This is a genomic window from Arthrobacter sp. efr-133-TYG-104 (genome assembly GCF_030208915.1).
Taxonomy (GTDB): domain Bacteria; phylum Actinomycetota; class Actinomycetes; order Actinomycetales; family Micrococcaceae; genus Arthrobacter.
This window is the reverse complement of record NZ_JARVTA010000031.1, coordinates 1-51,020: the sequence shown is the minus strand read 5'-3', so window position 1 is coordinate 51,020 and position 51,020 is coordinate 1. Positions and strand designations below refer to the sequence as shown.

Here is a 51,020-nt window from a genome sequence, read left to right as displayed (position 1 = left end):
CCACCCACACCCCACAGGGTCCAGGATCGCTCCGGAGCAACTTTTCAAACTTACCGGCTGGATTCCTTCGAGTCAAATCGGCACGCATGACGTAGATTTCCTTGCGGTTTCTTGTCAGCTTGCGATCTCAGCTCGTGGAGCAGCGCGGGTACTAACTATACCTCCAGTCCGGCGAGATGGCAAAGAGCCCCAGCAAGGCACCTTCCTGCCGGATCCGAAACCGCGGAATTGGCCCGGAAACAAAGGGAAGGAGGGCCCGGAGCACGCAGTTCCAGGCCCTCCGGATCTTGGCTATCTACTCAGTCACCGAACCAAGTCAGTCACTGAACCAAGTCAGTCACTGAACCTAGTCACTCACCGAATCCAGTGAGCTACGGACCTCGTCCGCCACGGTGAACCAGGAAGCGCCGAGGGGCGGCAGCGTTACGGTCAACGCAGCCGGCTGGCCGTCCGTTCCGGGCGCCGTGGCTTTGAGGGCACCTGCGTTGAGAACGCCCGAGCCGCCATACGTTTCGGAGTCCGTGTTCAGGACCTCGGTCCACTCTCCCGCGGACGGAACGCCCAGGATGTAATCCTTGTGCGGGCCTCCGGAGAAGTTCACGGCGCAAACGAGGGGTTTGCCGTCGTTGCCCCAACGGATGAACGTCAGGACGTTGTGATCGGCGTCCCCACCATTGATCCACTGGAATCCGCCCGCCTCGTTGTCCCGTTCGTAGAGCGCCGGCGTCGATGCGTAGAGCTCGTTGAGATCCTTCACGAGAAGCTGGATGCCACGGTGGGAGGGGATATCGGCCAGGAACCAGTCGAGTCCGTATTGCTCGGACCACTCGGCCTCCTGCCCGAACTCCGTACCCATGAAGATCAGTTGCTTGCCCGGGTGTGCCCACTGGTAAGCGAAGAATGAGCGGAGATTCGCCAACTGTTGCCAACGGTCGCCGGGCATCTTCCGGAGCAAGGATCCTTTGCCGTGGACAACCTCATCGTGGCTGATGGGCAGCAGGAAATTCTCGGTAAAGGCATAGACCAAGGAGAAGGTAATGGTGCCGTGGTGCCATTTGCGGTTGATGGGGTCCTCGGAGATATATTTCAGCGAGTCATGCATCCAGCCCATGTTCCATTTGAGACCGAATCCCAGTCCGCCGTGGTTGGTGGGCGCCGTGACACCCGGGAAAGCCGTCGACTCCTCGGCGATGATGATGGCCCCTGGGTGGGACTTGTAGACCGTCGCGTTGACTTCCTGCATGAAGGAAATCGCCTCGAGGTTTTCGCGGCCACCAAACTTGTTGGGCCGCCATTGGCCTTCTTCGCGGGAGTAGTCCAGGTAGATCATGGAAGCCACCGCGTCCACGCGGAGGCCATCGATGTGGAATTCCTCCAACCAGTACAAGGCGTTGGCCACCAGGAAGTTCCGGACTTCGCTGCGGCCGAAGTCGAAGATCAGAGTGCCCCAGTCCGGGTGTTCACCCAAAGCCGGGTCCGAGTGCTCATACAACGGCTGCCCGTCGAACTTTGCCAAGGCCCAGGAGTCCTTGGGGAAGTGGGCGGGAACCCAGTCCAAGAGGACGCCGATGCCTGCTTGGTGGAGGGAATCGACCAAGAACCGGAACTCGTCCGGGTGGCCGAAGCGCGACGTCGGTGCAAAGTAGGAGGTCACTTGGTATCCCCATGAACCACCGAAGGGGTGCTCGGCAACCGGCATGAATTCCACGTGGGTAAAGCCGAGCCACTTCACGTACTCAACGAGCTCCTTGGCCAACTCTTTGTAGCCAAGGCCCAGGCGCCACGACCCCAAGTGCACCTCGTAGACGCTCATCGGTGAATTGTGCGGGTCCCGTGCCGCGCGTGCGGTCATCCACGCGTCGTCTTTGAACCGGTAGCTGGGATCAACCACGCGGGATGCGGTCAGCGGCGGGACCTCGGTACCGAAAGCCAAAGGATCGGCTTTCTCCAACCACTCGCCGCCTTTGGTGAGGATCTCGTATTTGTAGCACGCCCCTGCTACAACGCCTGGAATGAAGAGCTCCCAGACTCCCGAAGAGCCCAGTGAGCGCATACCGTGCGAGCGGCCGTCCCAGCCGTTGAAGTCGCCTTTGACACGCACCGCTTGGGCATTCGGCGCCCACACGGCGAACGAAACACCGTCCACATCGCTGAGCGCGGAGCGATAGTGCTGGACGTGGGCGCCCAAGACATCCCACAAACGCTCATGACGGCCTTCACCGATGAGGTGCAGGTCCACCTCGCCGACGGTGGGCAGGTAGTGGTACGGGTCATCGATGGTGACGGGTTCGGCGTCGTACACCACTTCCAAACGGTAGTCCGGTGCGTGGCCGTGCTGGACCGGTTCCAGGACGGCAACCCAGACGCCGTGTGACTCGTGGGTCATCTCGGTGCGCCCTGCCTCCGTCACCACCGTCACGGATTTGGCGAGGTGCTTGACGGTGCGGATGGTCACGTGTCCGTGGTCATCAAGGTGGGCGCCGAGTACCGAATGCGGTGCGTGGTAGGCGCCGGCAGCCACGCGTTCCAAGGTCTCGGAGTCCACGTGCAGGGGAACTCGGGGCCGATCGGTGCGTGCAGAGCCAGTCATGTAGTTACCTTCCGCTGTAGCTGCCGCGTGCTTTCCACGGCTTGTTGTGTCCAGGATTCGTTGTGCTGCCTTGACCGGAATGGACAACCAGTCCGGCCGGTTTCGCAGTTCATAAACCACCTCGTACAGTGCCTTGTCCAGCCACAATGCCACAAAGAGCGGCGAGCGGCGGTCTATGGTTCCCGGATTGACCTCGCTATACCCCTCGAGGAACGCCGTGGCACAATCGTCCACCCAGGTGTCCGGCACATGGGCTTCGGCGTTTTCGCGCATGGCGGCACCGGCAGCGTAGTCAAACGACCTCAGCATGCCCGTAACGTCGCGCAACGGCAGATCTGGGGTATTGCGTTCGTTGATCGTGCGCAGTGGCTCGCCCTCGAAGTCGAGAATGGCCCATCGGCCGGCTCGCCCGTCACGGCTTGGCACCCTCAGAATCTGGCCCAGGTGCAGGTCCCCATGGACGCGCTGCAACTGCCCCACGTCCTGGGGGTTCAGGGCCGCCAGCAGGTGGTCAAGTTCGGCGCCATAAGGCCCGACGGCGGACGCTGCCTCGCCCCACGACTGCCGCATGCGACGATCCACCGTGGCAATGATCTCATCACCCTGGAGCTGGCCATCGGTGGTGCCGAAAGTTTCAGCGAGCCGGGCGTGAACCGTGGCGGTCGCTGCGCCGAGGCCGTGGGCCTCCTCGGTGAAGTCCTGACCGGCGGCGGCGGCCTCAACGGCCAACCGCCAAGCGTCCTGCCCGCCCGCGAGGAACTCATGGGCCACCGTCAGCTCGCCTGTCGCCGCTGCAGAAGCGTTCGACGCCGGGTCCGCCCAGGAGCCGGTAATCCAACCAAGCGTCGCAGGGACTTCACGGGTGCTGGCCGCGGTCAGGGCCGCGCCCAGTTCCACTTCGGGGTTCTTGCCTGCCGCCACCACCCGGAAGATCTTCACGATAGCTGCCGAATCGCCGTCGTTCACTATCACGGAGGTGTTGGACTGCTCACCGGAGATAACCCGGATGGAGGTGGGCTTGGCCGGAAGGGCCACACTGCCGCGGGTGACATGTCCGCGGGCAAGTCCATCCGGCAACGATGCTTCGCTGCGCATGAGCTCCAACCAGGCAGCCACGAAATCGGGATCGTAGACGGCGTCGTAAACCGCTCGGATGCCATGGTCAGGGTGCGTGTACTCCCCCAGCAGGGCGGCGGAAGCCTCAGCGGACTCGTGGCTCCGGTAGCTCAGCGGGACCTGCACCACGTCAGTCCGCTGTACGGCGTCGGCCGTTCGGTAGGTCACCGCCAGCAGGACCACCTCCAGGCCGGTACCGCCGCGCGCAACGGGAAGGCTGAAGCCGCCAACACGCTCCAGCGCAAAGTCGCCGCTTTTGACCGGGAACCAGCGTTTTCCTGGAAGCCAGTTCCTGAGAAGTCCTTCAATGGAGGGGTTCAAGTTTTCCTTGCTCATCTCATCCTTTGGACGTCACCACTGGGATCGCCTGCGTAAAAGGCGACGCGGGATTGGAAAAAGCCGAGCGAAGCCGCAGCCAGTAAAAGTTGTGGCTGCCCAGCATGACGGTCAACTGACCGTTGTCTCCGACAGCCGGGAACGGCTGGCCGCCGAAAATATCTCGCAGGCCACGGCCCGCAAACTCGGGGAGGTCCAAGGTTGCCGCCACAGGGTGTTGAGAAAGGTTGAAAACGCACAGGATGGTTTCTGCGTCCTCTCCTTCCACGTTTCCCGGCGCGAGCTCCCGAACGTAAGCCAACACGACCTCGTGGTCCGCTTCGATATGGCGGAAACCGCCCAATCCGAACACTGGATGGTTCTTCCGGACGCTCAATATTTGGCGCGTCCAGCGCAGTAACGAACCCGAGTGTGCCGATTCTGCTTCCACATTGGCCATGCCGTAGTTATAGACCAGGGACTGGATAACGGGCAGATACAACTTTCCCGGATCTGCGGCCGAGAAGCCTGCGTTGCGGTCCGGTGTCCACTGCATCGGGGTACGCACCGCGTCGCGATCATCCAGCCAGATATTGTCGCCCATCCCGATCTCGTCTCCGTAATACAGGAACGGGCTGCCGGGAAGGGACAGCAGCAAAGCGTTGATCAGTTCGATTTCGGACCGTGAATTGTCCAGCAAGGGCGCCAACCGGCGTCGAATTCCGATGTTGGCCCGCATCCGCGGATCCGGTGCGTACCAGCCCAGCATGGCCGCCCGGTCGTCCGCCGAGACCATCTCCAGGGTGAGTTCGTCGTGGTTCCTCAGGAAGGTACCCCACTGGGCTCCCTTGGGTATGGGCGGGGTATCACGCAGCGTTTCGATGATAGGAGCGGCTTTTTGGTCCCGCAGGGCATAATAAAGCCGCGGCATGATCGGAAAATGGAATGCCATATGGCACTCGGGAGCTTCCTCCGTGCCGAAATACTCCACAACCTCGTGCGGCGGCTGGTTCGCTTCGGCGATGATCACCCTGCCCGGATAGTTCTCGTCGACCATCCGGCGAAGGTCCTGGAGGAACTTATGCGTAGCCGGCAGGTTCTCGCAGTTGGTGCCCTCTTCCTCGAAGAGGTAGGGAATGGCGTCGGCGCGGAAGCCGTCGATGCCCTGGTCCAGCCAGAACCGGACGACGTCGTATAACGCCTCGATAACCTTGGGGTTCTCGAAGTTCAGGTCTGGTTGATGGCTAAAGAAGCGGTGCCAGAAGAACTGCCTGCGGATGGGATCGAAGGTCCAGTTGGACTCCTCGGTGTCCACGAAGATGATGCGGGCATCCTGGTACTTCTCGTCCGTATCGCTCCACACGTAGAAGTCGCCATACGGACCGGTGGGGTCCTTACGCGACTCCTGAAACCATGGGTGCTGGTCTGACGTGTGGTTCAACGGGAGGTCGATGATGACCCGGACTCCCCTGGCATGTGCCTCGGCCACCAACCGTTTGAAATCGCTGATGGTGCCAAATTCATCCAAAACGGACGTGTAGTCCGCGATGTCGTAGCCACCATCGCGCAACGGGGAATGGAAGAACGGCGGCAACCAAAGGCAGTCCACACCCAGCCATTGGAGATAGTCCAGTTTGGCGATCAGGCCGTGGAAATCGCCGGATCCGTCCCCGTTCGCATCCGCAAAAGCCCGGACCAGCACCTCATAGAAGACTGCCTTGCGGTACCAATGCGGATCATGCTGGAGACCTGGCGCGTTCAGCTCGAACGTGTTCTTCGGGGTGAAGTACTGGGTGGGGTTCTGCGGAGAAAAACTCACTTAGGGCCGCCTCCGGATGCTCAGGACGTGTGCCGGTTCAACGTGGGCGTCCAGCCGCACGTAGTTGTGCTCGCCCCACTCCCAGCTTTGGCCGGTGATCAGGTCATCCACCCGGAAGCGTCCATCCTCGGTAAGGTCCGAAGGATCCAACTGCAGGGCTGCCAAGTCCAAGGAGACGGTGCTCTCCCGGGTGTTGTGGGGATCCACGTTGACCACAATGATCAAGGTGTCCTTGGTGCCGTCTGGAAGGGTTTTGTGCTTTGAGTAGACAATCGTGGAATCGTCCGTGCTGTGATGCAGCGTGAGGTTCTGCAGGTCACCCAACGCCACGTGATCCTTGCGGATGGTGTTGAGACGGGTGATGTACGGGGCCATGGTCCGGCCGGACTCTGCGGCACCGTCCCAATCCCTGGCCTTGTACTCGTACTTTTCGTTGTCTATGTACTCTTCGGCGCCTGGGCGGGCCACATGTTCATAGAGTTCGTAGCCGGCGTAAACGCCCCACAAAGGGCTGGCAGTGGCCGCGAGGACAGCACGGATCTTGAACGCCGCCGGGCCCCCGTACTGCAGGTACTCGGTGAGGATGTCCGGTGTGTTCACGAAGAAGTTAGGCCGGAAGTACGCCGGGCTGACGTGGCTGATCTCGTGGAAGTACTCTTCCAGCTCCGTCTTGGTGTTGCGCCACGTGAAGTATGAATAGGACTGCTGGAAACCGGCGCGGCCCAGCGCATGCATCATGGGCGGACGGGTGAAGGCCTCTGCCAGGAAGACGACCTCCGGGTTTTTCTTGTTGATCTTTCCGATCAACCATTCCCAGAACCAAACGGGCTTGGTGTGCGGGTTGTCCACGCGGAAAATCTTCACTCCGTGGCTGATCCACAACTGCACGATCCGCAGGATTTCCTTGGAAAGGCCCGCAGGGTCGTTGTCGAAGTTCAAGGGGAAGATGTCCTGGTACTTCTTTGGCGGGTTCTCCGCGTAGGCGATGGAACCGTCAACACGTGTGGTGAACCATTCGGGATTACTCGTGACCCAGGGGTGGTCGGGAGCAGCCTGCAGTGCAAGGTCCAAAGCCACCTCCAGCCCAAGTTCCCCGGCGCGTGCCACGAAGGCATCAAAATCCGCGAACGTACCCAGGTCCGGATGGATGGCGTCATGGCCACCGTCCTTAGAGCCGATGGCCCACGGCGATCCCGGATCCTGCGGTCCGGGGGTCAGCGTGTTGTTGCGACCCTTCCGGTGCTGGAAACCGATGGGGTGGATGGGTGGCAGGTAGATGACGTCGAAGCCCATGTCCGCGACGGCGTCGAGCCTCTTCGCAGCGGTGCGGAAGTTTCCGGAGGTCCATTCGCCCGTGGCGTGGTCCAGGACGGCACCTTCGGAACGGGGGAAGAACTCATACCAAGAGCCACGGCCGGCGAGGTCGCGCTCCACCTGCAGGGGGAACCGCTCCGAGGGCGTTACGAGTTCACGGATCGGAACGCGCCCGACGGCGGCAAGCACCTCTGCGCTGAACCCTGCCCCGAGGCGCTCCTCGGCAGATTTCGTGGCGTCCGCGAGCGCGACTGAGGCCGCCCGCAAGGTGCGCTTCTCCGCGCCGGTGCGTCCGGCGTCGTCGGCTGCCTCTCCAAGGAGCGCCGCGCCCTCGGCGAGCATCAGCTCGACGTCGATGCCGGCGCCAACCTTGACTTCGGCGTTGTGGTGCCACGTGCCATAACGGTCGTGCCAAGCTTCGATAACGAACGACCACGCGCCGGTGCCGCTGGGGGTGATGAGGCCTTCCCAGCGGTCCAGGCCCCGCCACTGCTCGCCTTGGGCGGGCATGAGGCGGACGCGTTGGCGTTCCCGGCCCCTGGGGTCGAGCAGCACGGCGGTGACACCGAGCTGGTCGTGGCCTTCCCGGAAGACCGTGGCGCCGACGGCGAGGTCCTCTCCAGGCAGCGCCTTTGCCGGGAAACGGCCACCGTCCACCACCGGCTGAACGGCCGTGATGGGGAACCGGCCGAAGCGAAGTCCGTCGGTTATGTCCGTTTTCGTCTTGGATTTCAGAGCGGGTGTGGTTCGCACGGTATTCGTCACAAGCACGACGTTAGCGACAATCCCACAAGAATGCTAAGTACACGACCTATCTTTCGCGCATGTCCGCATTGAGGATGACTTTTACCTAAAAGAAACCCAAAGCAGTACCGGCTGGCAGGTCCGTCGGTTAGTGTGGCGCTCGTGAAGGCTATTCGAAGGTTTACAGTCCGTACCGTCCTCCCCGAGCCCATCCGGCCGTTGGCGCGTTTGGCGACCAATTTGCGCTGGTCCTGGCACCGGCCCACCCGGGAACTTTTTGCGGGCTTGGACCCCGCACTCTGGGAGGCATCGCAGCATGATCCGATCGCCCTTTTGGGTTCCATCAGCCGCGAACGCCTTCAGGAGCTCGCCAACAACGGTGAACTGGTGAACCGGGTGCAAGAAGCGGCGGCAGACCTGGACCGTTACCTCAGTGAACCGCGCTGGTACCAGAGCCTCGGGGACGACGCGCCCGCGTGCATCGCCTACTTCTCGCCCGAGTTCGGCATTACGGAAGTCCTGCCGCAGTATTCCGGTGGCCTCGGGATCCTTGCCGGTGACCACCTCAAAGCGGCATCGGATCTGGGCGTGCCGCTGATCGGCGTCGGGCTCTTGTACCAGGCAGGCTACTTCAAGCAATCCTTGTCACGTGACGCCTGGCAGCAGGAAACCTATCCTGTGCTCGATCCCGACGGCCTGCCCCTGACGTTGCTTCGGCACCCGGGCAAGGACGGGGTCCCCGGCAAGCCGGTGCATATCTCCTTGCCGCTTCCCAACGGACGCGAGCTGCACGCGCATGTGTGGCGTGCCGACGTCGGCCGCGTTCCACTGCTGCTGCTGGACTCCAACGTTCCATCCAATGACGAAGCCGCCCGCGGCATCACTGACCGCCTGTATGGCGGAGGAGGCGACCACCGCCTGCAACAGGAACTTCTGCTCGGCATGGGCGGCGTCAAGGCCCTGCGCGTCTACCAGGAGCTCACCGGCAACCCCGCCCCGGAGGTATTCCACACCAATGAGGGCCACGCCGGTTTCCTGGGGATTGAGCGGATCCAGGAAGCCATGTCCGATCCCAACAACGCTTTGACGTGGGAAGAGGCCCTGGCAGCGGGACGGGCGTCCACGGTTTTCACCACCCACACCCCGGTCCCGGCCGGCATCGACCGGTTCGAGACCGTCCAGATACGGCACTTCTTCGAAGCGGGGCTCGCCCCGGCCGTGCCCACGGACGAGATCTTGGAACTCGGCAGCGAGAACTACGACGGCGGTAACCCGTCAGTCTTCAACATGGCTGTCATGGGCTTGCGCCTTGCCCAGCGGGCCAACGGCGTGGCCAAGTTGCACGGCGTCGTGTCGCGGGAGATGTTCTCCGGCCTGTGGCCAGGATTCGACCACTCCGAAATCCCGATTACCTCCGTTACCAATGGCGTTCACGCACCCACGTGGGTGGACCCGTTGGTTGCCTCCCTGGCCCGCCACCACTTCGGCGCTGAAGCCGAGGCGCAGGGCCGGTGGGACCTCGCCTACGACGTCAGCGACGAGGACGTGTGGGCGCTTCGCCGCAAGCTGCGCGCCCAGCTAGTTGAGGACGTTCGACGTCGACTCCGGGCCTCGTGGAAGAAGCGCGGCGCAGCCGATGCCGAACTTGGCTGGACTGACTCCGTGTTGGATCCAGATGTTTTGACGATTGGCTTCGCCCGGCGTGTGCCAACCTACAAACGCCTCACGCTCATGCTGCGGAACCCCGCGCGCCTCAAGGCACTCTTGCTGGACCCCCAACGCCCCATCCAGTTGGTCATCGCGGGCAAGTCGCACCCCGCCGATGACGCCGGCAAAAAGATGATCCAGGACTTGGTCCGCTTCACGGACGACCCCGAAGTCAGGCACCGCATCGTGTTCCTCCCGAACTACGACATCGCCATGGCACGGACGTTGTTCCCCGGTTGCGATGTGTGGCTCAACAACCCGCTCCGCCCCTTGGAAGCCTGCGGCACCTCCGGAATGAAGGCCGCGATCAACGGCTCGCTCAACCTTTCGGTCTTGGACGGCTGGTGGGACGAGATGTACGACGGCGAAAACGGCTGGGCGATTCCGACGGCGAACAACGGCGCTTCTTCGGACGAGCGCGATGACATCGAAGCTGCCGCGCTCTACGAATTGCTGGAGAACCAGGTAGCTCCGCGCTTCTACGGCACCACCGTTGCGCAGGGAGCCGGGGCCGCAGGGCCGTCCGAGTACAGCCAGGAAACGGTGCCAACCCATTGGGTGGCCATGATCAAGCACACGCTGGCCAATCTGGGCCCGGCTGTCTCGGCCGAACGCATGCTCCACGATTACGTGAACAACCTGTACTGCCCTGCAGCGTTGTCCGGACGGCGTGCCACGGCGGAATCGTTCAAGGAGGCCAAGGAGCTCGCGGCCTGGACCTCCAAGGTCCGCAGCGCTTGGCCCGAGGTTGTGGTGGAGCATGTGGACTCGGTGGGAGTGTCCGAGGAGCCCCAAGTGGGTGACGCCCTCCAGGTGAACGCCTACGTGGCCCTGGACAACTTGACCCCTGACGATGTGTGCGTCGAAGTGGCGTTCGGTCGCGCCGAGGAATCGGACGAACTCGACGATGTCCTGCTCGCCGAACTGGATTCCCAAGAGGACCTCGGGGGCGGACGCTACCTCTTCAGTGGCTCCTTGGTCATCAACCGCTCAGGTTCCTTTGGTTACACCGTGCGCGTGTTCCCGAAGCACTCCTCGCTGGCTTCCAAGGCTGAGCTGGGGTTGATCGCGAACGCCTAGGGCGTGTCTCCTCAATGCGGTGCCCGTAGTGCGGCTTAGTTCTGGAAGACTACGATCACTGCGAGGTCCCGGCCGGCGTAACGCTCCGCGTCTTGCAGGATCTCGCAGACGACGCCGAAGGAACGGTCCGTGCGGTAGGCGGCAGGCACCTGCCAGAGCATGGTGACCGGGCCGCCGTCGTCCTCTGAGAGGGCATCCGCGAAGTCATGCAGGGAGTCGTTGAGGGCATCGAGGTTCACGCCGTAGTATTCGGGGAAATCAAGGACTTGCCCGAAAACCTCAAGGACTCCCTGTTTGGTGGCCGCAGGTGGCACGAGGACGGTCCTGCGGCCCGCGTCCGCGACCTGTTCCTGCAGTTCCTCAAGGGTCCAGGTGTCTGCCGAATAAATCTTCATGGGCTCCTACTTGTCTTCGACAATGAACTTGAACGATTGATAATGGTCTGCCGTGTAGTACTTGGCTGAGTCCTTGCCCGCAATGATCCTGCGCGCGCCCCGGTCGGTCTCTCCCGGCGTGACTACCGTGTACTCCGCGTAGAATCCGCTGGGTTTCTTGGGCAGCACACCCTCGAAGTTGCCGAAATTAATCCCATCCCGGCTATACGGGAAAGGCCCTCCCTTGACGATCAGCGCCAACGTCTGACGGGCTTCCTTGGGCAATTGTGACGCGTTGATCGTCGGCAGGCTGGACGGGTTGGCAACGGAAGCTACCGCAACCGATGCTCCGGCCGGTGCTGGAGCCGGAGCAGTGGCGGGCGTGCTGGTAGGCGCCTTCAGCGAACCGCCGCCCACCATGGCGACCACCAGCACGACGACGGCGATCACCAGACCCGCGAAGGCCACCCATTTGCTGCGGCTGCGGTTCATTCGGGGGACTCCCTCTTTGCTTTGGTACCTGAGTGGGCTGGAGGCTATGTGCGGTAGATATTGATCGTGTTGGCTTGCAGGATATCCCGCTCCCCCGACGCCACCAGCGCACCCTTTCGGCGATCATGAAGCACCGACGTTGTAAAACGGAGTTCGAACATCCGCCTGCCCACCCCGGACTCGCTGAGGATTTCGGGCAGCACCATCTTGACGTCCTGGTTGCTGCCGTTCACCACCACCAGGCCGCGGATCTCACTGTCCTCGTGACCCATCAGCAACTGGACAGAACGCACACTTGGGTCGTCCCACCGTGCGGGCGTCATCGGCTTACCTTTGTCGTCAAACCACTGAAGGCTTGAATCGTTCGCGGCCGCCGGGAAGCTCTCGGGCTGGTGCCGCAGGAACCACCTGCGGAGCCGGATCAATTCGCGGGTGGTCCTGAACATGGCGTTGGCTTCCTGGGTTCGACTCCAGTCCAGCCATGATGTGGGATTGTCCTGGCAGTAGGCATTGTTGTTGCCGTGCTGCGTCCGGCCGATTTCATCGCCGGCCGTGATCATTGGGACGCCGAAGGAAAGCAGCAACGTAGCCATCAAGTTGCGGATTGACAGGGCGCGGGCGGCCACGATGGCCTCGTTCTCGCTCCTGCCTTCAAAGCCGTGGTTATAGCTGCGGTTGTCGCCATGGCCATCACGGTTCTGCTCGCCGTTGGCTTCATTGTGCTTACGGTCGTAGCTCACCAGGTCCTTGAGCGTGAAACCGTCGTGGGCTGTGATGAAGTTGAGCGAGGCCAAGCGCGTGCGGCCAGACGGGGCGAAGAGATTAGCTGAGCCGGCCATGAGTTCAGCCAACGAAGCTACCGACCCACCTTGACCGCCCGCTTCCATGGCCGCGCGATCAGAGAGCCAAAAGCGCCGGACGCCGTCGCGGAAATGGTCATTCCAATCCGACCAGCCCTGCGGAAAACGGCCCGTCTGCCACCCGCCGTAACCAACGTCCCACGGCTCCGAGATCAACTTGACCTCGGACAGCACCGGGTCCTCGGCGATGGCTTGGAGGAAGGGATGGTTGGGATCGAACTGGTTTCCGGCGTCCCGGCAGAGCGTCACGGCGAGATCGAAACGGAAACCATCCACGTGGTAGTCATTGACCCAGTGCCGCAACGAATCCAAGGCCAAGTCCACCACCACCGGATCGCTGAAGTCCAAGGTGTTGCCACAGCCGGTCGTATCCAAGTAACGACCATGGGCGTCATGGCGGTAGTAGCGCTTCTCCGCCAAGCCCCGGAAGCTGATGGGTGGCCCGTCCGGCCCTGCCTCGGCAGTGTGGTTGTAGACGACGTCGAGAATCACCTCAATGCCGGCGGCATGCAACAGCTTGATCATGCCCTTGAGTTCGTCCTGCACGGCGTGGGGTCCGGCATTACGGGCAGCTTCCGTGGCGTACGCGGCGTGGGGAGCAAAAAACGCCGCAGTATTATAGCCCCAGTAGTTGGTCAGGCCAAGGTCCTGGAGGTGTGACTCATCCAGATGGAAATGGATCGGCAGGAGCTGGACCGCGGTGATACCCAACTCAGTAAGGTGCTCGATCATCACCGGGTGCGCCATTCCGGCATATGTTCCCCTAAGGTGCTCAGGGATGTCCGGGTGCAGCATTGTTTGACCCCGGACGTGGGCCTCGTAGATCACTGACGTCCGCAGGGGAATACGGGGGGCGGTATCGTCCCCCCAATCGAAATCGCCCGCCATGTGGACGCTTGTCAGGAGTTCGCCGCGCTGATCCACACCTCGTCCATAGGGGTCGAGCAGCAGCGGATGTCCGGCGTCGTCCTCAAATTCCTCAGACTGGACAGGCAACGGCAGGCGATCATCCGCCGGCGCCGATCGGAACCCGTACCGCGTTCCCGGAGGCATCCCCGTGACGAGGCCAAAATGCACGCCGTCCTCGAGATTCGGAAGGGTACATGTACGCCACACTTCCCCGGGAGCTTGGTACACGACTTCCACGCGCTCCAGGTCCGGGGCGAAGACGGCGACGTTCACTTGATGGTTCGCGGCACTCCCCGCATCAAAGAGGCCGGCCTGGGGCGTGCTGACCCCGAGTGGCCGTGGCCGCGACGCATCGACGGCAGTTGCTGTGTCCAAAATAGGCATAACCATTACTCGCAAGTTTAGTTCCACGGCCAGTATGTGCCGCCTTACCCTCCTGTGTGACGCGTTTCGACGTCTTGAAACCTTATTGTTGCCATACTGGGAGGAGAAAACGGGAGGTTCGAATCGTGCGTGTGGCGCTCGCCCAAGTCATCAGCGGCCGGGATGTGGCCCAAAATCTGCAACTGCTCGAGGAATATGCCCGGCGTGCCAAGGACGGCGGAGCCGAACTGGTGGTCTTCCCCGAGGCGATGATGCGGGCCTTCGGGAACTCCTTGCTGGACATTGCAGAGCCCCTGGATGGCCCCTGGGCCAGCCGTGTGCGCTCGCTCGCCCGCGAGCTGCAGTTGGTGATTGTGGCAGGAATGTTCACCCCCGGCACACCCGCGAAATCCGGCCATCCCCGGGTCCGCAACACGCTGCTTGCCACGGGACCCGGCGTTGAAGCGGCGTACCACAAGGTGCACCTTTTTGATGCCTTCGGCTTTGCCGAATCGGACACCGTTGAAGCAGGCACCGATCCCGTAACGTTCGACGCCGGAGGCCTCACCTTCGGGTTGGCGACCTGTTACGACATACGTTTCCCGGCTTTGTTCACCGCTAACGCCCACCAAGGCGCAGTGGTGAACATCGTTTCCGCGTCCTGGGGATCCGGCCCCGGCAAGGCCGAGCAATGGCAGCTTCTGGCGCGCGCCCGGGCCGTGGACACCACCACGTTTGTTCTCGCTTGCGGACAAGGCGACCCCGCAACCCAGGGTGTCGAAGCCAGGGGCTCGGCACCTACGGGCGTTGGGTACTCCGCCGTCGTGTCCCCGTTCGGCCAGGTGCTCGAAGCCCTGGAAGCGGAGCCCGGCCTCATCTTCGCGGATCTCGATCCCGCCGAGGTGGAAGATGCCAGGCGAAAACTCCCGGTCCTGGCCAACCGCCGCGAGTTCTAACTCCCAGGCGAAAGCGCTCCCGCCCGTCGGGAGCGCCCACGCCGCCTCACTTAGGGACTACTTTGCGGAGCGCTGCCTTGAGACCTCGTACAGCGAGATCCCGACTGCCATGGAGGCATTGAGCGATTCCATGGCGGAGTCGATGGGGATCGAGACAATTTGATCGCAATTCTCGCGGACAAGCCGGCTGAGGCCCTTGCCCTCGGAGCCCACCACGATGCATACCGGTTCGGTCGCTACGGTGAGGTCAGGCAGCGATACGTCGCCGTCGCCGTCCAGTCCCAGCACGTAGATGCCCATGTTCTTGAACTGCTTGAGCGCGTTGTTGAGGTTCGACGCGCGGGCCACCGGTACGCGGACAGCGGCACCAGCGCTGGTCTTCCAAGCAGACGCCGTGACGCCCACGGAGCGACGCTCGGGGACGATAACGCCGTGACCGCTGAAGGCTGAGACGGAGCGGATGATCGCGCCAAGGTTGCGGGGGTCGGTGATGCCGTCCAACGCAACGAAGATGGGGGCGTTGGAGATGTGCCCCTTCTTCCACTTGGCGAGCGTTTCCTCGGCGAGGTCGTACGCGTCCTGGTATTCATACGGAGGGATCTGCAGGACCAGGCCTTGGTGGACGGCTTCCTCGGTCATACGGTCCAGCTCTGGCTTGCCGGTTTCAAGGAGCGGGATACCGCGTTCGGCCGCAAGCTTGAGGGACTCCTTGACGCGATCATCCATTTCGATCCGGATCGCTACGTGCAGGGCCTTTGCAGGAATGCCTGCACGCAGGGCTTCAACCACAGAGTTGCGGCCGGTGACCAGTTCTTCAGTAGCACGACCCTTGGGGCCGGAGCGCGCACCGGTGCCGGGACGTGCAGGGCCGCGCTTGGCAGCCGAGCGCTCCGCGAGCTGTTTGCTCTTGTACGCCTTGTGGTAGGTGCGGTCCTCCGCTTTGGGCGTGGGACCCTTGCCTTCCAGGGCCTTGCGGCCGTGGCCACCGGTTCCGGTGGAGGGGCCCTTCTTCTGCTTGACCGACCGGCGACCGTTATTGGCCATGAGTTTTCCATCCTTGATTTCGTGAGTAAGTCTGGAATCAAGTCTACTGACCCAATGCAATTCGGCCGTCGGAGCCGTTTTTCAGCCGCGCTTCAGGCTCCAGGTGGCGCCGTCCGCACCATCTTCGACTACCACCCCGGCTGCTCCGAGGGTATCGCGAATCGAATCCGATGCCGCCCAATCCTTGGCGGACCGTGCTGCTGCACGGGCCTGGAGTTGTGCTTCCACGAGAATCTTGAGGGCATTGTGTTCGCGGCCCTGGACAGCTTCGGGTTGTTTCACGGCGTCGAGCCCGAGCACTTCGGTCATGGACAGCACGCTGTACAGGGCCGCTTTGGCTGCTTCCCCGTCACCGGCGGCCAATGCGGTGTTGCCCGCGCGCACCGTTTCGTGGAGGACTCCGAGCGCTTGGGGCACGTTCAAGTCATCGTCCATGGCGGCAGTGAACGCCAGCGGTATGTTCGCTTGCGGAGCAACATCCACGGTTGTCTGGAGCGTGGCCGTTGCCTTGCTGATGAAACCGTCGATACGCTCGACGGCGGCCGCAGCCTCCTGGAGGGATGTGGGTCTGTAATCCAGAACGGACCGGTAGTGCGCCTGGCCGAGGTAGTACCTGACAACGCGGGGTGAGGCGAGCTCAAGCATTTCGGCCGGGCTCACTGTGTTGCCAATCGACTTGGACATTTTTTCGCCCTCGTAGGTGACCATGCCGTTGTGCATCCAGAAGTTGGCGAAGTCATCTCCGGCGGCCTGCGATTGTGCCATCTCGTTCTCGTGGTGCGGGAAGCGAAGGTCCAGTCCCCCACCGTGGATATCGAAGCGCTGGCCCAGATATTTGGTCACCATCGCCGAGCACTCGAGGTGCCATCCGGGACGGCCGGCGCCCCATGGTGAATCCCAGCTCGCCGAGCGCGGCTCCCCCTCTTTGTAGCCCTTCCACAAAGCGAAGTCACGGGGATCGCGTTTCCTGCTGATGAATTGAGCCTCGACGTCGGGCGCTCCCTGCATGTCGTCGATATTCTGCCGTGTCAGTGACCCGTACTTGCTCCACGAGCGGACATCGAAATAGACATCACCGGAACCATCGGATGCTGGGTAGGCGTGGCCGCGGTCAATAAGGCGCTGGATGAGGGCATGCATTTCCGGGATGTGGCCCGTGGCGCGGGGCTCGTACGTGGGGCGCTGCACGCCCAGGGAATCGTAGGCGTTCTCGAATTCCTGCTCGTAGCGGTAGGCCAGGGCCCACCACTCCTCCGCCTGGCGCGCCGTTGGTTCCTTTTCCCAGTCGGGTTCGAACGACTGCGCTGACTTGGCCAGGATCTTGTCGTCAATGTCGGTGACATTGCGCACAACGGTGACCCGGAGGCCTCGGAACTCAAGCCAACGGGTCAGCTGGTCGAACGCGATCGCGGACCGGACGTGGCCCACGTGTGGCATCCCCTGGACGGTGGCCCCGCAGTAATACACGCTCGCTTTGCCGTCTTCGAGGGGAACGAAGTCCCGGACTTCGGCGGAGGCAGTGTCATAAAAGCGCAAGGTCACCGCTCCAGATTAGCCGATGACGAGGCCCGCTCCGCCTACTTGCAGTATTGGCCTATCTTGTCGAATTGCACCTTCAGCTGTTGTTGCTGCTGTTGGGTGGTCGCTCCCAGCGAGGACGCCGCTGCCTGGTCCATGATCCCGGCCATAACCTTGATGGGCTCGCCTATTTCCGGCGCCAGTTTGCCTGCAATGTCATGGTAGTGGGCTGCGATCTGCGTGGACTGGTGCTGCTGGTTACCGTCCGGCTTGAAAGTGTCGTTATTCAGGAACTCGCAACTCGCTTTGACGTCCATGGTGGATGCTCCCGCGCAGCCACCGAGGAGGAGCGCCACAGCAGCTCCTGCTGACAGAATCGAAGTAAAGCGCACGACGCCGGTACGCGACTCAGGCATGCGGGTCACCTTCCGTTAAGGTCTGGTTGGTAGCGACGGTAACGGGATTCACAGGGTAAACGAGGGCCGTGGCCATGGCAGAAATCCCTTCGCCGCGTCCCGTAAATCCTAAACCGTCGCTGGTGGTTGCCGTGACGCTGACGGGCGCGTTCGCAGCTTCCGTCAGGACGCGCTGCGACTCTTCGCGGCGGGGCCCGAACTTCGGCCGATTGGCAACGAACTGCACTGCGACGTTCCCGATCTCGAAGCCTGCGGCGCGGACGATCCGTGCGGCTTCCCCAAGAAGGCTCACTCCGGAAGCGCCGGCAAACTCAGGGCGGTCGGTGCCAAAGTGGGTGCCAAGATCGCCTATTCCCGCCGCGGAAAAGAGTGCGTCGGCTGCCGCATGGGCTACGCAATCGCCGTCGGAATGGCCGGATAGGCCTTGCTCGCCCTCCCAAAAGAGTCCGCCCAACCACAGCGGCTGCGGGTCTTCCGCGGGCGCAAACGCATGGACATCGATGCCAATGCCCGTGCGGGGCAGCGGCAGGTTCGCTGGGGAGTTCATCAGCCCTCAACCCAACGGATGCCGAGCGGTCCTTCGAGCAGGCCCTCGGCGATGATGAGGTCCAATGGCGTTGTGATCTTCAGCGACTGGCTGGCACCCTGTACCGCGTGCACCGGGACGCCAAGGAGTTCCACGAGCATGGCGTCGTCGGTGACCGCTGCCGTTTGCGCCCCGCTAAAAGTCCGGGCGGCCTCGTGTGCACGGCGAAGTGTTGCCAACTCGAACCCTTGCGGCGTCTGCACTGCGCGAAGCTCCTCCCGCGGAGCTGTGCCGGTGACCACCTCGGGGGCTATGGAGGCATCCGGACCGCTGGTTCCCGTCACCGTCTTGATGGTGTCGACCACCGGAATGACAGGGATGACGGACAGCGCGCCGGAGGCCAAGGCATCGGCTACCCGCTGGAAAACGCGCTCGGGAGCCAGCGCACGCGCAGCGTCGTGAACGAGGACCAGTTCGGTTCCGTCCTCCAGGGCCGCAATAGCAGCGCGAACGGAGTCCGCCCGGGAGGCTCCGCCGTCGACCACCGTTATTTCGGGGCCACCATCCACAAGGTCGATGGTGAATTCGGCAATCAACTCGCGCAAGGCTGTGTCGCCTTGGGGCACTGCGACGCATACCTGCCGCGCGACGTCGGCAGCTACCACCCCCCGCAGTGCGTGCATCAGAATGGCCTCACCACCCAAAGGAACCTGTGCTTTGGGTATGCCGTAACCGAGGCGCTCGCCAGAACCGGCGGCAACAACGATCACGGCCGAGACGGCGCGCTTGGAAGGAATGCTCATGGCCACAAGCCTACTTTGTGGCAAAAAGAAACCCGGCGGCGCTTCCGCACCACCGGGACTCAATTCTTAGGAAGCCAAGACCTCGTCAAGAACGCTTGCAGCCTTCTCTTCGTCCGTCTTTTCAGCCAAGGCAAGCTCAGAAATCAGAATTTGCCGAGCCTTGGCCAGCATCCGCTTCTCGCCTGCGGAAAGGCCGCGATCGTGATCACGACGCCAAAGATCGCGAACGACCTCCGCCACCTTGATGACATCGCCCGAAGCGAGCTTCTCCAGATTTGCCTTGTAACGACGTGACCAGTTAGTGGGCTCTTCGGTGAACTCGGCACGAAGAACGTCAAAAACGTGCTCCAAGCCTTCTTTGCCCACTACGTCCCGAACCCCAACCAGGTCAACGTTCTCTGCTGGAACTTCAATGGTCAGATCACCCTGAGCCACCTTGAGCTTGAGATACATCTTCTCTTCGCCCTTGATGGTGCGCATCTTGATTTCCTCAATTTTTGCTGCACCGTGGTGAGGGTAAACTACTGTTTCGCCGACCTCAAAAACCATGTGGACTTTCCCCTTTCCCGCAGATTAGTCTATCACGTTTAAGGCATACGACTGGCACCCGGAACAGCGCTTCACCCGCGCCATTACTGGGAAGCAGGCCCACAAAGGGTTCCTCCAAGGTCTTGACGTAGCGGAAGAAAGATGCATCAGTCGGATACGCTCCCGACCGATTCATTCCCGCTATCGACCGTTTCTGGCCGGACGAGCGCGCCATAAAGGCCGCCCGAATCCTTCTTTTGAGGCGTTTGCCGATAGGCTATGGCTGAAAAGTGTTCCAATGACTCTTGAGGAGTAGGTGTCGTGCGCAATACTGCGATGAACCCTGTCCAGCGCGGCAAGCTGGCAATTGCGGCGGCTGCAATCGGCGTCGGTCTTCTGTCCGTTACCGGCTGTGGATTTACCAACGCCCAGCAGACTTCCCACCAGTACTCACCATCTGACGGGCTCAGGGCTGATCTCGGCCAGTTGCAACTGCGCAACATGTTGATTGTTGCCGCAGGCGAGCACCAGCCGGGCCGTGTGATCGGCGCCGTCTTCAACCAGTCCACCTCCGATGCCACCCTGACCATCAGCGGTGCCGACGGCGGCCAAGCTGAAATCCCGGTCAAAGCCAAGTCCGAGACCTACCTGAACGAAGACTCGACCGCCGTCATCTTGAGCAACGCGGGCTCAGCTCCCGGCGGCCTGGCCCAAGTGACGATCCGCAGCGGGTCGGACACGGCCAAGATGAACATCCCCGTGGTCAATGGCACGCTTCCTGAGTACAAGCAGTACTTGCCCACGAGTTCTGCCAGCCCCAGCAGCACATCGTCCTCTTCAAGCACGTCCTCTTCAAGCACGTCTTCATCGAGCACGTCTTCCTCGAGCACGTCCCCCTCGGCAGGCACGACGCCTTCCGCAACCGCGAAGCCGTAGCTCTCGGTCCTGGTCTGAGAGGACCTCGCCTGAGGGTCCTCGCCTGAGAGGTCAGGAAGCAAGGGATACAGCGCACAAAAGGGTCCCGCCGTTGTGAAGTTCACATCGGCGGGACCCTTTTTGCTGTCTATGGTTAGGGCTCGAACTTGTAGCCCAAGCCCCGCACCGTCACCAAGTACCGGGGAACGGAGGGGTCCGGCTCAATTTTGCTACGAAGCCTCTTCACGTGGACGTCCAGGGTCTTGGTGTCGCCAACATAGTCCGAACCCCATACCCGATCGATCAACTGACCACGGGTCAGCACGCGTCCGGAGTTGCGGAGAAGCATTTCGAGCAGTTCGAACTCCTTCAACGGCAAGGAAACCTGCTCGCCATTGACGCTGACCACGTGGCGTTCGATGTCCATCCGAACAGGACCCGCCTGGACCGTGGCGGTGATCAGTTCTTCCGGCTCGCCTTGGCGGCGGAGGACCGCACGGACGCGGGCCACCAGTTCCCGGGAGGAATAGGGCTTGGTGACGTAATCATCGGCGCCGAGCTCCAGCCCCACGACCTTGTCGATCTCCGAATCCTTTGCCGTGAGCATGATGACGGGAACACTGGATCGCTGGCGTAACTGGCGGCAAACTTCAGTTCCAGGGGTTCCGGGCAGCTGCAGGTCAAGCAGGACAAGATCTGCACCGTTGCGGTCAAACTCGACGATGGCATCGGTGCCGTTGTCCACCACTTCGACGTCGAACCCTTCTTTGCCCAAAAGGTAGGACAGGGGGTCGCTGAAGGACTCTTCGTCCTCCACAATCAAAATCCGGCTCAAGCGCTGGCTCCTTGCTCTTGGGCGCTACTGGCGCCCCCTTGTTGGCTTTGCTGCAGGTTTTGCTCCACCGGGCGGGTGGACCGACCCGGCTCCTGGGTGCGCGGACCGCCGTCGTGCTCCCTGTCCTGTGCCTCTGCACCGTCAGGCTCTTGGCCTTCCATCTCCGGGAGGCGAATAGTGAAAGTGGAGCCTTGGCCCGGCTGGGACCAGACGGTCACCTCGCCGCCATGGTTGGATACGACGTGTTTGACGATGCTCAGCCCCAGGCCCGTGCCGCCTGTATGCCTGGAACGTGCCGAATCCACGCGGTAGAAACGTTCGAACACACGTTCTTGGTCCTCGGGCGTCAGGCCCTCGCCTTGGTCCGTGACCGAGATGGCGACGACGCCCTCCCGGGTCCTGACCCCCACACCGACACGCGTGTTCTCGGGAGAGTATCGGATGGCGTTGTCGATCAAGTTGCGGAGGGCAGTAACCAGGAGGTCGCGGTCCCCGAAGACCAAGGAGTCCACGCGACCGCCCACCACGATCTGTATGTCTTTGCTTTCGGCCGGCAGTTGGGACCTGTCGACAGCCTCGTTGATCACCATGTTGATATCAACGGCATTTCCCTGCTGCGCAACGTTGGTTCCCTGCAGGCGGGAGAGCTCGATGATGTCCTGGACCAACGCTGCCAGGCGTCCGGATTCCTTGTGCATGCGTTTGGCAAAACGCCTCACGGCTTCCTCGTCATCCGGAGACGCTTCAAGGGCCTCGGCAAGGAGGGAGATGGCGCCGACGGGGGTTTTGAGCTCGTGGGACACGTTGGCAACGAAGTCGTTACGGATCTCCTCGGTGCGGGTGATCTCGGTGCGGTCGTCCGCCAGTAAAACGATGTACTCCCAGCCGAGCATGGCCGCCCGGACCTGGACCACGATGGTCCCCTTGCCGAGCGGACCGCGCGGGAGCTCGTACTGTTCCTCCAGGATCACGCCATCGCGGCGGACCTTCGCTGTCATGTCCAAGAGTTGCTTGTGGACCACGGTATGCCCGCGAACCAAACCGTAGGCGTAGGCCGCGGGACTGGCCCGGACGACGCCGTCGACCGCATCCACCACCACAAAAGCGCGCCCGACGACGGCGAGCACTTCCGCTGCACCTTCAGGCAGCAGTGGCTCGGTCACGTCAAGGTCCACGATGCTGCGCTGGCGTTCACTGATCCTGAAAGCGAGCACGCCAAAGACGCCCAAAGACAAGCCCACCAGGCCTGCGACGACACCTATAAGCAACGGATCCACGTGTCCAGCTTATGCTGTGTACAGAGGCCGAAGTCATTGATCCGAGCCAAAAACGGTGGGTTCAGCTAACGTTCACCTAAAGGTGTCGAACAGTTCACTGGGCCCTGACACAGTTACTCGTTGGACTACCCATGGTTTTGAAATGCGGCCCGGGACGGGACCGGATTTCCAAGGAAAGGACGCCTTAGTGCGCAAGGTTTTTCAGGAGGAGCTCACCCAGGTAGGTGACGACCTCATCGAGATCTCCAAGTTGGTTCATGAAGCCATCACGAAAGCCACGACGTCCTTCGAAGGCGCCGATGTGGACTTGGCCCAAGATGTCATCGCCGCAGACGCGCGTATCGACTTCCTCCAGAACAGCCTGGATGAGCGGGCAATCGACATCCTGGCCCTGCAGGGCCCGGTGGCAAGCGACCTCCGCATGATCGTTGGTTCGTTGCGTATGAGCGCATCACTTGAGCGCATGGGTGACCTGGCACGCCACGTGGCTCAGCTGGCCCGCCTCCGTTATCCGGCAACCGTTATCCCCGCCTCGCTGACCCAGACTTTCAAGGCGATGGCGCAGCACGACATCGACATCACGGCCAAGGTCACTGAGCTTCTGGAAACGCGTGACCTTGAAGTTGCCCGTGATGTCCTGAAGATCAACATCGCCGTGGATGACCTCCACCTCAGCGTCTTCAAGGCCATCGCCTCCCCGGACTGGAGCGAATCCCCTTCCACCACGGTGGATGTGGCCCTGGCCAGCCGCTACTTCGAGCGCTTCGCAGACCACGGCGTTTCCGTTGCCCGCAAGGTCACGTACCTGGTCACCGGAGAATGGCAGCCTGAGGGCTTCTAGCCTTCCGTATTACAGGCTTATGCAGCCTTATACGGGCTTAACGACGACGACGGCGGCCGGTCACCTTGGTGACCGGCCGCCGTCGTTTGGCTTACTTTTTGCCCTTATTTTTTGCCTTGGTTGGCCACGGCGAGGATGGCCTGCTCTGCTGCTTCGGGGTCCAAGTAGGTTCCACCTGGGTTGACCGGCTTGAAGTCCCCGTCCAGTTCGTACACCAGCGGGATGCCCGTGGGAATGTTCAGGGAGGCAATGGCTTCGTCGCTGATCCCGTCCAGGTGCTTTACCAGCGCGCGCAACGAGTTACCGTGGGCAGTGACCAAGACGGTCTTGCCGGCCTTGAGATCTTCCTTGATGTCCGATTCCCAGTACGGGAGCAACCGGATCAGGACGTCCTTGAGGCACTCGGTGCGCGGCAGGGCGTCGCCGAGGTCTGCGTAGCGGGGGTCATGTGCCTGGGAGAATTCGCTGTCATCAGACAGGGGCGGCGGCGGGGTGTCGTAGCTGCGGCGCCATTCCATGAACTGCTCTTCACCGAACTCGGCGAGGGTCTGGGCCTTGTCCTTGCCCTGCAGGGCGCCGTAGTGGCGTTCGTTAAGGCGCCAATCCCGCTTGACCGGGATCCAGCCGCGGTTGGCCTTATCAAGTGCCATGTTGGCGGTGTTGATGGCACGCTTCAGGAGCGAAGTGTAGAGGACGTCCGGGAGGATGTTGTTCTCAACCAGGAGCTCTCCCCCGCGCACTGCTTCTTCGCGGCCTTGGTCATTCAGGTCAACGTCCACCCAACCGGTGAACAGGTTCTTGGCGTTCCAGTCGCTGTGGCCGTGGCGCAGCAGAATCAGCTTGTAAGTCATGCTTTTCATCCTATCCGAGCGTCGCTATGCGCCGCCGGGCGTTACGTCGGGCAACGGAATCCTGCACCCGGCGATAATGTTGTGGTTGTGGTGCAAAAAGCGGAACGGGTGGGCTCTCCCCGAAGTCGGGGCGGCAAACCGGTTGGAAACATCACCCGCGGAACCACCAACCCCAACCGCATGCGCAGGCTGGACCGCTGGCTCGCCGGTCCGCAGGCGTGGCGGCTGCGCGCCGCCGTCGACCCTCTTGTCGTGGATCTTGGCTACGGCGCCTCGCCGACCACCGCCGTCGAACTCTTTGAACGTTTGCATGCCGTCCGGCCGGATGTCCGGGTGTGTGGGATCGAGATCGAGCCGGACCGGGTCCGCAGTGCACGAGCCCTTGAACGGCCCGGACTCAGTTTCCATCTAGGCGGGTTTGAGCTTCCGGTGGCAGGTAATCCGGTGCTGGTGCGCGCATTCAACGTGCTGCGGCAGTACGAGGAAGCGGACGTCCAAGGGATCTGGAGTTTGGTGCAGTCCCGGTTGGCACCGGGAGGGCTGTTCATCGACGGCACCTGCGACGAGATCGGACGACGCGTCACGTGGGTTGCGCTGGATTCGGAGCGCCCATTGAGCCTTAGCTTCTCGGTGCGGTTCGGCAGCTTCGAACTGCCCTCGGAGGTTGCCGAACGGCTGCCCAAGGCCCTCATCCATCGCAACGTACCCGGGGAACCGATCCATGCGTTCCTGCAGGCCATGGACAAAGCGTGGCTGGACGCGGCCCCCTTGGCATCATTCGGGAACCGACAGCGGTGGACTGGAATGTGCCGTTCGCTGCACGACGCCGGATGGCCCCTTCAGGATGGCCCCGCCCGGTGGCGCCTCGGTGAACTGACGGTGGCGTGGGAAGCGGTAGCGCCCCGGTAAAGGTGGCGAACGGAGCTCCTCCGCAATAGGCCGAACGAGCCCCTCACTACGCCGTATGGTGGAACGAAAGACGCCATATCGGGCAAGCGAGGAAGCGGTGAAGCAGTGCCACATCTGACCATCGACGAATTACTGGCAGAGAGCCGCATAGGGCTCGACCGCGTTCACCCGTCCGACCTTGAACGGGAGATGGCAGCGGGCGCACTTGTCGTTGATACACGCCCGGTAGACCAGCGGAATCGGGACGGCGAGCTTCCGGGGGCGGTGGTCATTGACCGGAACGTTCTCGAGTGGCGACTCGATCCCTCCAGCTCCCACCGGCTGCCGATTGCGGACGACCCCGCTCGGCGCATCGTGATCGTCTGCAATGAGGGGTACAGCTCAAGCCTGGCCGCGCACACCTTGCAACGGCTGGGGCTGACACGTGCCACCGACCTTATCGGAGGATTCCAGGCCTGGGCAGCCCTGCGGAAGCAGTCCGACTAAACGCTGTTTACCAAGGGCCGAGCGCTGTTTACCACGGGCCGTACGGACCGACATTGCGGTTGCCGCCGCTGCCCGCTTCCCGCAGTGCCGGGCGGACATCGGCGAGGTAGACGCTGGCCGCGGTAACGGCCGCAATACCGAACAGCCCCAGGCCGTTGCCCCCGGTCAGGACCGTCAAAGCCCCGACCGCCATCGAAAAGCCGGTAAGGGCCAACCAGAAAGTCTTGGTGCGCTTGGACGCCGCCACGTAAAGCGTGGGGCGGTGGCGCAAGCAATCCACGAACGCCCACAGTTCCAAGGCAAGGGCGACCAGGCCAAGGATGAAGTAGATCCCGTTGGTGACATAGGCGATCAAGAGTTTTCCGTCCACGCCCCAAGCCTAGCTGTCCAGCGACTTCAGCGCCTGCTCGAGGTCAGACCAGAGGTCCTCCACGTTCTCGATCCCCACGCTGAGCCTGACCAGGTTTTCAGGAACGCTGTGCGGCTCTGCCGCGTGCCGGCGTCGTCGTTCAATGAGTGACTCAACGCCTCCCAAGGAAGTTGCCGGCAACCACAGCTGCAGGGCGCGCACCACGTCGTCGGCAGCATCGGCGCCGCTGCGGTGTTGGTCGCCAGCGATCTGGATGCAGAGGATGGAGCCGAATCCCTTCATCTGCTGCTTCGCCCGCTCATGTCCCGGATCTGTTGCCAGGCCCGGGTAGCGAATGGCCTCGACGCGGGGGTGGGTGCTGAGCCGTTCAGCAAGCGTTGCCGCGGAAGCCTGCGAGCGCTCAATCCGGAGCGCAAGCGTACGCAGGCCGCGGAGGGCCAGCCACGCCTCGAACGGCCCGGCGATACCACCGTGGATGATGCGGTGGTGCAGCAGTGTGGCCCTCAGCTCCGGGTTGGATGTCACCAAAGCGCCAAGTACGACGTCGGAATGCCCGGCCAGGTACTTGGTCACCGAGTGAAGTACGACGTCGGAACCTAGTTTGAGGGGTTGTTGAACCAAAGGGGTGGAGAAGGTGTTGTCCGTGACCACGATGGCGCCAACTGAGTGCGCGGCATCTGTCAGCGCGCGGACGTCGGCGATGCCGAGCATCGGGTTTGTGGGGCTCTCCAGCCACAGCAAGTCCGCTTTCTTGCCATTGTCCGGTGCAAGCAGCGCCTTCACGGCGTCCGTGTCCGCGATATCTACGGTGCGCAGCTCCAGGAAGCCTTTCTCGGCGAGCTCCGTGGCCATGACCAAAGAACCTGCGTAACTGTGGGAGGGCATGACCACCACGCCTCCGGCAGGGACCAGCGAGAGTGCCGAACTGACAGCCGCCAAGCCGGACGCGTAAAGCAGGCCGGGAAGAGCCGCGCCCTCCAGGGTTGCGAGGGCTTCTTCGAAGGGGTCCCATGTGGGGTTGGCATAACGTCCGTAACCGCGATCACCGTCACCCAGCTGCCCAGTGCCGAAGTATGTGGAGGACAGGACGATCGGCGGGTTCACCGGTTCATCGTGGGAACGTTCCGGCCGCCCAGCCGCAACCACAACGGTTTCCGGGGACAGTTCGGGGGCTTGCTGCTCGGAGAGGCTCATGTTGCCAGCGTAACCGCGGGCGCGCCTGTGGACGAAAGCCATGACAGACCGTCCAACTCGGTAGTCTAGACGAGTGAGTATTCAGAGCGCAGGTCTTTTCATCGCCTTCGAAGGCGGGGACGGTGCGGGCAAGTCAACCCAGGCCGCCCGGCTCTCTGAAACCCTCGAATCGCGCGGACTCAATGTGCTGCGGACGCGGGAGCCCGGCGGAACGCCCATCGGGGAGAAACTGCGGTCCCTCGTGCTGGATCACGGGCATGGAACCATAGATGCCCGCACCGAGGCCCTCATGTTCGCGGCCGCCCGGGCTGCCCACACGCACCAAGTAATCCGGCCGGCCCTTAAGAACGGCACTGTGGTGATCACCGACCGCTACATAGATTCGTCGGTCGCCTATCAGGGCATTGGCCGCGGGTTGGGTGCCGAGGGCGTCTCCACGCTCAACCATTGGGCCACCGAGGGCCTTCACCCGGACCTGACGGTGCTTCTCGACGTCGACCCTGCCCACGGGCGCCAACGCCGCACCGCCGGCGAGGCCTCCGAAGACCGGTTGGAATCCGAACCTGATGCTTTCCATTCGGCCATACGGCATGCGTTCTTGGACCTGGCTGAGGCAAACCCTTCCCGCTACTTGGTGCTTGCAGCAGATGATGACATGGGGACGCTCGCGGCGCAGATCCTTGCACGGGTGGACTCGCTGTTGTCCGAGCTGGCGCCGCGTGAACACGTTCCGGGCGGGTGCCCATGAGTGTCTGGGACGATCTCCAGGGTCAAGCACCTGTGGTGGAACAACTCCGCAAGGCAGCCCAAAGCGAGTCCGGCCTCACGCACGCGTGGCTTTTCACTGGACCGCCGGGCTCCGGGCGTTCTAATGCCGCCAAGGCCTTTGCCGCGGCGCTGAATTGCGAGAAGGATGATGTCACGCAGCGCGGTTGCGGCGAATGTACGGCGTGCCACACGATCCTGGGCGAGACCCATCCTGACGTGACGTTCGTGCGCACCGAGAAAGTCACCATCACCATCGACGAAGCCCGGTCGCTCGTTTCCAAGGCCGGCGACCGCCCTGCCACCGGCAGGTGGCGGATTGTGGTGGTTGAAGACGCGGACCGCATGGCCGAGCGCACCACCAACGTCCTGCTCAAAGCGATCGAGGAACCCACACCACGCACCATCTGGATGCTGTGCGCGCCCTCGCCGGCGGACGTCCTGGTCACGATCCGTTCCCGGTGCCGTCCGGTGAGCCTGCGCCTCCCGCCAGCCTCCGACGTCGCCGATCTTCTGGTGAGGCGCGACGGCGTCGATCCTGGACTGGCGCAGAAAGCGGCGCGGGCAGCCCAAAGCCATATCGGCATCGCGCGGCGGCTCGCCCGGGACGCCGAGGCCAGGGAGCGCCGCACGGAAACGGTCCGAATACCGCTGGGCCTCAGGGGGGTTACCGCAGCTGTGATGATGGCCGAGAAACTCGTCAAGATCGCCACGGACGAAGCCAACAGCTCCAACGATGAACGCGATGCTGCCGAGAAGATTGCCCTCTTGGCCAACTTGGGGGCACCCGAATCAGGCACATTGCCGCCCTCCATGCGCAGCCAAGTCAAGCAGCTCGAGGACGACCAGAAGCGGCGCGCCAAACGGTCCATCACTGACTCCCTGGATCGGACCCTCACTGATCTGCTGTCGTTTTATCGGGATGTGTTGATCATCCAGTTGGGGAACGCCGTGGACCTGGTCAACGCTGACCTTGGCGCCGAGCTGGCCGATTACGCTGGCCGTTCAACGCCAGAAACCACCCTCGCCAGGATGGACGCGATCAACAAAGCCCGGGTCCGCATTACCACCACCAATGTGGCCCCGCTGTTGGCAGTCGAGTCCATGGCCACAAGCCTGATCCAGCAATAGGAGAATCCATGACGTCCGCACGACGCCGGCCTGCCGGCAACCCCTTTCGGGGCCGGCCTGGCCAGTCCGAAGGCGCCAGTGGGCACCGCAGGACACTGGTTGCCGTGGTCATTGCGCTTGCTTCTGCGCTGGTGCTCAGCGCTTGCTCGCTGCCGTTCCTGCCCTCCCCTACCGCGAAGCCGACCACCAATACTGTTGATCCTTCCGTCGCGGCATCGGCCCCCAAAGGCCTTGAAAGTTTCTACTCCCAAACAGTGCAGTGGGCATCGTGCGATAACGGCTTGCAGTGCGGAACAGTGCGCGTTCCATTGGACTACGCCAACCCCGGCTCGGGCGAGATCTCATTAGCCGTCAATAAGCTGCCGAGCACCGGGAAGAAGCTGGGATCCATCCTGGTCAACCCCGGCGGGCCCGGCGGTTCCGGAGTTGATTTCGTGCGGGACGCCGGCAGCACACACTTCACCGCAAAGCTCCGGTCCAGTTATGACCTTGTGGGTTTTGACCCCCGGGGAGTTAAGCGGTCGGCCCCGGTGAAGTGCATGAGCGACGCCGAGCGGGATGCCGCCCGTGCAAAGGTCTTCCACGAGAACACTGATGAGGGACTCGCAGCTGCGCTGGCCTTCAACAAGTCCACCGCTGAGCAGTGTGCCCAGCAGACAGGGGCCGTGCTGGGACACGTTGATACGGTCAGCGCAGCCAAGGACCTCGACATTTTGCGGGCCATCACCAACCAGTCCAAACTGAACTACCTCGGCTTCTCGTACGGGACGTTCCTGGGCTCCACCTATGCCTCGTTGTTCCCTGACAATGTGGGCCGCGTGGTTCTGGACGGCGCAGTGGACCCGTCCATCAGCAACGCAGAATTGACCGCCGGACAAGCCCGAGCCTTCGAAAAAGCCATCCACACCTACGTTGCTGACTGCCTCCGCCAGAGTTCATGCCCGCTCAGTGGTTCGGTGGATAACGGAGTACAGGAAATCAGGGACCTCATCCAGTCCATCAACCAGAATCCGCAGACCGCCAAGGACGGGCGCCGGGTGACCGTCTCGGACTTCATTAACGGCATCATCCTGCCCCTGTATGACAACCAAAGCTGGCCCGCGCTGACCCAGGCACTCCAAGGCGCACTGTCCGGTGATGTGTCCCAAATGATGCGGATTGCCGATCTCGGTGCTGACCGTGATCCTAATGGGAGTTACACCTCCAACTCGGCCTTCGCGTTCCAAGCTGTCAACTGCCTCGACTATCCGATGATCACGGACACCCCCGGGATGCGCGCGGAAGAAGCAAGCCTCCTGAAGGACTCCCCTACCTTCGGCGAGTTCTTTGCTTACGGCGGGGTGACATGCAAGGACTGGCCCTACAAGAACACGCGGACGCCCGCGCCCGTGAACTACGCAGGCTCGGCCCCGATCGTTGTGGTTGGCACCACGGGTGATCCCGCAACCCCTTATGAGTGGGCGCAGTCATTACGCAAGCAATTGGGAAACGCTTCCTTGGTCACCTGGCAAGGCGAGGGGCACACAGCTTACGGTCGCTCGAATTCCTGCGTCAGCTCCGCCGTCGACAACTACTTCATTGACGGAACCCTCCCGCAGGACGGCGTCAAATGCTAGCTGGCCCGGTGGTCCCTGTTCCTTAAGGAACCGCGTTGGGGGCACTGGTGACACTGGCAGCAACACGATCTACCATGTACACGTCGGAAAGACTGATGAAGGACACGCTGCTGGCGATAAAGCAGCAACCACACTGACATTCGCAATCCCGAAGGCCCCACCGGCACCATTTTCCAGCTGTCGATTCCCGGCCGCTGAAAGTCAGCAAGGAAACCGCCGCGGGGGCCAGGCGACACGTTCAACAGGTACGAATGTCATGCGGAAAAATCCATATCTCAGTTTCGGTCTCGCTGTGATTCTTGCCATGGCCTACGGAGTCATGGTTGGCGTGTCCGGACCGGCCGCCGCAGCAACCCTGACCCTGCCGGACATGCAGATCCTGGTCCCTCCCAACCTGATATCCATCGGCGTGGACCCTGCCACGAACCACCCGATGCTCCGCTTCACGCACATCACGTGGGACGCAGGAACCGGCCCGTTCGAAATAGACCCCACCTATAATTCGGCTACCGGAACGTCCATGTTCGTCCAAGCCCTCTACAACAGCCCAAGCCCGGGCGTTTGGGCTCGTGATCACACTGTTCCGTTGGCTGCCGACGGGATCTTCAACGCACCAAGCGATTACCAGTTCCCGCTTACCAGGTTCACGCTGAATTCCGTCAACGCAGACGGCTCAATCGGTGCAACAGCAGCCACAAGTCCTAAGGTCGATTACTGCATCACCGGTGACAATCGGGTTGGAACCGTTCCCAACTCTCCGACCACCACGTTCATCCCCCAATCGAATTGCACGGATCCCACCAAGCCTCTTGGCTGGTCTGTGGGCTGGGGAGACCAGTACGACCAAACCGACGCCGGACAACCAATCGACCTCAACGGCATCGCCAACGGAAGGTACATCCTTCGCGCAGTAGCCGACCCCCTGCACGTGCTCACCGAAAGTGATGCCACCAACAACGTCACGGACACGGTATTGGACATCAGCGGAAGCAACCCAAAGGTGATTCCGCCCAACGTGACGGTAACCAGTCCGACGTCGGGCGCGTCCCTTTCCGGCACGGTGACCCTCTCCTCCAATGCTGCCGCGACGTCCCCCGCCACAGTTTCCTCTGTCCAATTCCTTCTTGACGGCCTTCCGCTGGGTGCTCCCATAACCGTGGCGCCGTACACCTACTCGTGGTCTGTGGGCAGCACCGCCCCCGGAGCGCACTATCTCAGTGCCCGCGCAACCGATACCACAGGGAACTCCGGTACAGCTCCCGTAGTACCGGTCTCGGTGCGGAGCCAGTCCACGGGGCTGGCCGTTGATCAAAGCATCCAAACGCAAGGAACAGGTGCGTTGTCAACGGCCGCCTTCTCCACCGCTGCAGCGGGAGAAACACTCATCGCGGAAGTCGCTTCCGACGGCGGTGCCACGGGATCGCAGTCGGTCACCGTCACCGGAGCGGGGCTTGCTTGGAGCCTGGTCAGGAGGAGCAACTCACAGCACGGCGACGCCGAAATCTGGAGCGCAACGGCGGCAACGGTGTTGAACGGGGCAACGGTAACGTCCACGCCTGCCCAACCCGGATATTCCCAGCAACTCACAGTCCAGAGCTTCATGAATTCAGGCGGGATTGGCGCATCGGGATCAGCGGGAGCCGCATCCGGGGCGCCGTCGGTGAGCTTCGCTTCGACGTCCGCCGGTTCTTTAACCTACGCGGTTGGCCAAGACTGGGATCATGCAACAGCGCGAACGCCCGCATCCGGGCAGCAGCTGGTTACGCAATGGATCAACACGGCAACCGGGGATACGTTCTGGCTGCAGACAAGCACCGCGACGACTACCGCTGCCGGGCAAACCGTAGTGATGAGTGACACTGCGCCCACCGCGGACGAGTGGAACATGGCAGGAATCGAAGTCATTCCCGGGGCGGCCAGCCCGCCACCACCCCCGCAAGACACCACTCCGCCCAGTGTCCAGATCACCAACCCGACCCCTGGACAGACTGTGTCCGGCACCATCACGGTAGCTGCGAATGCCACCGACAATGTCGCGGTCTCGTCAGTGCAGTTCCTGCTTGATGGCCAGCCATTAGGTAATCCCGTCACCGCCGCGCCTTATGCCACCAGCCTCAACACCACCACGACTACCAATGGAGCCCACACCTTATCGGCAAAAGCGACCGACCCGAGCGGCAACGTGGGCTCAGCCGCCGGGATCGCCGTCACTGTCCAAAACCCGACGCCGCCCATGACCTGCTTCGTCCTGCAAACCAGCGTCACGGCTCGTGGAACAGGGACAGTTCAAACAGGGGCGTTCAGCACTGTTATTTCGGGAGAGGTGCTCCTTGCATTCGTGTCCATGGATGGCCCCGGGGGAGCGGCTGGCCAGTCAGCAACGGTCTCCGGAGCGGGCCTAACCTGGAAGCTCGTGGGCCGGGCCAACTCCCGGTCCGGGGACGCTGAAATCTGGACCGCAACCGCCTCCACGGTGCTCCACAACGTGACGGTGAGGTCCGCACCCGCCAAGGGTGGTTATGCGCAGGACCTGACGGTTGTCGCTTTCGAGGGTGCCACCGGAACCGGGGCAGTCTCCACGGGTGGTGCGGCCAGCGGGGCGCCGACCCTTACCGTCACGACGCGGGTGGCCACCTCACTGGTACTGGCTGTGGGCCATGATTGGGACAAGGCCGTCGCCAGGACCCTTCCCACGGGCTTTGCCATGCTGGATCAATGGGTGGATACCGCCCATGGCGACACCTCATGGAGCGAGTACACCAATCAAGCAACAGGTCCTGCCGGGACTCCAGTGAAAATCGGGGCTACCGCGCCTACATCGGACCAATGGAACATGGCCGCAGTGGAGCTGCTCAATTCCGGCTCCTGAACCTAAACGCCGAACGATCCGTAGCCGGCTCCCCGGGCCCCGGAACACCCGTCGGGCTCGTTTTGACCCGGGCGGCGTAGCTCTATTACAGTGGTGTCTTGCGTGATCAGCCGGGAAACCGGGGAAAAGCGCGGTGCTTCCTTAGCTCAGTCGGTAGAGCGTTTCACTCGTAATGAAAAGGTCATCAGTTCGATTCTGATAGGAAGCTCAGAGAAAAATCCCCGCAGGTTCAGATGAACCTGCGGGGATTTTTGTTAGGAGCCCAACGGCCCCATAAGCCTGCTACGCCGGATCTGCCAGTTCCCAGTCCTTGACGTCCGCCAAGGGAGCAAACACGGAGGGGTCCAGTTCCCCCAACCCTTGGTTGCTGCGGACCAACTGCGGCCAGTTTCGATTAGCCAAAGCGGCTTTGCCAAGGGCAATAACGTCGGCTGAGCCGTCCGTCACCATGGACACTGCAGTGACCGGATCATCGAGCTGGCCATTGGCAATCACGGCTACGCCCGAGTACTTCCTGGCCAACGCAGCGAGTGTTTCCGCTGAATCCGCGAACGCCGGTTCAGTGGCGCGATACTCGGTAGTATGGACGAAATCGATGCCGGTGTCCCCCAGCATCGCGAAGATGACCTCGGCTTCCTCCACCCCTCCGCGCCACTTGTGGGCGTGGTCACTGACCTTGGACTGGGAGATTCGGATCCCCACTGTCATGGCCGGGCCAACAGCTTCGCGAACATCGCGGCAGATTTCGGCGGCAAACCGCACCCTGTTTTCCGGGGAGCCGCCGTACTGGTCCTCACGCTGGTTCAAATAGTCCGTGAGGAACTGATCCAGCAGGTACCCGTTGGCACCATGGATCTCGACGCCGTCGAAGCCTGCCTCTTGTGCGCGCAGTGCCGCCTGGACGAAGCCTTCCCGGACTTCCTTCATCTGGGCCAGAGTCAGCGCCGCGGGAACGCGATATGGACCTTCACCGCGGTAGAATCCCAGCTGCTCCCCCTTCGGGGCCACAGCCGACGGCCCCACGGAGGAGCCAACAAACCGATTTCCCTGGCTCTGCGCTCCGGCATGCATCAGCTGGGCGAAGATCTTCGAGCCCGCAGCGTGGACGCCGTCGACAACCCTGGCCCAAGCCTGTGCCTGCCCTTGGGTTGCGATGCCCGGCTGGTGGAGGTAGCCCTGGCTGTGGGCAGTGTCCGGATAGATGCCTTCGGTGATCAGCAGGCCGAAACCACCCCGGGCGAACCGCTGGTAGTAGGAGGCCATCCTTTCCGTGGCATGCCCGTCCTCCGTTGCGCTGATTCGCGTCATGGGTGCCAAGGCAACCCGGTTGTCCAGCTCGGTGGTGCCGATACGGATAGGTGACCAGAGAGGGGTGTAATCAGTCATAAAGTTCTCCTTCGGAGTGATCGGGTGATGCCGCTGCGTCCGCAGAGGCACCAAATGCCCGGGCTACGAGCGCAGGCAGGCCCGCGTTGGCTGGATCAATTGCGTGTGCCTGCCCGCGCTTGACCAAGTGGTCGATAACCGAAGCATTGGTGAAACAGCCGAGCACAGCGGAACATAGTTCTTCGACGGTCCGGCACTGGGCGGAGGCCCCGGAGGGACCCTTCATCATCCAGCCGTCTGCAAGGGCAGTAACTTTTGGAGCCCCCGGGAGGCCTGTACAGACCGCGCTGATCGTAGCGGCCACAATCAGGTGTTGCCGCATGGTCCGCACCGGCCCGAGGATCGGGTCGGCAACGATTGTCCTTCCACAGGCACCGCACATGTCGTTCCCCCTTCTTTTCGTTCCGGTTTTCGATCTCGCTCTTTAGGCCCTACGGCATGACGTCGCCGGAGTTGGGCCCCAGCGTTTGTCCGACGAAAAGATTGCCGCCCGGATCGCTTGCCAGCAACAAGGCTGCAGGGGCTACTTCCTCTGGCGTCCCAAAGCGGCCGAGGGGAAGTTCGGCGCGTTTAGCTGCTTTCCAGCTTTCCGAGATGCCCGCCACCAATGGCGTTTCAATCGGGCCCGGGGCGATGCAGTTGACGAGCACATTGTCCGCCGCTGTTTCCAAGGCCAGGGCTTTGGAAAGACCAACCACACCAGCCTTCGCAGCACTGTAATGGGTCAGCCCCACCCCGCCCTTGATGGCCAACTGGGAGGCGATATTGATGATGCGGCCCCACTTCCGCTGCCGCATCTCCCCCACCACCTCCCGGCAACAGAGGAATACCCCGGTCAGGTCCACCGTCAGGGTCTCATTCCAGGTGGACAGGGACATGTCCTCAAGGGGAGACTCCGTCAAAAGTCCTGCGCTGTTGACCAGGACATCGATTTCGCCCAGTCTCTCCCGTGCCTCGGCGAAGGCAGACCGTACGCTGGCTTCGTCGGCAACGTCCACGCGGATGACGCTTTCGCCTCCGGCCCTGTCCAGCACCGCCACCCGGTCCCCGTTGGCCATGAAGGCCTCGGCGATGGCCTTACCGATCCCGCTGGAACCGCCTGTGACAACCACTCCCCGGCCCTTGCCGTCCGGGACGCTCCCGGACGGCCGGCCAGCGCCGTCAGTCAACGTGTCCATGCTGTCCTTTCCTTCTCGGGTCACGCCGTCAGGCCCGCATCTTGACGGTCAGTCCGCCGTCAACCACCAGTGCCTGCCCCGTGATGTAGCGGGAGTCGTCGGAGGTGAGGAAAGCGATCACGCTGGCCACTTCCTCCGGTGTTCCCACCCTGCCCCACGGGATATCGTTTCCGGCCCGTTTCAGCCCCTCCGGACCCAGCGAATTCACAGGGTCCAAGGACTGTGGGGTTTCGATGAGTCCCGGGATAACGGCATTGGCCCGGATCTGCCGCGGACCGAGCTCCACGGCCACACTCCGGACCAGCCCCAGGACGCCGGCCTTTGCGGCGGCATAGTGGGCGTGCTCCTCCCACCCATAGACGCCGCCGGCGATGGACGAGACAGCAACCAGCGCTCCGCCGTCGGACATTCTCTCCGCACCTGCGCGCAGCGTGCGCAGCACGCCGGTGAGGTCCACGTTGAGCATGTCATGCCAGCGCTCGTCCGACATCTCGCTGAGGGAGGAATTGCGCAGGATTCCGGCGTTGGCGATGGCGATGTCCAGCCGGCCGTACTCGTCCACGGCCCGCTGCGCCAGGGCGTCCACGGACTCAGTGGTGCGGACGTCCACTTCATGGATCACAGCTTCACCGCCGGCCTCCTTGACCAGGCGGAGGGTTTCCTCGGGATCGTGGGGGTCGCCGGGAAAGGTGCCAATGACGGACACTACTTTTTGGCGGGCGTAGTGGACGGCCAGGGTCCGTCCGATGCCGCTGGCAGCGCCGGTGATAATGGCGGCTTTTTGGTTAGACGTCATGCGGGTGATCCTCGCTCAAGGCTTCAACGGGTGGTTTGGCTGCGATCATCAAGAGTCCGGAGACTAGGGTGCCGAGGGCACCGACCCAGAGGGCCGCACTGCCGGTACCGGCGACGGCTGCGATGGCGGTAAAGATCGCACCACCGATGATGGTTCCGGGCTGGCTCATGGCACCAATGAAGGCGGTACCCGTGGCCCGGCAGCTCACCGGGTAGCACTCGGCCATGAAGTACTGGATGGCAGCGTACGGGCCCACGAGGAAGAACAGCCCGGCGCCGTAGGTCAGGATGATCATGAACGGGCTTGCCGCGATGGGGCTCAGCATGATGGAGAAGCAGATGCCGGAGATGATCCAACCACCGATGATGGTCCGCTTACGGCCGATTTTGTCCCCGATCCAGCCGTGGAAGACATAGCCGAAGTACGCCAGCAGGTTGATGACGATCAGCATCCAGAAAGCATCCGAGAGCTCCACGCCCTTGGCGTTCTTCAGCACCGAACTGCCGAGGACGCTGAAGATGGTGATACCGAAGAAGTTCACGATCCACGCGATCGAGAAAACGATGGTGTTCCGGCGCAGTTGGGGCTCCCAGATGCGCTTCAGCGGGGCTGCTGAGGAATGCTCGACGCCGTAGGCCTTGGCGAGTGAGTGCGCTTCTTCGGACCTCCCGCCCTTTTCCAGCTCGGTGAGCTTGTGGTGCAGTTCAAACTGCGGGGTTTCCTTGAGCTTCCGGGCAATGGTCCAGACGATGATGGCTGCGGGAATGGTGGCCATCAAGTACAGGGCGCGCCATCCCAGGGAAGGCAGGAAGGCAAGTGCCAGCGCGCTGGCCAACAGGAAGCCCAGGGGCCATCCGCCTTGGATGAAGGAGTAATGGAACCCGGGGCGCTTGCGCTTATCGGCAACCTCCGTGACCTGGTACACCTCGTTCATGTAGGTGGCGTTCACGGCTTGTTCGGAGAAGCCCAGGCCGCCAAAGGACCGGACTACTACCAGGAGTGCGTTGCTGAGGACCGGAATGCCGGTGGGAATCGCAGCAGTCAGGGCGGAGACGACGGCGGTTCCACCGATGGTGCTCATCATGCCTTTGCGGCGTCCGAGCCTGTCGATGACGGGGCCGATACCAAAGCAGACGATCGCGGTACCGACGGCGATCCATGTGTTGATGGCATATGCCTCCGTGGCGGACCAGCCGAATTCCTGCTGCATGGCAGGCAGCAGGGTGCCGAACAGGCCGTAGTCGAAGACGGCCACTGTCCAGGCCAGCAGGGCGAGGACTGTGGCGGTGGTGGTGTGGCGCTTGGAGAAGATGGGGAAACGGCGCTTCTCGTTGGGGCGGGGCTGCGACAGGTCAACAGCTGGTTCTTGGATGGTCATGACTTGCTTTCCTTACGAGGGCTGCGGGAGATGAAGGAGTCTGCGATCTGGTCGAAGGTGAGCCAGCTGACGCCGTCGTGGGAGTTGATGTGTTCGATCAGGCGTTCGAGCATGAGCAGGACCTGGGGGCGTCCCGATACGTCCGGGTGAATGGTCATGGTGAAAACAGCTTGGTCCATTTCGCGGTAAACCCAGTCGAACTGGTCACGCCACATCTGCTCGATATCGCGGGGATTGACGAACCCGTGGGAGTTCGGGGACGCCTTGATGAACATCATGGGAGGCAGGTCATCGAGGTACCAGTTGGCTGGTATCTCCACGAGGTCCGTTTCCTGTCCGCGCTTGAGGGGTTCCATCCACGTCTCGGCGTCCTTGGTGTAGTCGATCTTTTTCCAAGAGTCACCTACCCGTACGTAGTAGGGCTCAAAGTCACGGTGCATCAGGGAGTGATCGTATTTGATGCCCCGCTCTAGGAGGATTTCGTTGGTGACAGGAGAAAATTCCCACCACGGCGCAACGTAGCCTGTGGGCCTGCGACCTGACACCTTCTCGATCAGTTCGATCGAGCGGTCCAAGATAGCGGTCTCCTGTTCCCGAGTCATGGCAATCGGGTTCTCGTGCGAATATCCGTGCACGCCGATCTCGTGACCGGCGTCGACGATCATCTGTGTCAGTTCCGGGAACGTCTCGATCGAATGACCGGGCACGAACCAGGTTGCCGGGAGGTTGTATTTCTGGAACAAGCGGATCAGGCGAGGTCCCCCCACTTCGCCGCTGAACAGGCCGCGGCTGATGTCACACGGGGAGTCCTCTCCTCCATAGGATCCGAGCATGCCCGCCACTGCGTCTACGTCAACGCCGAAGGCGACTTGAATGTCCTTAGCCATGAGATTTTCCTTTCACAATTGTTGAGTCGGGGTGCTTTTGGGGTGTCAGGCGGAAGGTTTGGGGGGCCTCCCTCGGTGGGCGAAGATTTCACTGATCCGCTCCGGGCCGGTGTTGATCCGGAGAAGGAGGTTGAGCAGGATCAGCGCCTGCGACGGCCGCAGATGGCCGGAGCCGATTGCTCCGGCGGCACGGAGGTCTTCACCGCCGCCGCCGGCACCGTAGATCGGGACTACAGGTCCGGCGTCCACGCGGGTGCTGGTGATAACCACGACGCCGGCCGCCACAGCAGCCGCTACTTCGGAACAGAGGCTGGGGTTCGCATTGCCGCTTCCCGTGCCTTGCAGGACGATGCCTGTCGCTCCGGCTTCAAGGGCGGCGCGCATCAGGGTGGCGTCGGCGCCGGGATAGGCGGCAACGAGGTCGACGCGCGGACAGGTTCCGTCAGGTTCCGGCAACGGCAAAGGCTCAGGCCGGCTGCCGCCGTCGAGCATTGCTACCGTTCCTTGGGCACTGACGCGGCCCAGCGACCCGAAATCGGGGTTCGCAAAGGCATCAAGCCGAAGGGTCTGGCTTTTGCGGATCCCGGCTGCGGGAAAGATGCTGCCGGCAAAGTGAACCATGACGCCCTTACCCCTCCCCTCCTTTGAACCCGCGACGGCGATGGCGCGGGCCAGATTATCCGGCCCGTCGGGAGCTTCCGAGTCAGCAGCACGCTGCGAGCCCGTGAAGACGACCGGGCGCACGTCGTCATGGGTCAGGTCGGCGAGGAAAGCTGTCTCTTCCATGGTGTCCGTTCCGTGGGTCACAACGACACCCAAGACGTCGGGATCTTTGAGGACATCTTTGATGGTGGCGCAGATCCTGAGCATGTCCGCGAAGGTGAGCAGATAGGACCCCTTCTGGAACACGTCCAATACCCGGACGGGGTGGGAGGTCGGTGAGCCCATGGCTTTGAACACCTCGGCCCCCGTATCGGATGCGACAGCCCCGCCTGCCCGGGACGCGCGCGACGAGATGGTGCCTCCCGTGGCCAGCAGCACGACGTGGGCGCCGGTAACAGTCATTTCAGCTCCGTTGGTTGCTCTGCGGCCAGCAACCCAATCGTTTGGGTAACTTTCGCGCATTAAGGGAAGGGGCAAGAGTGGTGAACGGCGCCGGGGGTGTGGCACCTTATGGTCTGCCCGTTACCCAATCGTTTGGGTAACGGTGAAAACGACTATAGAATGTGAAGGGGATCACGTCAAGAGGTGCCCACAAGGCCGTCTGTAACAGACCTGGGCTACAGTGATGCCGGTGGGCGGGAGAGGGACATGAAAGAAAAGGCCGACGGCGACGCTGCGGTCACGTTGAAGGATCTGGCACGGGAGCTGGGCGTTCATCCGTCCACGGTTTCCCGGGTCCTGCATTCCGGGTCCGACGTAGCCAAGGGAGCAGCATCCGCTGCGACGGCGGCGCGCGTCCGGGAACTGGCCCGGAAGCTCGGCTACTCCCCCGATCCGCAGGCCGCCAGCCTTCGGACCAGGCGGACCAAGTTGCTCGGCGTCATCGTCCCGCGGCTCTCGGACCTGGTCCTCGCAATCATGTACGAGGGCATCGACGCGGCCTCAGCGCAGGTGGGTTACTCCGCTTTCGTGATGAACTCGCGCGACGACCCCGAAGAACAGCGACGGAAGATTGACCTCATGCTTGCCCGCAGGGTGGACGGCCTGATCATTGGCGACGCCCATCTGGACAGCAGCCTCCTCCAGGAACTTACTGACCGGAAGGTTCCCTTCGTGCTGATGAACCGCCGGGTGCCCGGCTACCCATCTGCCACGTGTGACGACGTCGTTGGCGGTGAACTCGTGGCTGCTCACTTGTGGGAAATGGGCCACCGGCAAGTGGCGGTCATCGCGGGCGAACCGTATGCGAGTACCGGCGTCGACCGTACAGCCGGATTCCTGGACCGCTGGCGGTCACTGGGTGGCACCATTTCCGACGACGACGTGGTGCTGTCCAGGTTCGATACGGCAGGTGGCCGCGAGGCCGCAGAAAAAATCCTCGCGAACAGCAAGATCTGCCCCACCGCCATCTTCGCCGTCAACGATTTCGCAGCAATTGGCGCCATGGGCGCTTTGCGCTCCCGTGGCCTCGCAGTCGGAGAGGACGTCGCGGTAGTGGGCTACAACGACACGTCCTTGGCGGCCGAGCTTCCCGTCCCGTTGACTTCGGTCCATTCCCCCATGGAGGAGATCGGACGGACGGCAGTGCAGCTCATGCAGGCCGTGCTCAGGGGCGAAAAACCCGAGCCGGCAAGGTTGAAGCCAACGCTGCGGGTGCGGGAAAGCAGCGCTGCCAAGGCGCCATCGATGGTCGATTAAGGCGGTCGTCACTTAACCAAATGCGCCCCGCGCGCAACCGAATGGTTGCATGCGGGGCGCCTTTAGTTTGCGCTGAACGGTGCTTAGGCGAAGTCGGAGACTGCAGGATCGGGGCCGATGCGGCCTTCGGTGCCGCGGTCCAGGCTGCTGATGGCCTCGACGTCGGTTGCGTCCAAGGTGACGTTCAAGGCAGCGAAGTTCTCCTGGATCCGTGACTCAGTGACGGACTTGGGAATGACGACATTGCCGATCGCCAAGTGCCATGCGATGACAACCTGTGCCGGTGTGGCACCGTGCTTCTCAGCGATCTCCGCAATAGTGGCGTTCTCCAGAAGTTCGCCACCCTGTCCGAGGGGGGACCAAGCCTGAGTCAAGATGCCCTTGGAGGCATTGAACTCGCGGAGGTCGGCCTGGTTGAAGAACGGGTGCAGTTCAACCTGGTTGATGGCCGGAACGACCCCGGTTTCATCGATGATGCGCTCCAGGCCCTCCTTAGTGAAGTTGGAAACGCCGATGGACTTGACCCGGCCGCGCTTCTTGAGCTCGATCAGGGCCTTCCAGGTGTCGACGTACTTTTCCTGCTTGGGCTGCTGCCAGTGGATAAGGTATAGGTCCAGTGTCTGGATTCCGAGGCGGTCCATGGAAGCTTCGAAGGCCTCCAGCGTGGACTCGTAACCCTGGTCGGCGTTCCACAGCTTGGTGGTGATGAAGATTTCCTCAGCAGACAGGCCGGAGGACGCGATGGCACGGCCGACGCCGGACTCGTTGCCATAGATCTTGGCGGTGTCGATGTGGCGGAAGCCGGCTTCGAACGCTTGACGCACCACTTTTTCGGCTACATCGTCTTCAACTTGCCACACCCCGTAGCCGAGCTGGGGAATGGTGTTGCCGTCGTTGAATGTAAGTGTGGGAGAGGAAGTCATGCTCCCATAGTGCCAGCAGTGGTTGCCTCAGGCACCCAGGATTGTCCTTATCAGCTATCCGCTTAACTCCTTGTAAAAACGGAATAACCGCGCACGCTCGTAGTTGCTAACGCCCCCCTTTAAACCTAGCCTCGGAGTTGGCGCTCAGCGTCCTCGACTTGTTCGTACACCGACTCCAAGCGACGCCGGACAGACAATGCGCCCACGGGCACCGGACCCACCGCAAGCCGCAACATGGCGGCAGCCTCTGCCGTAGTGGCCAGCGAATTTCCGGCTTTGGACAGGGCCCGGTGCACACCGGCGAGCGGCCCCGGGACGTCCAGCCCATCACTTGGAGAACGCTTCTGGGCCTCCACACAAATAGACCTGACACGTGGGGATAATTCAGCGAGCTCGTTGGCAATTACTAAAAGTTCGCCATAGAGCTGTTCATCGTCTACGCCCTCCAAGACCTGGTGATACCGATCCAACCCTCGGTGAAAGCGGTCGTGGGCCCTGCGCCAAATACCCTTGCCGAGCTCGAGATCATCTCTCCGCCCTTGCCGGACGGCCCCAAAGAAACCCATGCGCCAGCTCAGAGGTACTGGCCAGGGCCGTGGTCCGGATCCTCCGGGCGCCCTCGCGGCGCGGTGCCCGGAGCGCCGGGAGCAGCTGCGCGCTGGGGCTGGCCGTTCTCGCCGATGACGATTCCGGGCGCGATCACCGTGCCCGGTGGGAGCTGGCGGAGTTGCATTTGGGCGGCTGCGTGCTCCTGGGCGGCCTGCTGAGCCGCTATGGCCGCCTGGATTCCGTGGAAAAGCCCTTCGAGCCATCCCACAAGCTGGGCCTGCGCGATGCGCAGCTCTGCATCGCTGGGGGTGGTTTCCTCGGGAAAAGGCAACGTGATCCGCTCCAGCTCTTCGATCAACTGCGGCGCCAGTCCGTCCTCGAGTTCCTTGATGGAGCGTTCGTGGATCTCGGCCAAGCGACCACGTGCGGCGTCATCCAACGGGGCACTCTTTACCTCTTCAAGGAGCTGGCGGATCATGGTGCCGATCCGCATGACCTTTGCCGGTTCGTCCACGAGTTCTTGGAGGGTAGCGCCATGCGGCCGCTCCACGGGTGCTTCGGCATCCACGGGAGTGCCTTCCACGGGGGTGTCGTCCGAAGCCTCATCCGCAGGCTGAATGTTGTTCAGATCGCTCATTGGTTCATACTCTCATGTGGTTCGCGCGGTCCCGGAGCCGAGGGGCAATTTTGGACTTCGTCCGTAGCGAAAGGCCCGGAACTACTGGCCGCCTCCCGCTTGGAATTGGACCATCCGCGCCTCGCACAGGTCCAGCCAACGCACCTCAGCCTCGGCTTGGAATATCAGCGAATCCAGGACGAGGAGCCATGCCGTATCCGCGGGTCGCTGGTTTGCACCGACCGACTTCCTGGACTGCGTATGTTCCTGTAGCGCCCTAAGGGATGCTTCGCGTTGGGATTGGATGACGGCAGAAACATCCACCCCGGGCATTGTTACAGCGAGCGCGAGTTTGATGGCGATCTCGTTCCGGGGCGGATTGCCCCGGTCCACCGCACCCGAGAACCAGGCCCGGACTTCCTCAGCCCCCGCCTCGGTGAGGCTGTAGATGACATGGCCACCGCCGTCGTCGCCCTCTTTTGTGACTAAGCCGTCCCGCTCCAACCGGTCCAACGTGGTGTACACCTGTCCGATATTCAGCGGCCACGCTGCACCGGTCCGATCCTCGAACTCGAGGCGTAACTCGTAGCCGTAACGCGGTTGGCCGTGAAGCAGTGCCAGCAGGCTGTGCCGGATAGACATGGTGCTCCTTGCTGCCTTGGGACGGACGGATCAGAGAAGCAACAGCACCTTGCCCATGTGCTCGCCGCTATCGAAGTATTCGTGGGCCTGGCGGACCTGCTCCAACGGGAAAGTCTTCGCCACGAGGGGCTTGATACGCCCGTCGGTGAGCATTGGCCATACAACCTCGCGGACGGCAGACATGATGATGCCTTTTTCCGCCACCGGACGCGGACGGAGGGCGGTGCCGATGACGGCGGCGCGCTTGCTGAGGAGCTGCCCAAGGTTAATCTCGGCCTTGGTTCCCCCTTGGAGGCCGATGATGACCAAGCGGCCGTAGTCGGCGAGCGCATCGATGTTTTGTTGTAGGTATTTGGCACCCACGACGTCGAGGATCACATCTGCGCCTTTGCCTCCGTTGGAGGCTTTGAGGCTTTCGGGGAAATCCTCGTCGGTGTAATTGATGGCGATATCGGCTCCGAGGAATGCTTTGGCTGTACTGACTTTTTCGTCTGTCCCGGCCGTTGTTGCAACGGTAGCTCCGTACGCTTTGGCCAGCTGAATGGCCATGGTGCCGATGCCGCCAGTGGCACCGTGGATAAGGACCGTCTCACCGGGCTGCAGCTGGGCTGTCATGATGAGGTTCGAGTACACGGTCGCTGCGACTTCAGGGAGGGCCGCTGCCGTGATCAGGTCCACGCCTTCGGGAATCCGAAGGACCTGTTCGGCCGAGACCGCAACCTGTTGGGCGTACCCGCCACCGGCGAGCAGGGCCACCACCTTGTCCCCAAGGGAGAAGGCCTTGGTCACGCCGGGACCGAAGGCCGCGATCCGGCCCGATACTTCAAGGCCGGGGATGTCCGAGGCGCCCGGAGGCGGCGGGTAGAAGCCGCGGCGCTGCTGGACATCGGCCCGGTTCAGGCCGGTGGCGACGACGTCGATCAGCACCTCGCCGTTGCCCGGCACCGGAGCGGGGACTTCCCGAATGTCGAGGACCTCGGGCCCGCCAGGCTCTGAGATGTAGACGGCTTTCATGACGAACTCCCGGTTTCTTGCTTGTGCTCCCAGCCCTGGGGCAGGGACTGGTACGGGCTGTTTTGGTACAGCCAACTCCCTATGAAAGACTACTAGGCAGGGAAGGTTGTCCGAGCGGCCTAAGGAGCTGGTCTTGAAAACCAGTGTGCGGTAACCCCGTACCAAGGGTTCAAATCCCTTACCTTCCGCCAATGCAGTGCCCCGGGTTCCAACCCGGGGCACTTTTGCGTTTTCATTGAAAGTGTCAGACCCCCCGCATAGTCTTCTCAGTGTCTCCACCATCTTCGGATACCGCCGAATTTCGGCACCAGAACAACAACGGGAGCTTGACATATGCCTACCCCTGATATCACCTCCGGCGCTCCATGCTGGATCGACCTCATGACCACCGATACGGAGAAGGCGAAGGCTTTCTATTCAGCCCTCTTCGGCTGGACCTATGAAACAAGCGACCAGGAAACCTACGGCGGCTATATCACCGCTTCCAAGGATGGCCGCTTGGTTGCCGGCATTATGCAGAAGCAGCAAGACATGGGCGGTATGCCCGATCTCTGGTCCACCTACCTGCGCACGGACGATATCAAAGCCACCACCGAAGCCGCCGCCGCGAACGGCGGCCAGGTGTACATGGAACCCATGGACGTCCCCGAACAAGGTTTCATGGCTATGTACGCGGATTCATCCGGAGCCTCCGTTGGTGCCTGGCAATTTGGGCAGATGAAGGGCTTCCAGCTTGCTGCGGAGTCCGGCGCTCCGGCTTGGCATGAACTCCTCGCCAAGGACTATGAGTCTGCCGTTGCGTTCTACCGGAACGTTTTTGGGTGGGAAACCGCCGTCATGAGCGACACCCCGGAGTTCCGTTACACCACCCTGGGCGCCGGCGACGACGCCAAGGCCGGCATCATGGACGCATCCGGATTCCTTCCCGAGGAAGTTCCCTCCATGTGGAGCGTGTACTTTGCCGTGGACGATGTAGACGCCACTGTGGAGCGGGCCGTGGGCCTGGGCGCCTCGGTGATCCAGCCTGCCGAGGATACACCTTTCGGGCGACTGGCCACCGTATCCGATCCCACCGGCGCGGTTTTCAAGGTGGTACAGGCCTTGAACCCGGGCGCGTAGGGAAGTAAAGCTGACACCTTAAGGCAGGGCCGCTCAGTGAGTGATGGGCGGCCCTGAACTGCCGTTAGCCGCTGAGTATGCCGCGCGCGATTTCGTCCGCGTCGCGAAGGGTGCGCTGCCCACTTGAGTAGACCGGGCCGGCGAGCGGGCGCGCCTCTGCGGCAATCGCAGTCCCCCATTGCGACGCCGAAAGTTGCAGGCCCAGAACATACAGACCCTGGGTAACGGAGCCGTTGGCAGCGACCGGGCGGTACGGATGTGGCTCTACGTCCAAACCTGTGGTCTGCATGGGCGTTCCCTCAACACCCATCATTATCTTGGGCCGCACCAGCCCATCAGCTAGGAGCTGTTCCAGCAGTGGGGAAACATTGACGCCCACCCTGTTTGCCGGCGACATCGCCTCGATGAGGGTCCTGGCTTCGGCTGGCGTATCGCGTACCCACGGCGACGTCGCCCGAAAAACCTGCGCGCCCCGATCCACTGTGAATTTGGGATCGGGCCCGACAAAACTTACGACGCCGGCACGCGCCAACGCGGCCAACTGTTCCGAACGGATGGCGGGCGGACCACTGGCCAACCCTTCGACGAACGCTTCAAACCAACCCCGTAGCCCCGCCAGCCACGATTCGTCCGTTATCCCGCCGTCGGCTACTACGGATTTGAGGATGGCGCGGCCTGTGTGGAGGGCTCCGATGGCCATCTTTATCGGGTCCGATTCACCCAAAGCGGAGCGTCGTGCGTCGTCGTCCAAATAGGCTGTGACCGCTGCGTCCAGTTCCTTACGGGAGCCGAACGTGCGGCCGGCCAGCGGGGCGGCCAGGGCTCGTAAGTTCAGCCGACGGCAGGCCAGCACATGCTTTTCAACCAGGTCCCCTACATCGTGTTCCCAGTTCGCGGTGGTGTGCGCGTGGGGTTGGAGCGCATCCGCAAGATCAGCCAGGAATTGGGCCGCATCACGGATAGCAGCGGGCTGCGAGGCCGCCAACGTCGAGTAGTAGGCCCACAACGCGTCCCGGTGCAGCAGAGGCCACAGGTCATGGTCAAAGCCAGGCTGGATACCGGCAGCGCGGAACCGGTCCACGGCGTCCTCGGTCAGGTACCTCATAGTGATGCTCCGCGGATAGTACCCAGCCAAGCCCGCTTTGGCCCGATACGGCGTTCCGCGGCGTGAGGCGGCAATGATCTTGGGCTCCCGGCCGGACGGACGGTATTCGAGTACCCCGGCACCCGGCAGGCCGGCGTCGACGAACTTGCCACCGCGGCCCTCAGTCAGCTGGCCCATGACGTCGAAAAAGTTAAGGCCCATGCCCCGCACCAGGACTGCTTCATTGTCAGGCACAGCCTGCCAGTCAACATCTGCCGGTGCTGCTGGGGGGAAATAACGCAAGCCGCACTCTTTCGCGGCGCCCTGGAAGGAGCGCTGCTCGGGATTCAACCGGGATTCGATGTGGCCCAGTGCCAGCACTACGGAGTCGACGGTGAGCGTCGCGCCGTCGGCCAGTTCGACGTCGAACATCCCATCCCGGCTTCCGGTGGGACGAACCGCAACCGCAGTGGTCTCCCTAAAGGTGACCGCGACGCCGTCGGGTAGTCGCTCAAGGACCGACTCCAGGGTTTGGCGCAGGTACCGCCCGTACAAAGCGCGGCTGGGAAAATCGTGGGACTCGAGCGTGGCCAGCTCCGCCTTTTCGGCGTCGTTCAAACCGATGCCATCACGACGCCGAAGTTCGCGCCACTGGTCAAAAGAACCGCCGGCCAAAGGGGGTGCCAGTTCGGCGTCTTCGGGGATGAGCGTGGGATAGAACGCCTGGGTGTTCATCAGGTACAGCCGGGATTGTTCCGGCTGCCACACGTGTCCCGGGCCCGCCCGGTAAGGATCGACGACGTCGATCTCCAAGCGTCGCGCGCCCACTGAAGGGCCCATCGACGCCCAATTCGCGAGCAACCGCTCAAGGACGCTGGTGCCCCGAGGGCCCGCCCCGATCAGGGCAACACGGTTGGTTTCGGATATAGCCACGCTCAAGCTTAACTTCCTGTGACTTGCTTACCGCTGAACAGTGTTGCTTGGATGGGCCCATGACCACCACAGAAGCTGATCACACGCCACTTCCCGGGGATGACGATGCCACCGACGGTAAACCCAGGGGCCGCCACGCTGCGGACATCGCCCCCATGCCAACGGATGAAAACATTTGGCTTGAAGACATCCACGGCGACCAACAGCTTGCTTGGGTCCGTGAGCAGAACGCCCGCGCCGAGGAATTGTTGGAGGACTCCGATTACGCGGCAGTGGAGGCCGGAATCCTCGAAGTCCTTGATTCGACGGACCGCGTCGCCATGGTCAACAAACGCGGAAACTTCTACTACAACTTTTGGAAGGACCAAGAGCACCCCAAGGGCCTCTGGCGACGGACCACCTGGGAGAGCTACCTAACCGACACTCCCGAGTGGGACGTGTTGCTGGATGTTGATGCATTGGCCGATGCGGAAGGGGTGGAGTGGGTGTTCCACGGCGCCGGTTTCCTGCGCCCTTCAGACGGTGCCGCCTACCGTTTGGCCATGGTCTCCCTCTCCCCCGACGGCGGTGACGCTGACCGCCACCGCGAGTTCGACGTCGAGACCCGCACTTTTGTCGAAGGGGGCTTCGACCTGCCGACCGCGAAGGGGAACGTCAGCTGGTTGGACGCTGACACACTCCTGGTATCCAGCACCGCCAATGGCCTGCCTGCGACCTCATCGTCGTACGCCCGCACTGGCGTGAAACTCCGCCGGGGCCAGGCCCTTGCTGATGCTGAGCGGCTCTTCGAAATTCCCGAGGACCACATGCTGGCCATGGTGGCCCACGATTCCACCCCCGGTTACGAGCGGACCTTCGCCGTTGACTACATCGACTTCTACAACAGGAATACATGGCTCTTGCGCGAGGGTTCGTGGGTGAACATTGACGTGCCCACCGACGTGAACATCAGCGCCCACCGGGATTGGTTGTTGTTCCGTCCACAAAAAGACTGGCAAGTAGATGGCCACACGTACCCGTCCGGGTCCCTGCTCGCTGCGGACTTTGAAGGGTACCTGGCCGGCTCGCGCCAGTTCGTGGTGCTCTTTTCACCTGACGAACACACGTCGCTGCAGTCATGGAGCTGGACCAAGGACTACCTTCTCCTGAACTTGTTGCGCGACGTTTCCTCCGAGATCCGGGTGCTCGACCCGTCCACATCCGGCGCCAACAGCGGCTGGCGCTCCACCGTGTTGGACGCGTGCCCGCCCCTCCACGACGTCAACGCCTACGCCGTGGACGACGAGGATACCGATCAGACCGGTGCAGGCAACGACTTCTGGCTCATGGCAACCGGGTTCACGACTCCAACCACGCTCACTCGCGGGACTCTCACCCCAGGTCCGGACGGCGAGATCATGAGCCAACACGCAGAGGTCAAACGGTCGCCGTCGTTCTTCAACGAAGCCGGGTACGAAGTGCAGCAGCATTTCGCGGTCTCGGCGGATGGAACACGCATCCCCTATTTCCAAGTGGCATCCAAGGATTTGGTCCTTGACGGCCAAAACCCCACCCAGTTGTCCGGCTACGGGGGATTCGAAATCTCCCGCACGCCCGCGTACTCAGGAACGATCGGGCGGGCATGGCTCGAGCGCCGAACGTCGTCCGACGTCGGCGACGCTCCCCACGCACGCGGCGGGGTCTACGTTGTGGCCAACATCCGCGGCGGAGGCGAGTACGGACCTGCCTGGCATCGCGCGGCGTTGCAGGAAAACCGGCACCGGGCCTACGAGGACTTCGCCGCAGTGGCCAGGGACCTCATGTCGCGCGGGGTTACCAGCCGGCGTCGCCTGGGCTGCGTAGGCGGCTCCAACGGCGGACTCTTGGTGGGCAACATGCTCACCCAGTACCCCGAACTCTTCGGCGCAGTGTCCTGCGGGGTGCCGCTGCTGGATATGCGCCGCTACACCAAGCTCTCCGCGGGATACTCGTGGATTGCCGAGTACGGAGACCCGGAGGTGCCCGAGCAGTGGGAATTCATCCGGACCTTCTCGCCTTACCACCTGCTTCGGGACGGCGTGGACTACCCGGAAACGTTCATCTGGACGGCTACCTCCGATGACCGGGTAGGACCTGTGCAAGCGCGGAAAATGGCGGCACGAATGCAAGCAATGGGCATTCCCAACGTCTGGTTCCACGAGGCCCTCGAAGGTGGGCACGCCGGTGCCTCGGACAACCGCCAAGCCGCTGCCCTGCAAGCGCGGAGCAACCACTTCCTGTGGCGTTCGCTGGCGGGCGCCAAATAGGGCGGGCCACTTCAGGCGTCCGGCTTGGGCGGCTGGCTCGGGCCGGGCTCGGACCCGACTCGATGGTTCGCTGCGCAGGAGGCCGGGCGCACGGCACAGTTGGCAGGGAACCACCGAATCGGGCGCTTCCCGGGCTGTTTTGCGCTAGACCACAGGTTCTGCGTATCCTTGGTGGGCTAGCAATAGCAAACGGAGACGTGCCAGAGCGGCCGAATGGGCTTCACTGCTAATGAAGTGTGGGGCACAACTCCACCGGGGGTTCAAATCCCCCCGTCTCCGCGTTTGTGATGAGTCGAGACATCCTTCACGGATGAGTCGAGTCATCGGTTACACCCC

43 protein-coding genes and 3 tRNA genes are annotated in these 51,020 nt (G+C 62.5%); 16 read left to right on the top strand and 30 right to left on the bottom strand.

All coding sequences use genetic code 11. From position 1 onward, the window contains the following. Positions 1-346: 346 nt before the first annotated feature. Genes QRN04_RS17370 through QRN04_RS17360 form a run of 3 tightly spaced genes read right to left on the bottom strand, consistent with a single transcriptional unit; the run spans position 347 to position 7,925 of the window. Positions 347-4,042 carry a 1,4-alpha-glucan branching enzyme gene (locus tag QRN04_RS17370; RefSeq protein ID WP_284977279.1) on the bottom strand — a complete coding sequence of 1,232 codons (3,696 nt, stop codon included), beginning with the start codon at positions 4,040-4,042 and terminating at the stop codon, positions 347-349. A gap of 1 nt (position 4,043) precedes the next feature. After that, positions 4,044-5,840 (bottom strand): maltose alpha-D-glucosyltransferase, encoded by a 1,797-nt coding sequence (treS, locus tag QRN04_RS17365; protein WP_284977278.1) that lies wholly within the window; start codon positions 5,838-5,840, stop codon positions 4,044-4,046. After that, complete coding sequence (locus QRN04_RS17360; protein WP_284977277.1) at positions 5,841-7,925, bottom strand: alpha-1,4-glucan--maltose-1-phosphate maltosyltransferase; 2,085 nt, start codon at positions 7,923-7,925, stop codon at positions 5,841-5,843. Between the two features lie 135 nt (positions 7,926-8,060). On the opposite strand from QRN04_RS17360, the gene glgP reads away from it, so the two are divergent. Beyond that, on the top strand, positions 8,061-10,685 hold the full coding sequence (glgP, locus tag QRN04_RS17355) for an alpha-glucan family phosphorylase (protein WP_284977276.1): 2,625 nt from the start codon (positions 8,061-8,063) through the stop codon (positions 10,683-10,685). 35 nt (positions 10,686-10,720) lie between these two features. On the opposite strand, the gene QRN04_RS17350 is transcribed toward glgP, so the two are convergent. Genes QRN04_RS17350 through glgX form a run of 3 tightly spaced genes read right to left on the bottom strand, consistent with a single transcriptional unit; the run spans position 10,721 to position 13,710 of the window. Beyond that, on the bottom strand, positions 10,721-11,080 hold the full coding sequence (locus QRN04_RS17350) for a barstar family protein (RefSeq protein ID WP_284977275.1): 360 nt from the start codon (positions 11,078-11,080) through the stop codon (positions 10,721-10,723). Between the two features lie 6 nt (positions 11,081-11,086). Beyond that, positions 11,087-11,551: a guanyl-specific ribonuclease gene (locus QRN04_RS17345; protein WP_284977274.1), complete on the bottom strand. Its 465-nt coding sequence runs from the start codon at positions 11,549-11,551 to the stop codon at positions 11,087-11,089. 44 nt (positions 11,552-11,595) lie between these two features. Then, positions 11,596-13,710: a glycogen debranching protein GlgX gene (glgX, locus tag QRN04_RS17340; RefSeq protein ID WP_284977273.1), complete on the bottom strand. Its 2,115-nt coding sequence runs from the start codon at positions 13,708-13,710 to the stop codon at positions 11,596-11,598. Positions 13,711-13,829: 119 nt separating this feature from the next. Between glgX and QRN04_RS17335 the strand changes: the two genes are divergently transcribed. Beyond that, complete coding sequence (locus QRN04_RS17335) at positions 13,830-14,639, top strand: carbon-nitrogen hydrolase family protein (RefSeq protein WP_284977272.1); 810 nt, start codon at positions 13,830-13,832, stop codon at positions 14,637-14,639. Between the two features lie 57 nt (positions 14,640-14,696). Here QRN04_RS17335 and rlmB read toward each other — a convergent pair whose 3' ends face one another. The 6 genes from rlmB to QRN04_RS17305 all read right to left on the bottom strand — a co-directional run bounded on the left by rlmB (position 14,697) and on the right by QRN04_RS17305 (position 19,495). Then, complete coding sequence (rlmB, locus tag QRN04_RS17330) at positions 14,697-15,683, bottom strand: 23S rRNA (guanosine(2251)-2'-O)-methyltransferase RlmB (RefSeq protein WP_284977271.1); 987 nt, start codon at positions 15,681-15,683, stop codon at positions 14,697-14,699. An 81-nt stretch (positions 15,684-15,764) separates the two neighbouring features. Beyond that, entirely contained in the window at positions 15,765-17,225 is a 1,461-nt protein-coding gene (gene cysS, locus QRN04_RS17325) for a cysteine--tRNA ligase (protein WP_284977270.1), read from the bottom strand. A gap of 35 nt (positions 17,226-17,260) precedes the next feature. Then, a complete protein-coding gene (locus QRN04_RS17320) occupies positions 17,261-17,617 on the bottom strand; it encodes a hypothetical protein (protein ID WP_284977269.1) in 357 nt (118 codons plus the stop codon). Further along, positions 17,610-18,164, bottom strand: a complete 555-nt coding sequence (gene ispF, locus QRN04_RS17315; RefSeq protein WP_284977268.1) for a 2-C-methyl-D-erythritol 2,4-cyclodiphosphate synthase — start codon at positions 18,162-18,164, stop codon at positions 17,610-17,612. Before ispF ends, QRN04_RS17320 begins: the two co-directional genes overlap by 8 nt. Next, positions 18,164-18,946: a 2-C-methyl-D-erythritol 4-phosphate cytidylyltransferase gene (gene ispD / locus QRN04_RS17310; protein WP_284977267.1), complete on the bottom strand. Its 783-nt coding sequence runs from the start codon at positions 18,944-18,946 to the stop codon at positions 18,164-18,166. Before ispD ends, ispF begins: the two co-directional genes overlap by 1 nt. Positions 18,947-19,012: 66 nt before the next feature. Continuing rightward, complete coding sequence (locus QRN04_RS17305) at positions 19,013-19,495, bottom strand: CarD family transcriptional regulator (protein ID WP_011690592.1); 483 nt, start codon at positions 19,493-19,495, stop codon at positions 19,013-19,015. 315 nt (positions 19,496-19,810) lie between these two features. On the opposite strand from QRN04_RS17305, the gene QRN04_RS17300 reads away from it, so the two are divergent. After that, positions 19,811-20,410, top strand: coding sequence for a hypothetical protein (locus QRN04_RS17300; protein ID WP_284977281.1), 600 nt, complete (start codon positions 19,811-19,813; stop codon positions 20,408-20,410). A gap of 133 nt (positions 20,411-20,543) precedes the next feature. On the opposite strand, the gene QRN04_RS17295 is transcribed toward QRN04_RS17300, so the two are convergent. Together QRN04_RS17295 and QRN04_RS17290 are read right to left on the bottom strand one after the other, a co-directional pair. Beyond that, entirely contained in the window at positions 20,544-21,224 is a 681-nt protein-coding gene (locus tag QRN04_RS17295; RefSeq protein WP_284977266.1) for a winged helix-turn-helix domain-containing protein, read from the bottom strand. Continuing rightward, positions 21,221-22,492: a sensor histidine kinase gene (locus QRN04_RS17290; protein ID WP_284977280.1), complete on the bottom strand. Its 1,272-nt coding sequence runs from the start codon at positions 22,490-22,492 to the stop codon at positions 21,221-21,223. Before QRN04_RS17290 ends, QRN04_RS17295 begins: the two co-directional genes overlap by 4 nt. 196 nt (positions 22,493-22,688) lie before the next feature. On the opposite strand from QRN04_RS17290, the gene phoU reads away from it, so the two are divergent. Further along, the gene (gene phoU, locus QRN04_RS17285) at positions 22,689-23,342 is read left to right on the top strand and encodes a phosphate signaling complex protein PhoU (protein WP_284977265.1); all 654 of its coding nucleotides are present in this window, start codon (positions 22,689-22,691) and stop codon (positions 23,340-23,342) included. Between the two features lie 104 nt (positions 23,343-23,446). Here the strand turns inward: phoU and QRN04_RS17280 are convergent, their stop codons facing one another. Then, positions 23,447-24,193, bottom strand: a complete 747-nt coding sequence (locus QRN04_RS17280) for a phosphoglyceromutase (protein WP_284977264.1) — start codon at positions 24,191-24,193, stop codon at positions 23,447-23,449. Positions 24,194-24,280: 87 nt separating this feature from the next. On the opposite strand from QRN04_RS17280, the gene QRN04_RS17275 reads away from it, so the two are divergent. Together QRN04_RS17275 and QRN04_RS17270 are read left to right on the top strand one after the other, a co-directional pair. Continuing rightward, the gene (locus QRN04_RS17275) at positions 24,281-25,102 is read left to right on the top strand and encodes a class I SAM-dependent methyltransferase (protein ID WP_284977263.1); all 822 of its coding nucleotides are present in this window, start codon (positions 24,281-24,283) and stop codon (positions 25,100-25,102) included. 105 nt (positions 25,103-25,207) lie between these two features. Beyond that, on the top strand, positions 25,208-25,588 hold the full coding sequence (locus tag QRN04_RS17270; protein ID WP_284977262.1) for a rhodanese-like domain-containing protein: 381 nt from the start codon (positions 25,208-25,210) through the stop codon (positions 25,586-25,588). Between the two features lie 28 nt (positions 25,589-25,616). On the opposite strand, the gene QRN04_RS17265 is transcribed toward QRN04_RS17270, so the two are convergent. Beyond that, positions 25,617-25,958, bottom strand: coding sequence for a DUF2516 family protein (locus tag QRN04_RS17265; protein WP_284977261.1), 342 nt, complete (start codon positions 25,956-25,958; stop codon positions 25,617-25,619). A 9-nt stretch (positions 25,959-25,967) separates the two neighbouring features. Further along, positions 25,968-27,152, bottom strand: a complete 1,185-nt coding sequence (locus QRN04_RS17260) for a trans-sulfuration enzyme family protein (RefSeq protein ID WP_284977260.1) — start codon at positions 27,150-27,152, stop codon at positions 25,968-25,970. Between the two features lie 73 nt (positions 27,153-27,225). Here QRN04_RS17260 and tmk point away from each other — a divergent pair, with 73 nt between their 5' ends. The 5 genes from tmk (at position 27,226) to QRN04_RS17235 (ending at position 33,741) form a co-directional block, all read left to right on the top strand. Next, positions 27,226-27,900 carry a dTMP kinase gene (gene tmk / locus QRN04_RS17255; RefSeq protein ID WP_284977259.1) on the top strand — a complete coding sequence of 225 codons (675 nt, stop codon included), beginning with the start codon at positions 27,226-27,228 and terminating at the stop codon, positions 27,898-27,900. Next, the gene (locus tag QRN04_RS17250; RefSeq protein WP_284977258.1) at positions 27,897-29,048 is read left to right on the top strand and encodes a DNA polymerase III subunit delta'; all 1,152 of its coding nucleotides are present in this window, start codon (positions 27,897-27,899) and stop codon (positions 29,046-29,048) included. Before tmk ends, QRN04_RS17250 begins: the two co-directional genes overlap by 4 nt. An 8-nt stretch (positions 29,049-29,056) precedes the next feature. Then, the gene (locus tag QRN04_RS17245; RefSeq protein ID WP_284977257.1) at positions 29,057-30,664 is read left to right on the top strand and encodes an alpha/beta hydrolase; all 1,608 of its coding nucleotides are present in this window, start codon (positions 29,057-29,059) and stop codon (positions 30,662-30,664) included. 256 nt (positions 30,665-30,920) lie between these two features. Then, a complete protein-coding gene (locus QRN04_RS17240) occupies positions 30,921-33,533 on the top strand; it encodes an Ig-like domain-containing protein (protein ID WP_284977256.1) in 2,613 nt (870 codons plus the stop codon). Positions 33,534-33,668: 135 nt separating this feature from the next. After that, positions 33,669-33,741, top strand: a tRNA-Thr gene (locus tag QRN04_RS17235). A gap of 74 nt (positions 33,742-33,815) precedes the next feature. On the opposite strand, the gene QRN04_RS17230 is transcribed toward QRN04_RS17235, so the two are convergent. Genes QRN04_RS17230 through QRN04_RS17200 form a run of 7 tightly spaced genes read right to left on the bottom strand, consistent with a single transcriptional unit; the run spans position 33,816 to position 40,223 of the window. Continuing rightward, entirely contained in the window at positions 33,816-34,919 is a 1,104-nt protein-coding gene (locus QRN04_RS17230) for an oxidoreductase (RefSeq protein ID WP_284977255.1), read from the bottom strand. Then, entirely contained in the window at positions 34,912-35,301 is a 390-nt protein-coding gene (locus QRN04_RS17225; protein ID WP_284977254.1) for a hypothetical protein, read from the bottom strand. Before QRN04_RS17225 ends, QRN04_RS17230 begins: the two co-directional genes overlap by 8 nt. A gap of 49 nt (positions 35,302-35,350) precedes the next feature. Then, entirely contained in the window at positions 35,351-36,097 is a 747-nt protein-coding gene (locus QRN04_RS17220) for an SDR family NAD(P)-dependent oxidoreductase (RefSeq protein ID WP_284977253.1), read from the bottom strand. 28 nt (positions 36,098-36,125) lie between these two features. After that, positions 36,126-36,893, bottom strand: a complete 768-nt coding sequence (locus tag QRN04_RS17215; protein WP_284977252.1) for an SDR family NAD(P)-dependent oxidoreductase — start codon at positions 36,891-36,893, stop codon at positions 36,126-36,128. Continuing rightward, entirely contained in the window at positions 36,883-38,271 is a 1,389-nt protein-coding gene (locus QRN04_RS17210) for an MFS transporter (protein ID WP_284977251.1), read from the bottom strand. The genes QRN04_RS17215 and QRN04_RS17210 overlap by 11 nt, the downstream gene beginning before the upstream one ends. Beyond that, positions 38,268-39,158: a polysaccharide deacetylase family protein gene (locus tag QRN04_RS17205; RefSeq protein ID WP_284977250.1), complete on the bottom strand. Its 891-nt coding sequence runs from the start codon at positions 39,156-39,158 to the stop codon at positions 38,268-38,270. The genes QRN04_RS17210 and QRN04_RS17205 overlap by 4 nt, the downstream gene beginning before the upstream one ends. A gap of 45 nt (positions 39,159-39,203) precedes the next feature. Beyond that, the gene (locus QRN04_RS17200; RefSeq protein WP_284977249.1) at positions 39,204-40,223 is read right to left on the bottom strand and encodes an asparaginase; all 1,020 of its coding nucleotides are present in this window, start codon (positions 40,221-40,223) and stop codon (positions 39,204-39,206) included. A 246-nt stretch (positions 40,224-40,469) separates the two neighbouring features. On the opposite strand from QRN04_RS17200, the gene QRN04_RS17195 reads away from it, so the two are divergent. Then, positions 40,470-41,519: a LacI family DNA-binding transcriptional regulator gene (locus QRN04_RS17195; RefSeq protein ID WP_284977248.1), complete on the top strand. Its 1,050-nt coding sequence runs from the start codon at positions 40,470-40,472 to the stop codon at positions 41,517-41,519. An 83-nt stretch (positions 41,520-41,602) separates the two neighbouring features. On the opposite strand, the gene QRN04_RS17190 is transcribed toward QRN04_RS17195, so the two are convergent. From QRN04_RS17190 to QRN04_RS17170, 5 genes are all read right to left on the bottom strand, one after another. Then, positions 41,603-42,442, bottom strand: coding sequence for an aldo/keto reductase (locus QRN04_RS17190; RefSeq protein WP_284977247.1), 840 nt, complete (start codon positions 42,440-42,442; stop codon positions 41,603-41,605). 125 nt (positions 42,443-42,567) lie between these two features. After that, on the bottom strand, positions 42,568-43,008 hold the full coding sequence (locus QRN04_RS17185) for a hypothetical protein (RefSeq protein WP_284977246.1): 441 nt from the start codon (positions 43,006-43,008) through the stop codon (positions 42,568-42,570). An 8-nt stretch (positions 43,009-43,016) separates the two neighbouring features. After that, positions 43,017-43,628 (bottom strand): bacterial proteasome activator family protein, encoded by a 612-nt coding sequence (locus QRN04_RS17180; protein ID WP_284977245.1) that lies wholly within the window; start codon positions 43,626-43,628, stop codon positions 43,017-43,019. An 81-nt stretch (positions 43,629-43,709) separates the two neighbouring features. After that, positions 43,710-44,249, bottom strand: a complete 540-nt coding sequence (locus QRN04_RS17175) for a PadR family transcriptional regulator (RefSeq protein ID WP_284977244.1) — start codon at positions 44,247-44,249, stop codon at positions 43,710-43,712. A gap of 30 nt (positions 44,250-44,279) precedes the next feature. Next, positions 44,280-45,263, bottom strand: a complete 984-nt coding sequence (locus QRN04_RS17170) for an NAD(P)H-quinone oxidoreductase (RefSeq protein ID WP_284977243.1) — start codon at positions 45,261-45,263, stop codon at positions 44,280-44,282. A 100-nt stretch (positions 45,264-45,363) separates the two neighbouring features. Here QRN04_RS17170 and QRN04_RS17165 point away from each other — a divergent pair. Continuing rightward, positions 45,364-45,454, top strand: a tRNA-Ser gene (locus QRN04_RS17165). Positions 45,455-45,596: 142 nt separating this feature from the next. Then, positions 45,597-46,382, top strand: coding sequence for a VOC family protein (locus QRN04_RS17160; RefSeq protein ID WP_284977242.1), 786 nt, complete (start codon positions 45,597-45,599; stop codon positions 46,380-46,382). A gap of 64 nt (positions 46,383-46,446) precedes the next feature. Here QRN04_RS17160 and QRN04_RS17155 read toward each other — a convergent pair whose 3' ends face one another. Beyond that, positions 46,447-48,399: an FAD/NAD(P)-binding protein gene (locus QRN04_RS17155; RefSeq protein WP_284977241.1), complete on the bottom strand. Its 1,953-nt coding sequence runs from the start codon at positions 48,397-48,399 to the stop codon at positions 46,447-46,449. A 59-nt stretch (positions 48,400-48,458) separates the two neighbouring features. Between QRN04_RS17155 and QRN04_RS17150 the strand changes: the two genes are divergently transcribed. Next, on the top strand, positions 48,459-50,684 hold the full coding sequence (locus QRN04_RS17150; protein WP_284977240.1) for a prolyl oligopeptidase family serine peptidase: 2,226 nt from the start codon (positions 48,459-48,461) through the stop codon (positions 50,682-50,684). 191 nt (positions 50,685-50,875) lie between these two features. After that, positions 50,876-50,963, top strand: a tRNA-Ser gene (locus QRN04_RS17145). Positions 50,964-51,020: the final 57 nt, after the last annotated feature.

Excerpts from the sequence above, each read along its gene's own strand:
- QRN04_RS17370 (WP_284977279.1), bottom strand. The coding sequence starts at position 4,042 with ATGAGCAAGGAAAACTTGAACCCCTCCATTGAAGGACTTCTCAGGAAC.
- QRN04_RS17350 (WP_284977275.1), bottom strand. The coding sequence starts at position 11,080 with ATGAAGATTTATTCGGCAGACACCTGGACCCTTGAGGAACTGCAGGAA.
- QRN04_RS17345 (WP_284977274.1), bottom strand. The coding sequence starts at position 11,551 with ATGAACCGCAGCCGCAGCAAATGGGTGGCCTTCGCGGGTCTGGTGATC.
- glgX (WP_284977273.1), bottom strand. The coding sequence starts at position 13,710 with ATGGTTATGCCTATTTTGGACACAGCAACTGCCGTCGATGCGTCGCGG.
- rlmB (WP_284977271.1), bottom strand. The coding sequence starts at position 15,683 with ATGGCCAATAACGGTCGCCGGTCGGTCAAGCAGAAGAAGGGCCCCTCC.
- QRN04_RS17320 (WP_284977269.1), bottom strand. The coding sequence starts at position 17,617 with ATGCCTGAGTCGCGTACCGGCGTCGTGCGCTTTACTTCGATTCTGTCA.
- ispF (WP_284977268.1), bottom strand. The coding sequence starts at position 18,164 with ATGAACTCCCCAGCGAACCTGCCGCTGCCCCGCACGGGCATTGGCATC.
- ispD (WP_284977267.1), bottom strand. The coding sequence starts at position 18,946 with ATGAGCATTCCTTCCAAGCGCGCCGTCTCGGCCGTGATCGTTGTTGCC.
- QRN04_RS17305 (WP_011690592.1), bottom strand. The coding sequence starts at position 19,495 with ATGGTTTTTGAGGTCGGCGAAACAGTAGTTTACCCTCACCACGGTGCA.
- QRN04_RS17300 (WP_284977281.1), top strand. The coding sequence starts at position 19,811 with ATGAACCCTGTCCAGCGCGGCAAGCTGGCAATTGCGGCGGCTGCAATC.
- QRN04_RS17280 (WP_284977264.1), bottom strand. The coding sequence starts at position 24,193 with ATGACTTACAAGCTGATTCTGCTGCGCCACGGCCACAGCGACTGGAAC.
- QRN04_RS17260 (WP_284977260.1), bottom strand. The coding sequence starts at position 27,152 with ATGAGCCTCTCCGAGCAGCAAGCCCCCGAACTGTCCCCGGAAACCGTT.
- QRN04_RS17250 (WP_284977258.1), top strand. The coding sequence starts at position 27,897 with ATGAGTGTCTGGGACGATCTCCAGGGTCAAGCACCTGTGGTGGAACAA.
- QRN04_RS17245 (WP_284977257.1), top strand. The coding sequence starts at position 29,057 with ATGACGTCCGCACGACGCCGGCCTGCCGGCAACCCCTTTCGGGGCCGG.
- QRN04_RS17240 (WP_284977256.1), top strand. The coding sequence starts at position 30,921 with ATGCGGAAAAATCCATATCTCAGTTTCGGTCTCGCTGTGATTCTTGCC.
- QRN04_RS17230 (WP_284977255.1), bottom strand. The coding sequence starts at position 34,919 with ATGACTGATTACACCCCTCTCTGGTCACCTATCCGTATCGGCACCACC.
- QRN04_RS17225 (WP_284977254.1), bottom strand. The coding sequence starts at position 35,301 with ATGTGCGGTGCCTGTGGAAGGACAATCGTTGCCGACCCGATCCTCGGG.
- QRN04_RS17220 (WP_284977253.1), bottom strand. The coding sequence starts at position 36,097 with ATGGACACGTTGACTGACGGCGCTGGCCGGCCGTCCGGGAGCGTCCCG.
- QRN04_RS17215 (WP_284977252.1), bottom strand. The coding sequence starts at position 36,893 with ATGACGTCTAACCAAAAAGCCGCCATTATCACCGGCGCTGCCAGCGGC.
- QRN04_RS17210 (WP_284977251.1), bottom strand. The coding sequence starts at position 38,271 with ATGACCATCCAAGAACCAGCTGTTGACCTGTCGCAGCCCCGCCCCAAC.
- QRN04_RS17205 (WP_284977250.1), bottom strand. The coding sequence starts at position 39,158 with ATGGCTAAGGACATTCAAGTCGCCTTCGGCGTTGACGTAGACGCAGTG.
- QRN04_RS17200 (WP_284977249.1), bottom strand. The coding sequence starts at position 40,223 with ATGACTGTTACCGGCGCCCACGTCGTGCTGCTGGCCACGGGAGGCACC.
- QRN04_RS17195 (WP_284977248.1), top strand. The coding sequence starts at position 40,470 with ATGAAAGAAAAGGCCGACGGCGACGCTGCGGTCACGTTGAAGGATCTG.
- QRN04_RS17190 (WP_284977247.1), bottom strand. The coding sequence starts at position 42,442 with ATGACTTCCTCTCCCACACTTACATTCAACGACGGCAACACCATTCCC.
- QRN04_RS17185 (WP_284977246.1), bottom strand. The coding sequence starts at position 43,008 with ATGGGTTTCTTTGGGGCCGTCCGGCAAGGGCGGAGAGATGATCTCGAG.
- QRN04_RS17180 (WP_284977245.1), bottom strand. The coding sequence starts at position 43,628 with ATGAGCGATCTGAACAACATTCAGCCTGCGGATGAGGCTTCGGACGAC.
- QRN04_RS17175 (WP_284977244.1), bottom strand. The coding sequence starts at position 44,249 with ATGTCTATCCGGCACAGCCTGCTGGCACTGCTTCACGGCCAACCGCGT.
- QRN04_RS17170 (WP_284977243.1), bottom strand. The coding sequence starts at position 45,263 with ATGAAAGCCGTCTACATCTCAGAGCCTGGCGGGCCCGAGGTCCTCGAC.
- QRN04_RS17160 (WP_284977242.1), top strand. The coding sequence starts at position 45,597 with ATGCCTACCCCTGATATCACCTCCGGCGCTCCATGCTGGATCGACCTC.
- QRN04_RS17150 (WP_284977240.1), top strand. The coding sequence starts at position 48,459 with ATGACCACCACAGAAGCTGATCACACGCCACTTCCCGGGGATGACGAT.